Source organism: Geodermatophilus sp. SYSU D00705, assembly GCF_054050135.1.
In genome coordinates this window covers 1-55,943 of sequence record NZ_JBJGYT010000022.1, presented here as the reverse complement: position 1 = coordinate 55,943, position 55,943 = coordinate 1, and the positions used below count along the sequence as shown (strand labels likewise).

Annotated in this window: 52 protein-coding genes and 1 riboswitch (1 of these 53 running past the window's edge); of the genes, 27 read left to right on the top strand and 25 right to left on the bottom strand. The window is 76.3% G+C overall.

Annotation, left to right across the window (positions count from 1 at the left end; translation table 11 throughout):
- Together ACI78Q_RS16705 and ACI78Q_RS16700 are read left to right on the top strand one after the other, a co-directional pair.
- Positions 1–1,207: the 3' portion of an MFS transporter gene (locus ACI78Q_RS16705; protein ID WP_456924538.1), read on the top strand. The gene continues 20 nt to the left of window position 1, outside the view; 1,207 of the gene's 1,227 nt are visible here — the last part of the coding sequence; its start codon lies off the left edge, out of view; it ends in the stop codon at positions 1,205–1,207.
- Between the two features lie 10 nt (positions 1,208–1,217).
- Entirely contained in the window at positions 1,218–1,577 is a 360-nt protein-coding gene (locus ACI78Q_RS16700) for a hypothetical protein (RefSeq protein WP_456924537.1), read from the top strand.
- Positions 1,578–1,596: 19 nt separating this feature from the next.
- Here ACI78Q_RS16700 and ACI78Q_RS16695 read toward each other — a convergent pair whose 3' ends face one another.
- The gene (locus ACI78Q_RS16695; RefSeq protein ID WP_456924536.1) at positions 1,597–2,109 is read right to left on the bottom strand and encodes a DinB family protein; all 513 of its coding nucleotides are present in this window, start codon (positions 2,107–2,109) and stop codon (positions 1,597–1,599) included.
- A gap of 63 nt (positions 2,110–2,172) precedes the next feature.
- Between ACI78Q_RS16695 and ACI78Q_RS16690 the strand changes: the two genes are divergently transcribed.
- On the top strand, positions 2,173–3,825 hold the full coding sequence (locus ACI78Q_RS16690) for a bifunctional 3'-5' exonuclease/DNA polymerase (protein ID WP_456924535.1): 1,653 nt from the start codon (positions 2,173–2,175) through the stop codon (positions 3,823–3,825).
- Positions 3,826–4,032: 207 nt separating this feature from the next.
- The gene (locus ACI78Q_RS16685; protein ID WP_456924534.1) at positions 4,033–5,430 is read left to right on the top strand and encodes a BtrH N-terminal domain-containing protein; all 1,398 of its coding nucleotides are present in this window, start codon (positions 4,033–4,035) and stop codon (positions 5,428–5,430) included.
- Here ACI78Q_RS16685 and ACI78Q_RS16680 read toward each other — a convergent pair.
- Positions 5,373–6,548 (bottom strand): glycosyltransferase, encoded by a 1,176-nt coding sequence (locus ACI78Q_RS16680; protein WP_456924533.1) that lies wholly within the window; start codon positions 6,546–6,548, stop codon positions 5,373–5,375. The two genes, ACI78Q_RS16685 and ACI78Q_RS16680, sit on opposite strands and share 58 nt — an antisense overlap.
- Entirely contained in the window at positions 6,545–7,522 is a 978-nt protein-coding gene (locus ACI78Q_RS16675; protein ID WP_456924532.1) for a glucosyl-3-phosphoglycerate synthase, read from the bottom strand. The genes ACI78Q_RS16680 and ACI78Q_RS16675 overlap by 4 nt, the downstream gene beginning before the upstream one ends.
- 128 nt (positions 7,523–7,650) lie before the next feature.
- Between ACI78Q_RS16675 and ACI78Q_RS16670 the strand changes: the two genes are divergently transcribed.
- The 3 genes from ACI78Q_RS16670 (at position 7,651) to eda (ending at position 10,548) form a co-directional block, all read left to right on the top strand.
- A complete protein-coding gene (locus ACI78Q_RS16670) occupies positions 7,651–8,610 on the top strand; it encodes a Gfo/Idh/MocA family protein (RefSeq protein WP_456924531.1) in 960 nt (319 codons plus the stop codon).
- A 349-nt stretch (positions 8,611–8,959) separates the two neighbouring features.
- Positions 8,960–9,901, top strand: coding sequence for an NAD(P)-dependent oxidoreductase (locus ACI78Q_RS16665; protein WP_456924530.1), 942 nt, complete (start codon positions 8,960–8,962; stop codon positions 9,899–9,901).
- A complete protein-coding gene (eda, locus tag ACI78Q_RS16660) occupies positions 9,898–10,548 on the top strand; it encodes a bifunctional 4-hydroxy-2-oxoglutarate aldolase/2-dehydro-3-deoxy-phosphogluconate aldolase (protein WP_456924529.1) in 651 nt (216 codons plus the stop codon). Before ACI78Q_RS16665 ends, eda begins: the two co-directional genes overlap by 4 nt.
- Positions 10,549–10,556: 8 nt before the next feature.
- Here the strand turns inward: eda and ACI78Q_RS16655 are convergent, their stop codons facing one another.
- Entirely contained in the window at positions 10,557–12,356 is a 1,800-nt protein-coding gene (locus ACI78Q_RS16655) for an IlvD/Edd family dehydratase (protein WP_456924528.1), read from the bottom strand.
- A 174-nt stretch (positions 12,357–12,530) separates the two neighbouring features.
- Here ACI78Q_RS16655 and ACI78Q_RS16650 point away from each other — a divergent pair, with 174 nt between their 5' ends.
- The 5 genes from ACI78Q_RS16650 (at position 12,531) to ACI78Q_RS16630 (ending at position 18,698) form a co-directional block, all read left to right on the top strand.
- Positions 12,531–13,814: an alpha-hydroxy acid oxidase gene (locus ACI78Q_RS16650; protein WP_456924527.1), complete on the top strand. Its 1,284-nt coding sequence runs from the start codon at positions 12,531–12,533 to the stop codon at positions 13,812–13,814.
- A gap of 91 nt (positions 13,815–13,905) precedes the next feature.
- The gene (locus tag ACI78Q_RS16645; RefSeq protein WP_456924526.1) at positions 13,906–15,348 is read left to right on the top strand and encodes an Nramp family divalent metal transporter; all 1,443 of its coding nucleotides are present in this window, start codon (positions 13,906–13,908) and stop codon (positions 15,346–15,348) included.
- On the top strand, positions 15,341–16,312 hold the full coding sequence (locus ACI78Q_RS16640; RefSeq protein WP_456924525.1) for a sugar kinase: 972 nt from the start codon (positions 15,341–15,343) through the stop codon (positions 16,310–16,312). Before ACI78Q_RS16645 ends, ACI78Q_RS16640 begins: the two co-directional genes overlap by 8 nt.
- 2 nt (positions 16,313–16,314) lie before the next feature.
- Positions 16,315–17,199 (top strand): dihydrodipicolinate synthase family protein, encoded by an 885-nt coding sequence (locus tag ACI78Q_RS16635; RefSeq protein ID WP_456924524.1) that lies wholly within the window; start codon positions 16,315–16,317, stop codon positions 17,197–17,199.
- Between the two features lie 151 nt (positions 17,200–17,350).
- A riboswitch (cyclic di-AMP (ydaO/yuaA leader) is annotated at positions 17,351–17,501 on the top strand.
- 279 nt (positions 17,502–17,780) lie between these two features.
- Complete coding sequence (locus ACI78Q_RS16630; RefSeq protein ID WP_456924523.1) at positions 17,781–18,698, top strand: hypothetical protein; 918 nt, start codon at positions 17,781–17,783, stop codon at positions 18,696–18,698.
- A gap of 15 nt (positions 18,699–18,713) precedes the next feature.
- Here ACI78Q_RS16630 and ACI78Q_RS16625 read toward each other — a convergent pair whose 3' ends face one another.
- Positions 18,714–19,088 carry an ArsC/Spx/MgsR family protein gene (locus ACI78Q_RS16625; protein WP_456924522.1) on the bottom strand — a complete coding sequence of 125 codons (375 nt, stop codon included), beginning with the start codon at positions 19,086–19,088 and terminating at the stop codon, positions 18,714–18,716.
- 319 nt (positions 19,089–19,407) lie between these two features.
- On the opposite strand from ACI78Q_RS16625, the gene ACI78Q_RS16620 reads away from it, so the two are divergent.
- Entirely contained in the window at positions 19,408–20,424 is a 1,017-nt protein-coding gene (locus ACI78Q_RS16620) for an SDR family oxidoreductase (protein ID WP_456924521.1), read from the top strand.
- Here ACI78Q_RS16620 and ACI78Q_RS16615 read toward each other — a convergent pair whose 3' ends face one another.
- Positions 20,425–21,237, bottom strand: a complete 813-nt coding sequence (locus ACI78Q_RS16615; RefSeq protein ID WP_456924520.1) for an alpha/beta fold hydrolase — start codon at positions 21,235–21,237, stop codon at positions 20,425–20,427.
- A gap of 41 nt (positions 21,238–21,278) precedes the next feature.
- Positions 21,279–22,112, bottom strand: coding sequence for a helix-turn-helix domain-containing protein (locus ACI78Q_RS16610; protein ID WP_456924519.1), 834 nt, complete (start codon positions 22,110–22,112; stop codon positions 21,279–21,281).
- 36 nt (positions 22,113–22,148) lie between these two features.
- Between ACI78Q_RS16610 and ACI78Q_RS16605 the strand changes: the two genes are divergently transcribed.
- A complete protein-coding gene (locus tag ACI78Q_RS16605; RefSeq protein WP_456924518.1) occupies positions 22,149–22,697 on the top strand; it encodes a TIGR03086 family metal-binding protein in 549 nt (182 codons plus the stop codon).
- Positions 22,698–22,721: 24 nt separating this feature from the next.
- Here ACI78Q_RS16605 and ACI78Q_RS16600 read toward each other — a convergent pair whose 3' ends face one another.
- The gene (locus ACI78Q_RS16600) at positions 22,722–23,051 is read right to left on the bottom strand and encodes a WhiB family transcriptional regulator (protein WP_456924517.1); all 330 of its coding nucleotides are present in this window, start codon (positions 23,049–23,051) and stop codon (positions 22,722–22,724) included.
- Positions 23,052–23,220: 169 nt separating this feature from the next.
- Between ACI78Q_RS16600 and lhgO the strand changes: the two genes are divergently transcribed.
- Positions 23,221–24,432, top strand: coding sequence for an L-2-hydroxyglutarate oxidase (gene lhgO, locus ACI78Q_RS16595; RefSeq protein WP_456924516.1), 1,212 nt, complete (start codon positions 23,221–23,223; stop codon positions 24,430–24,432).
- Between the two features lie 7 nt (positions 24,433–24,439).
- On the opposite strand, the gene ACI78Q_RS16590 is transcribed toward lhgO, so the two are convergent.
- Positions 24,440–25,027: a PadR family transcriptional regulator gene (locus ACI78Q_RS16590; RefSeq protein ID WP_456924515.1), complete on the bottom strand. Its 588-nt coding sequence runs from the start codon at positions 25,025–25,027 to the stop codon at positions 24,440–24,442.
- A gap of 245 nt (positions 25,028–25,272) precedes the next feature.
- Here ACI78Q_RS16590 and ACI78Q_RS16585 point away from each other — a divergent pair, with 245 nt between their 5' ends.
- A complete protein-coding gene (locus tag ACI78Q_RS16585; protein WP_456924514.1) occupies positions 25,273–27,660 on the top strand; it encodes an ATP-binding cassette domain-containing protein in 2,388 nt (795 codons plus the stop codon).
- A gap of 173 nt (positions 27,661–27,833) precedes the next feature.
- Here ACI78Q_RS16585 and ACI78Q_RS16580 read toward each other — a convergent pair whose 3' ends face one another.
- From ACI78Q_RS16580 to ACI78Q_RS16570, 3 genes are all read right to left on the bottom strand, one after another.
- On the bottom strand, positions 27,834–29,012 hold the full coding sequence (locus ACI78Q_RS16580) for an MFS transporter (protein ID WP_456924513.1): 1,179 nt from the start codon (positions 29,010–29,012) through the stop codon (positions 27,834–27,836).
- 10 nt (positions 29,013–29,022) lie between these two features.
- Positions 29,023–29,781, bottom strand: a complete 759-nt coding sequence (locus ACI78Q_RS16575) for an esterase/lipase family protein (RefSeq protein WP_456924512.1) — start codon at positions 29,779–29,781, stop codon at positions 29,023–29,025.
- A 67-nt stretch (positions 29,782–29,848) separates the two neighbouring features.
- On the bottom strand, positions 29,849–30,856 hold the full coding sequence (locus tag ACI78Q_RS16570; protein ID WP_456924511.1) for a GNAT family N-acetyltransferase: 1,008 nt from the start codon (positions 30,854–30,856) through the stop codon (positions 29,849–29,851).
- A gap of 120 nt (positions 30,857–30,976) precedes the next feature.
- Between ACI78Q_RS16570 and ACI78Q_RS16565 the strand changes: the two genes are divergently transcribed.
- Complete coding sequence (locus ACI78Q_RS16565; RefSeq protein WP_456924510.1) at positions 30,977–32,359, top strand: carotenoid oxygenase family protein; 1,383 nt, start codon at positions 30,977–30,979, stop codon at positions 32,357–32,359.
- 57 nt (positions 32,360–32,416) lie between these two features.
- Here ACI78Q_RS16565 and ACI78Q_RS16560 read toward each other — a convergent pair whose 3' ends face one another.
- The 8 genes from ACI78Q_RS16560 to ACI78Q_RS16525 form a co-directional block, all read right to left on the bottom strand.
- Entirely contained in the window at positions 32,417–32,869 is a 453-nt protein-coding gene (locus tag ACI78Q_RS16560; RefSeq protein WP_456924509.1) for a hypothetical protein, read from the bottom strand.
- 23 nt (positions 32,870–32,892) lie between these two features.
- Complete coding sequence (locus ACI78Q_RS16555) at positions 32,893–33,888, bottom strand: multicopper oxidase domain-containing protein (protein WP_456924508.1); 996 nt, start codon at positions 33,886–33,888, stop codon at positions 32,893–32,895.
- A gap of 14 nt (positions 33,889–33,902) precedes the next feature.
- Positions 33,903–34,988 (bottom strand): multicopper oxidase domain-containing protein, encoded by a 1,086-nt coding sequence (locus ACI78Q_RS16550; RefSeq protein WP_456924507.1) that lies wholly within the window; start codon positions 34,986–34,988, stop codon positions 33,903–33,905.
- 157 nt (positions 34,989–35,145) lie between these two features.
- A complete protein-coding gene (locus ACI78Q_RS16545) occupies positions 35,146–36,183 on the bottom strand; it encodes an App1 family protein (RefSeq protein WP_456924506.1) in 1,038 nt (345 codons plus the stop codon).
- A 97-nt stretch (positions 36,184–36,280) separates the two neighbouring features.
- Entirely contained in the window at positions 36,281–37,036 is a 756-nt protein-coding gene (locus ACI78Q_RS16540; RefSeq protein ID WP_456924505.1) for a succinate dehydrogenase/fumarate reductase iron-sulfur subunit, read from the bottom strand.
- Positions 37,033–38,829 carry a fumarate reductase/succinate dehydrogenase flavoprotein subunit gene (locus tag ACI78Q_RS16535; protein WP_456924504.1) on the bottom strand — a complete coding sequence of 599 codons (1,797 nt, stop codon included), beginning with the start codon at positions 38,827–38,829 and terminating at the stop codon, positions 37,033–37,035. Before ACI78Q_RS16535 ends, ACI78Q_RS16540 begins: the two co-directional genes overlap by 4 nt.
- On the bottom strand, positions 38,829–39,659 hold the full coding sequence (locus ACI78Q_RS16530; RefSeq protein WP_456924503.1) for a hypothetical protein: 831 nt from the start codon (positions 39,657–39,659) through the stop codon (positions 38,829–38,831). The genes ACI78Q_RS16535 and ACI78Q_RS16530 overlap by 1 nt, the downstream gene beginning before the upstream one ends.
- A complete protein-coding gene (locus ACI78Q_RS16525) occupies positions 39,656–39,907 on the bottom strand; it encodes a hypothetical protein (RefSeq protein WP_456924502.1) in 252 nt (83 codons plus the stop codon). Before ACI78Q_RS16525 ends, ACI78Q_RS16530 begins: the two co-directional genes overlap by 4 nt.
- 139 nt (positions 39,908–40,046) lie before the next feature.
- Here ACI78Q_RS16525 and ACI78Q_RS16520 point away from each other — a divergent pair, with 139 nt between their 5' ends.
- Entirely contained in the window at positions 40,047–40,484 is a 438-nt protein-coding gene (locus tag ACI78Q_RS16520) for an ester cyclase (RefSeq protein ID WP_456924501.1), read from the top strand.
- Positions 40,485–40,499: 15 nt separating this feature from the next.
- On the opposite strand, the gene ACI78Q_RS16515 is transcribed toward ACI78Q_RS16520, so the two are convergent.
- The 5 genes from ACI78Q_RS16515 to ACI78Q_RS16495 form a co-directional block, all read right to left on the bottom strand.
- A complete protein-coding gene (locus ACI78Q_RS16515) occupies positions 40,500–42,161 on the bottom strand; it encodes a substrate-binding domain-containing protein (protein WP_456924500.1) in 1,662 nt (553 codons plus the stop codon).
- 15 nt (positions 42,162–42,176) lie between these two features.
- Entirely contained in the window at positions 42,177–42,782 is a 606-nt protein-coding gene (locus ACI78Q_RS16510; protein ID WP_456924499.1) for a response regulator transcription factor, read from the bottom strand.
- A 69-nt stretch (positions 42,783–42,851) separates the two neighbouring features.
- Positions 42,852–44,045, bottom strand: a complete 1,194-nt coding sequence (locus ACI78Q_RS16505) for an MFS transporter (protein ID WP_456924498.1) — start codon at positions 44,043–44,045, stop codon at positions 42,852–42,854.
- Positions 44,046–44,065: 20 nt separating this feature from the next.
- Positions 44,066–46,327, bottom strand: coding sequence for an MMPL family transporter (locus tag ACI78Q_RS16500; protein ID WP_456924497.1), 2,262 nt, complete (start codon positions 46,325–46,327; stop codon positions 44,066–44,068).
- 42 nt (positions 46,328–46,369) lie between these two features.
- Complete coding sequence (locus ACI78Q_RS16495) at positions 46,370–46,990, bottom strand: TetR/AcrR family transcriptional regulator (RefSeq protein WP_456924496.1); 621 nt, start codon at positions 46,988–46,990, stop codon at positions 46,370–46,372.
- 221 nt (positions 46,991–47,211) lie between these two features.
- Here ACI78Q_RS16495 and ACI78Q_RS16490 point away from each other — a divergent pair, with 221 nt between their 5' ends.
- From ACI78Q_RS16490 to ACI78Q_RS16450, 9 genes are all read left to right on the top strand, one after another.
- Positions 47,212–48,168, top strand: coding sequence for a hypothetical protein (locus ACI78Q_RS16490; protein ID WP_456924495.1), 957 nt, complete (start codon positions 47,212–47,214; stop codon positions 48,166–48,168).
- Between the two features lies 1 nt (position 48,169).
- Positions 48,170–49,882, top strand: coding sequence for a SagB family peptide dehydrogenase (locus ACI78Q_RS16485; RefSeq protein ID WP_456924494.1), 1,713 nt, complete (start codon positions 48,170–48,172; stop codon positions 49,880–49,882).
- Positions 49,879–51,987 carry a TOMM precursor leader peptide-binding protein gene (locus ACI78Q_RS16480; RefSeq protein ID WP_456924493.1) on the top strand — a complete coding sequence of 703 codons (2,109 nt, stop codon included), beginning with the start codon at positions 49,879–49,881 and terminating at the stop codon, positions 51,985–51,987. The genes ACI78Q_RS16485 and ACI78Q_RS16480 overlap by 4 nt, the downstream gene beginning before the upstream one ends.
- Before the next feature lie 17 nt (positions 51,988–52,004).
- Entirely contained in the window at positions 52,005–52,751 is a 747-nt protein-coding gene (locus ACI78Q_RS16475; protein ID WP_456924492.1) for a DUF5944 family protein, read from the top strand.
- Entirely contained in the window at positions 52,748–53,818 is a 1,071-nt protein-coding gene (locus ACI78Q_RS16470) for a M16 family metallopeptidase (protein ID WP_456924491.1), read from the top strand. The genes ACI78Q_RS16475 and ACI78Q_RS16470 overlap by 4 nt, the downstream gene beginning before the upstream one ends.
- Positions 53,815–54,978: an insulinase family protein gene (locus ACI78Q_RS16465; RefSeq protein ID WP_456924490.1), complete on the top strand. Its 1,164-nt coding sequence runs from the start codon at positions 53,815–53,817 to the stop codon at positions 54,976–54,978. The genes ACI78Q_RS16470 and ACI78Q_RS16465 overlap by 4 nt, the downstream gene beginning before the upstream one ends.
- An 83-nt stretch (positions 54,979–55,061) precedes the next feature.
- Complete coding sequence (locus ACI78Q_RS16460; RefSeq protein WP_456924489.1) at positions 55,062–55,190, top strand: hypothetical protein; 129 nt, start codon at positions 55,062–55,064, stop codon at positions 55,188–55,190.
- A gap of 174 nt (positions 55,191–55,364) precedes the next feature.
- Complete coding sequence (locus ACI78Q_RS16455) at positions 55,365–55,493, top strand: hypothetical protein (protein WP_456924488.1); 129 nt, start codon at positions 55,365–55,367, stop codon at positions 55,491–55,493.
- A gap of 155 nt (positions 55,494–55,648) precedes the next feature.
- On the top strand, positions 55,649–55,777 hold the full coding sequence (locus ACI78Q_RS16450; RefSeq protein WP_456924487.1) for a hypothetical protein: 129 nt from the start codon (positions 55,649–55,651) through the stop codon (positions 55,775–55,777).
- The last annotated feature ends 166 nt before the right edge of the window (positions 55,778–55,943 follow it).

The following is a 55,943-nucleotide window of genomic DNA, read 5'->3' as shown; positions in this document are numbered from 1 at the left end:
CGACGGACCCTCCGGGCCTGCCCTGACGCTCCGCCTGGTCACCGCCGGCGTCCTCGCGGACCTCGCGGTGGGGACGCTGTTCGCCTGGAGCCTGGTGGCGCCGCAGGTGGGCGCCGACACCGGCGCGGCGCCCGGCAGCGGGCCCGGGGTGTTCGCGGCCGCGGTCGTGGTCTTCACCGTCGGCCTGCTGGGGGTGGGCCGCGGCCTGCGGCGGTACGGGCCGCGGGCGCTGCTGGCCGCCGCCGCCGTCCTGGCCGGCACCGGGCTGGGGCTGACCGCCGCGGCGCAGCGGCCGGAGCTGCCGTGGCTGGGCGTCGGGCTGCTGTTCGGGGCGGCCAACGGGCTGGGCTACGGCGTCGCCGTGTCGCTGGCCGCCCGCGTCCCCGAGCGGCGGCGCGGCACCGCCAGCGGCGTGGTGGTGGGGGCCTACGCGGCCGGGCCGGTGCTGCTCGGGCTCGTGGCGCCGGCGGCGCTGCCCGCCGCGGGGTGGCGCACGTGCCTCGCCGTCCTGGCCGGGACGACGGCCGCGCTGCTCGCGCTCGCCGCCGTCCTCGCCCCGGCGGACCGGGTGCCCCGGAGCGGCCGGGTGCGCGGGGCGGAGCCGGTCCCGGGCGGGGCGCTCGTCGCGCTGTGGGTGCTCTTCGCCGGCGGCGCGGCTCCCGGACTCGTCCTCTTCGCCACCGCCGCGCCGCTGGCGGCCGCCCGTGGCCTCGGCCCGGGGGCCACCGGCGTGGCCGTCTCGCTCCTCGCGGCCGGCAACCTCGCCGGCCGGCTGTCCGCCGGGTGGTGGTCGGACGTCGTGGGGCGCCTGCCGGCGCTGGCGACCGCGCTGGCCGTCACCGCCGCCGCCGTCGCCGGACTGGCCACGTCGGCCGCGCCCGCCACCGTGCTGCCCGCCTCGGCCGCCGTCGGGCTGGCCTACGGGGCGGTGTCCGCGCTGGTCCCCGCGGCGACGGCGGACCGGGTCGGTCCCCGCGCGTTCCCCACCGTCTACGGCCGGGTGTTCACCGCGTGGGGCTGCGCCGGACTGCTGGCCCCGCTGCTCGCCGGGACGGTGACCGCGGCCGGCGGCGAGCGGCCCGGTGCGCTGCTGCTGCTGGCGCTGCCGGTCCTCCCCGCCGCCGTCGCGGTCCTGGTCCTGGCCCGCCGGCCCGCTCGCCCGGAGCCGTCCGGGAGCCGGCCGACGGCGTCGGAGGGACGCGGTTAGGGTCGGGGCCATGCCGACCAGGTCGCCGGGGGACGAGTCCAGAGGCTCGGTTCCCGGGCTGCAGGGGCCGGGAACCGCCGAGGAGGAGTCGCCGGACGCGCCGGCGATCCCGTCGTTCGAGTCGTTGCGGGGGCCGCGCCGCCGCACGGCGGTCGACCTGATCGTGCCGGCGACCCCGCCGCCGGCCGAGGACCCACCGGCTCCCGGCCCGGCTGTCGGGCGGCCCGCGACCGCCGGCGGGCCGCGGCCGGCGGAGTACGCCGACCTGCTGCGGCTCGGGAGCCGCGCGGTGCGCGCCGTGGTGGGCGTGCCGGTGCGGGTGGCCGGCTGGCCGGTCCGCTGCGTGCGCCGGCTGCTCGGCGGGTCCTGACCGCGGTCCCGCCGCCGGCTCACACGCCGGTCGCCCCGTCGATGCACTCCCGGAGCAGGTCGGCGTGGCCCGCGTGGCGGGCGTACTCGGCGACCATGTGGGTGTAGATCCACCGCAGCGTGACCTGCCCGCCCATGAACGGGCTCGTCGCGTCGAGGTCGCGGCCGGCGCAGTTGGCGCGGGCGTGGGCGACCTCGGCCTCCCACGTCGCCCGCGCGGTGGCGAAGGACGCGCCCTCGGCGAGGTCGAACCCGCCGTCGTGGCCGGTGGGCTCGGCCTGCGGATCGTGGATCGGCGGCAGCTGCTCGCCGAGCAGGACCCGGCGGAACCAGTTCCGCTCGACCTCGGCCATGTGCTGCACCAGGCCCAGCAGTGTCAGCCCCGAGGGCGGCACCGCGGCGGTGCGCAGCTGCTCGTCGGTCAGGCCGTCGCACTTCCGCGCGAGGGTGGCCCGGTAGAAGTCCAGCCAGGCCTCCAGGGTCTCGCGCTCGTCGGCCTGCAGCGGGGGCGTCGTGCGCTCGGTCGTCGTCATGGCCGCGATGCTGTCGCACCGGCCCTGCTCCGCCGTGTCGGACCCTCCGGCGACACTGTCCGGGTGAACCGCGTCGTCCTGCTGCGGCGGGGCGAGGCCGAGATCGAGGCGCGGGAGCTCTCCGGCGACGGGACGCCGGGAGCGGTCACCCGGTTCCCGGCCGCGGAGCTGGCCCGCTTCGTGCGCGAGCGGGAGACGGCGCCGGTCCGCTGGGTCTGGGACGACACCACCCGCTGGTACCCCGCACTGCTGGACGCCGGCGTCCGGGTGGAGCGCTGCACCGACCTGCGGCTCACCCACGCCGTCCTGCGCCGGTCGCCGTTCGTCGACCCGGCGCTGCTGGCCGGCCCCGACACCCGCGGCTGGGACGCGCTGCAGCCGGTCACCACCACCGATCCCGCCCTCTTCCCGCTCGAGGACCCCGCCGACCGGCTGGACCCGCTCGCCGAGGACGCGCGCCAGCAGGCGGCCCTCGCCGCGTCGGCGCAGCGCAGCCGCCTGGACCTGCTACTGGCCGCCGAGTCCTCCGGGGCCCTGGTGGCCGCCGAGATGACCGCCGCGGGGCTGCCCTGGCGGGCCGACGTGCACGAGCGGATCCTGACCGAGCTCCTGGGTCCGCGGCCGGCGCCGGGGCAGCGGCCGGCGTTGCTGGAGCGGCTGGCGGCGGAGGTCCGCGCGGCCCTGCGGGCCCCCGACCTGAACCCCGACTCACCGGCCGCCGTGCTCCGGGCCCTGCAGACGGCGGGGCTGCCGGTGGACGACACCCGGTCGTGGACGCTGGAGTCGGTCGACCACCCCGCGGTCCCGCCGCTGCTGGAGTACAAGAAGCGGTCGCGCCTGCTGCAGGCCAACGGCTGGAGCTGGCTGGAGACCTGGGTCCGCGACGGCCGGTTCCGGTCGTGGTTCCTGCCCGGCGGGGTCGTGACCGGGCGGTGGGCGTCCACCGGCGGGGGAGCGCTGTCGGTGCCAGCCCAGGTCCGCCCGGCGGCGGTCGCCGACGACGGCTGGCTGCTCGTCGTCGCCGACGTCGCCCAGCTCGAGCCCCGCGTGCTGGCGGGCATGAGCGGGGACACGGCGATGGCCGAGGCGGCCCGGTCCGCCGACCTCTACCAGGGCATGGTCGCCGGCGGTGCCGTGGCGACCCGCGCCGAGGCCAAGGTCGGGATGCTCGGGGCGATGTACGGCGGCACCCGCGGCGAGAGCGGGCGCATGATGCCGCGGCTGGCGCGTCGCTACCCCCGGGCGATCGGCCTGGTGGAGGAGGCCGCCCGCGCCGGCGAGCGCGGGGAGGTCGTGCACACGCTGCTCGGCCGCGGGTCGCCACCGCCCACCGGCGCCTGGGCGGAGCGCCCGGCCGACCTGGGGGAGCCGCCCGACGGCGGCGGCTCCCGCGAGGAGCGGGAGCGGGCCCGCCGCGCGTGGGGCCGCTTCACCCGCAACTTCGTCGTCCAGGGCACGGGTGCGGAGTGGACCCTGTGCTGGCTGGCCGACCTGCGCAACCGGCTGTGGCGCCTGGGCGGCACCACGGGCGAGCGGCCGCACCTGGCGTTCTTCCTGCACGACGAGGTCGTCGTCCACACGCCGGAGCACCTGGCCGCCGACGTCGCCGAGGAGGTGCACCGTGCCGCGGCGACGGCGGGCCGGCTGCTGTTCGGGGGTTTCCCGGTGGACTTCCCGCTGGACGTGGCGGTCGTCCGCTCCTGGGCCGACTCCTAGGCGCCGCCGGGTCTAGGGTGTGCCCCGGCGAGCCTCACGCCCAACCCCAGACCGGTCCTCCACGCGGGCCGGCGATGCGGGGCAAAGGGGACTTAGGGAGCCTCGAGGCGCTGCACGGCCCGGACGTCCCGTCGGATCGGATGCCACGGCTGCGGCGGCGCACGGGGCGTGGAGCCGTCGCCGCGGGGCAGCCGGGAGAGTCCGACCATGACCACGGCCAAGCAGCTCAAGGCGCGCGTCCGCGCGCGGATGGCCCGGACCGGCGAGCGCTACGCCGTCGCCCGCGCGCACGTCGTCGGAGGCGCCATCGACACCGGTCCCGTCGTGGACGCCGGGTGGGCCCTGCGCGGTGGCACCGACCCGGACACCGCGGCACTGGCCAACGTGCTCGCGCACCGCGGGGTCACCGGCCCCGACGGCCCGCTCACCGAGCCGCTGCTGTTCCTCGTCGGCGGCGGGCTCGGCGCCGGTTACATCCTCTGGGAGTTCGCCCACGACCACGGCCGCGTGGTCACCCTCGGGTTCACCCACTCCTGGCAGTACTTCGACCGGCGGCTGGCCACGACGGTCGACCGGCTGGGGCTGGACGTCGCCTGGTCGCGCACCGGCGGCGCTGCGGGCGCGGCCCGGGCGCTGACCGCGACGCTGGCCGACGGCGATCCGGCGATCGTCTGGCCGGACCGCTACCACCTGGGCTGGTGGAACCTGCCGCCGTTCCTCGACGGCGCCGGCGGCCACCCGGTCGTCGCCTACGCCGCGTCGGGTGGGCGGGTGCACGTCGACGACCGCACCCTGGCACCGCTGACCGTGCCCGTCGCGGACCTGGACCGGGCCAGGGCCCGGGTGGGCAGCTACCGCAACACGATGCTCGTCGTCCGCTCCGCCGGCACCGCCGTGCCCGCCGACCGGCTGCGCGCCGCGGTGCGCGCCGGGCTGGCGGCCGGCGTGGACCACCTCGGTGGGACGTCGACCTCCTTCGCGCTGCCCGCCTGGCGGAAGTGGTCACGGCTGCTCGTCGACCCCCGGGCTGCGAAGGGGTGGCCGACGGTGTTCGCCGACCGGCGCGGGCTGCTGCGGGCACTGGCCGGCGTGTGGGAGGGCGTCGAGCCGGCCGGGATGGAGGGCGGGCACCTGCGCGGGCTGTTCGCCGACGGCCTCGAGCAGGCCGCCGTCGTGCTGGACGAGCCGGGGCTGGCCGCGGAGGCGCCGCGGTGGCGGGAGATCGCCGGCCGGTGGCATGCCCTCGCCGAGACGGCGCTGCCGGACGACGTCCCGGCGATCGCCCGGCTGCGGACCCTCACCGCCACGGTCACCGGCGCGGTCGCCGAGGGCGACGCGGGCGCCGCGGAGCGGGCGGCGGCCGCCGAGGAGCTGTGGCGGCTGCGGGCCGAGCACGCCGCGGCGCCCCCGCTGGACGAGGAGCGCCTCGCCGCGGTGCTGGCCGGCATGAGTCGGCAGCTCGCCGAGATCCACGACGCCGAGGCAGCGGCGGTGACCCGCCTCGGCGCCGCCCTGGGCAGGGGAGGGGCTGCTCGCCAGGGGACGCGTCAGCCGGAGAGCGCACCCACCGCGCGGTCGGCGGCCCGACGGACCACCTCGGCGTAGAGCCGCTCGTAGCCGTCGGCCATGACGGCGGGGGAGAAGCGCCGGCGGGCCGTCGCGGCGCAGTCCTCCGGGTCGACCTCGGCGATCCGGTGCAGGGCCGCGGTGAACTCCGCCTCGTCGCCGGCGAGGAAGCCGGTGACGCCGTCGGCGACCAGGGCGGGCAGGCACCCCCGCGCCATGGCGACGACCGGCGTCCCGGCGGCCAGCGCCTCGCAGACGGCGGTGCCCCCGGGCTCGTCCCACCGGATCGGGAAGAGCACCGCCCGGGACCGCCGCAGCAGCTCGTCCTTCTCCGCGCCGGAGACCGACCCGATCCAGTGGGCGTCCTCGCCGAGCAGCGGGTCGACGTGCTCGAGGAACCACCGGACGTCGGGGTGGGTGCGCGCCGGGCTGCCGGGGTCGGCGAGCGCGGCGTCGAGCGCGGCCCGGTCGGGCTGGCCGCCGACCGGGCCGGCCAGGACCAGCGGCAGCCCGGCCGCGCGGCAGGCCCGCACGGCGACGTCGGTGCCCTTGGCCTCGCACAGCCGGGACAGCACCAGGACGGCGTCGGTGCGGTCCCGGCGCGGCACCGGGTCGCCCTCCGGGATGGGCACCGACAGCGGGACCGCCCCGAGGGTCTGCCGCCGCAGCGCCGCCGGCCCCCGCGCGATCTGCGTGTCGGAGACGCCGGCGAAGAACACCCGCCCGCGGCCGTCGAAGGACGCGTAGAAGTCCGCGTTGCGCCGCAGGTCCCAGTGCAGCGTGTGCAGGACCGGCGGCGCCGGGTCGTCCATCGCGGCCAGGAGCGCCGGGCCGACGACCTCGAGGTGGCTGTGCACGAGGTCGAACGGCGTCCCGGCCGCGGCGTGCCGGCGGATCTCGGCCAGCACGGCCTGCTCGTGGGCGTGCGCCAGGCCGGTGACGTCGGGGTACGGCGCGGCCAGCCGCGGGAACTGCCCGGTGGAGAAGGCGACGACGCGCCCGTCCGCCGGCTGCCGGCTCTCCCCGACGGTGGCGAGGACGACGGTGTGCCCGCGGCGGCGGAGCTCGGTGGTGAGCGTGGCGACGACGTTCTCCAGGCCGCCGTAGCCGCGCGGGGGCACCGCCAGCCACGGCCCGGCGTCCATGAGCACCTTCACCGGGAGCCCTCCGGCGCCGGGATGCCGTGCCGCGCCCGGTACTCCGGGACGCGCTCCATGGGTGGGCGCTCGCGGACGCCGACCTCCCAGGCGACCGGCTCCACCGCCTCCCCGGAGCGGACGAACTGGACCAGCTGGTCGCCCGGCACCTGCAGCGACGGGCAGCGGGCCAGGGCGGCCTGCAGGATCTGGCCGGCCATCCGGCCCAGCGCGGCGTCGGTCTGGTTCCGGTGCCGCCGCTCGCCGAGGTCGACCTGGGCGAGGGCGTCGATCCCGGCGAGCTCGGCGAGGTCCACGAGCAGCCCGAACTCGACCCCGTAGTGGGAGACGAACGGGACCCGTTCCAGCAGCCGGCGCCGGCCGGCGTACTCCCCGGAGAGGGGTTGGACGAACCCCGACAGGTGCGGCCACAGCGCCCCCAGCAGCGGGCGGGCGGTGAGCTCGGTGACGCGGCCGCCGCCGGAGGCGACCAGGCCCTCGTCGGTGGCCAGCGGCCGGTCGTAGAGGCCCTTGACGTACCCCACGGTGGGATCGGTCAGCAGCGGACCCAGCAGCCCGAGCACGAAGCGCGGGTCGAATCCCTGCACGTCGGAGTCCAGGAACACCAGCAGGTCGCCGCGGGTGACGAACAGCGACTTCCACAGCGCCTCGCCCTTGCCGGGGACGTGCCCGTGCTCGGGCAGGACGTCGTCGACGTGGACCACCCGCGCCCCGGCGGCCGCGGCCACCGACGCCGTCCGGTCGGTGGAGCCGCTGTCGACGACGACGAGCTCGTCGACCAGGGGCACCTGCTCGACGAAGGCCCGCCGGATCACCTCGACGATGGCGCCGACCGTCCGCTCCTCGTCCAGCGCGGGCAGCACCACGCTGGTCGTCGTCCCGGAGCGGCGCTTGGCCTCCAGCAGCCGGGGGGCGGAGAAGTCCGCGGCCCGGTAGGTCCGCCGGGTCAGCCAGCGTGCGACGTCAGCCCTCATCGTCTGTCCTCCTCCGGCGGACGGCAGCGCCGTCCGCGCCGTCGGCCCGTGGGCGGCCAGTGTGGAGAAGCCGGGGGCCTCAGGGGAAGCCGTTGACGCGGGGACCTCCGGTCCCCCACCCTGCGCGGATGGGTGTCCGGGTGGGGCTGGTCGGTGCCGGTGCGGTCGGTGCCCGGCACGCGCGCACGCTCGCCGCCTTCGACGACGTGGAGCTCGCCGGCGTCTGCGACGCGGTGCCGGCGGCGGCCGGGGCCCTGGCCGCCGAGCTCGGCGTCCCGGTGGCCGAGGACCCCGGCCAGCTGCTCCGAGCGGGGCTGGACGCCGTCTGGCTGTGCGTGCCGCCGTTCGCGCACGGCGACCTCGAGCTCGCGGTGGTGCGGGCCGGGCTGCCGTTCTTCGTGGAGAAGCCGCTGGCCGCCGACCTGCCGGTCGCCCGCCGCGTCGCCGACGCCGTCGCCGCCGCCGGGCTGCCCACGGCCACCGGCTACCACTGGCGGCACCTCGACACCGTCGCGCAGGCCCGGGAGGTGCTCGGCGGCGGCCGGGTCCGTCTCGTCGACGCCCGCTGGTGGGGGACGACGCCCCCGGCGGCCTGGTGGAGCCGCGAGGACCGCTCCGGTGGGCAGGTGGTCGAGCAGGCGACCCACGTGCTCGACCTGGTCCGCCTGCTCGCCGGCGAGGTCACCGAGGTGGTCGGCGCGGCGGCGCCGTCGCTGGCGGAGGGCCGCGACGTGCCCGACGCGACCGCGGCGGTGCTCCGGTTCGCCTCCGGCGCGGTCGGGACCGTCAGCACCTCGTGCGTCCTGCCCGCCCCGACCGCGGCCGGCGTCGACGTGGTCGCCGAGGGCCGGTCGGTCTCGCTGACCGAGACCTCGCTGCGGACCAGCACCGCCGCGGGCCGGCAGGAGTCCACGCCCACGGTCGACGGTCGCCGCGCCGTCGACCGCGCCTTCGTCGACGTCGTCTCCGGCCGGCCACCGGCGCCCGGGCTGGTCGACGTCGCCGAGGCGCTGCGCACCCACGCCCTCGCCTGCGCCGTCGCGGAGGCCGCGCGCACCGGCGCCCCGGTCGCCGTCGGCGGCCGCTGAGCCCGCCGGCAGCCCGACGTCGAGGTCGGGAGACGACATCGAGGATCCCGCCGGACTCCGGTCGGGCCGGGGACGTGCGGTGTTGCGCCCGCTCGTGCGGTGCTGCAGTGCCGGAAGAACGTGCGCAACACCGCAAGAGCACTGGTTCCAGCACGGCTTCCGGCGGCGAGTTCGTCGCCGTCCTGCTGCCGCACGTCGGGAGGGCTCGTGAGCGCGGGTGCCCGGGCAGCTGCCCGCGGCCCTGCCCGACGGGGATGACCGCGCGCCCCGGCGACGGTCCTGCGGGGCCCCCGCCGGGCGTGCTACACCCTGACCCGACCCCGGTTCCCGACGAAGGCGGTCGTCCCCGGTGAAGCTGCTGCTGCCCGACTCCCTCCCGCTCGACCCGGACCTGCCCGAGGGGGTCGAGGCGGTCACCTATGCCGTCTCGGCGCCGGTCCCCGACGAGCACCTGGACGCCGAGGCGCTGGTGGTCTGGGGCAACTCGCCGGCCGACCTCGCCGCGGTGGCCGGCCGGATGCCGCGGCTGCGCTGGGTGCAGACGCTGGCCGCCGGGCCGGACGCCGTCCTCGGCGCGGGCTTCCCCGCGGACGTCGTCGTCACCGCGGGGATCGGCCTGCACAGCCGGCCGGTCACCGAGCACACCCTCGCCCTGGTCCTCGCCCTCCTCCGCCGGCTGCCCGCCGCCGTGCGCGCCCAGGACCGGCACCGGTGGGCCGGCGAGCTCGGCGGCCTCCAGCCGCTGCACCCGGCGGGGGCGGTCACCACCCTGATCGACGCGCGCGTGCTCGTGTGGGGGTTCGGGGCCATCGGGCAGACCCTCGCGCCGCTGCTGTCCGCGCTGGGCGCCGACGTCCGCGGCGTGGCGCGCCGCGCCGGGGAGCGGGCCGGGTTCCCCGTCGTCGCCGAGGACGACCTGGCGGCCGAGCTCGGGCGGACCGACGTCCTCGTCATGATCCTGCCGTCGACCGACGCCACCGCGAACGCGCTGGACGCCGCGCGGCTGGCCGCACTGCCGCCCCACGCGCTCGTGGTCAACGTCGGCCGGGGCTCCACCGTCGACGAGGGGGCCCTGGTCACCGCGCTGCGGGAGGGGCGCATCGCCGGGGCGGCCCTCGACGTCACCGCCGTCGAGCCGCTGCCGGCCGGCTCACCCCTGTGGGACGCGCCGAACCTCCTGCTCACCCCGCACGCGGCCGGCGGGCGGCCCGTGGGCGCCGACGCGCTGATCGCGCACAACGTCGCCGCGCTGCTGGACGGCGGCGAGCTGCGCAACGTGGTGGAGCGGTGAGCCCGCCGCCGCCGGAGGAGGTGCTGGCCGCCCTGGGCCGGGCGCGGCTGGTCCCGGTCGTCGTGCTGGACGACGCGGCCGACGCCGCACCGCTGGCCGGTGCGCTGGTGGACGGCGGCCTGCCGGTCGCCGAGGTCACCTTCCGCACCCCGGCCGCGGCCGACGCCATCCGGGCGATGACCGAGCGCGGCGACGTCCTGGTCGGGGCCGGCACCGTGCTCACGCCGGCGCAGGTGGACCGGGCCGTGGCCGCCGGGGCGGGCTACGTCGTCTCGCCGGGGCTCAGCCGCGCCGTCGTCGAGCGGTGCGCCGAGCACGGCGTCCTCGCCCTGCCCGGCGCGGTCACGGCCACCGAGGTGCAGGCCGCCGTGGAGCTCGGCCTGACCGCGGTGAAGTTCTTCCCCGCCGGCACCTCGGGCGGGCCCGCGGCGATCCGCGCGCTCGCCGCGCCCTTCGGCGGCGTCCGCTTCGTGCCCACCGGCGGCGTCGGCCCGGCGGACGTCGGGGACTACCTCGCCGTCGACGCGGTGCTGGCGGTCGGCGGCTCGTGGATGGTGCCCCGCGACCGGGTCGCGGCCGGCGACGTCGGGACGGTCCGCCGGCTCACCGCCGAGGCCGTGGCGCTGGTGCGGCCACCGGGGGGCTGACGGCCGCCTCAGTGGTTGTCGCGGGGGATGCCCATCGTCTGCGCCACGCGCCGGTAGCCCACCGCCGGACGCAGCACCATCCCCTCGTCCAGCTGCGTGACCATCCCGCGCTGGATCTCCTGCCACGGCGTCTGCGCCGCCGGGACCGGGTAGCCGCCCGCCGCCTCCAGCGCCCGCCGCCGCCCGGCCAGCTCCTCGTCGGGCACCAGCACGTCGGCCCGCCCGGCCCCGAGGTCGATGCGGACCACGTCGCCGGTGCGCAGCAGCGCCAGCCCGCCGCCGTCGGCCGCCTCGGGTGCGGCGTTGAGGATCGACGGCGAGCCCGACGTCCCCGACTGGCGGCCGTCCCCGATGCACGGCAGCTCGTGCACGCCCTGCTTGATGAGGGCCGCGGGCGGCTGCATGTTCACCACCTCGGCCGAGCCCGGGTAGCCCAGCGGGCCGACCCCGCGGATGACCAGCAGGCAGGTCTCGTCGACCGCCAGCGCCGGGTCGTCGATGCGGGCGTGGTAGTCCTCCGGCCCGTCGAAGACGACCGCGCGGCCCTGGAACACCCCCGGGTGCGCGGGGTCGGACAGGTAGCGCTCCCGGAACTCGGGGGAGATGACGCTGGTCTTCATGATCGCGCTGTCGAAGAGGTTGCCCCGCAGCACCAGGAAGCCGGCGTCGGGCAGCAGCGCGGTGTCGAAGGTGCGGATGACCTCGCGGTCGGTCACCCGGGCCTCCCGGCAGTTCTCGCCGATCGACCGGCCGGTGACGGTCAGGGCGTCCTCGTGGATCAGCCCGTGGCCCATGAGCTCGGCGACGACGGCGGGCACGCCGCCGGCCCGGTGGAACTCCTCGCCGAGGAACCGGCCGGCCGGCTGCAGGTCCACGATCAGCGGCACGTGCAGGCCCAGCTCCTGCCAGTCGTCGACGTCCAGCGGCACCCCCGCGTGCCGGGCGAGGGCGTTGACGTGGATCGGCGCGTTGGTGGACCCGCCGATCGCGGAGGTGAGCACGACGGCGTTCTCGAACGCCTCCCGGGTGAGGACGTCGGACGGCCGGAGGTCCTCCCGCACCATCTCCACGATCCGCCGGCCGGTCAGGTAGGCCATCCGGGCGCGGTCCCGGTGCGGGGCGGGGATGGCGGCGCAGCCGGGCAGGCTCATGCCGAGGGCCTCGGCGATCGCGTTCATCGTCGACGCGGTGCCCATGGTGTTGCAGTGGCCGGGGGAGGGGGCCGCGGAGGCCACCAGCTCGACGAACCCGGCCTCGTCGATCTCGCCGGCGGCGAGCAGCTCCCGGGCCTTCCACACGATGGTCCCCGACCCGGTCCGCACGCCGTCGTGCCAGCCGTCGAGCATCGGCCCCCCGGACAGCACGATCGCCGGGAGGTCCACCGTGGCCGCGGCCATCAGGCAGGCCGGCGTCGTCTTGTCGCAGCCGGTGGTCAGCACCACGCCGTCCAGCGGGTAGCCGTACAGCACCTCGACCAGGCCGAGGTAGGCCAGGTTGCGGTCCAGGGCCGCCGTCGGACGCCGGCCGGTCTCCTGGATGGGGTGCACCGGGAACTCCAGGGCCAGCCCCCCGGCGTCCCGGATGCCCTCGCGCACCCGCCCGGCCAGCTGCAGGTGGTGCCGGTTGCACGGGGCGAGGTCCGAGCCGGTCTGCGCGATCCCGATCACCGGCCGGCCCGACTGGAGCTCCTCGCGGGTGAGCCCCCAGTTGAGGTAGCGCTCGACGTAGAGCGCCGTCATCCCGGGGTCCCGCGGGTCGTCGAACCACGCCTGGCTGCGCAGTCGCCGTCCGGGTGCCGCGTCGTCCACCGGGGCCTCCTCCCGCCGGGGGTCGCCGTCGGGCGGCCCGGCCCTGCCGGCGCGATCGTGGCACGGGGAGCCGCCCGGCCGCGCTCCGGCGGACGACGAGCGGCTCTGCGGGGACCCTGCGACGCTGGCAACCGCCACGTCCCGGCTGGTCGTCAGCGTGCAGAGCGAGGGGACATGACCGACGAGGTGTCGATGCCACCGGTCCACACGGCGCGGCAGGTGCCGAGGTGGTCCGAGCTCCGCGAGGTCGTGCAGTTCCGCCGGCCCCGGGCCGGCCGCACCGCCCGGCGCCTGGAGCGTGCGCTCACGGTGCGCGACCTGCGCGCGGCGGCCCGCCGCACCACGCCCCGCGCGGTCTTCGACTACGTCGACGGCGCGGCGGAGGAGGAGATCACCGCGGCCCGCAACGTCGCGGCCTACCGGCGGGTCACCTTCCACCCCGACGCCCTGCGCTCGGTCGCCGACCCGGACCCCGCCGTGGAGCTGCTCGGCTGGCGCATCGCGATGCCACTGGTCTTCGCCCCCACCGGCTACACGCGGATGATGCACCACCACGGGGAGGCCGCCGTCGCCTCCGTGGCCGCGCACGTCGGCGTGCCCTACGCCCTGTCGACGGTGGGCTCCACCTCGATCGAGGACGTGCGGGCCGCGGCGCCGTCGGGCGACCTGTGGTTCCAGCTGTTCTTCACCGCGAACCGGGAGCTCAACGCGAGCCTGCTGGCGCGGGCCGAGGCGGCCGGGTACTCGACGCTGCTGCTCACCGTCGACACCACCGTCTCCGGCATGCGCTACCGGGACGTCGTCAACGGCCTGACCATCCCGCCGACGCTCACCGCCCGCACCGTGCTGAACATGTCGCGGTTCCCGGGCTGGTGGTTCAACAAGCTGACCACCGGCGGGATGACCTTCGCCTCGCTCACCGGCGTCCCGGGCAACCCGACCCCGGGCGAGGTCGCCAGCATGATGTTCGACCCGCGCCTGGACCTCGGCTCGCTGGACTGGCTGCGCGAGCGCTGGCGGGGCCGCCTCCTCGTCAAGGGGGTGACGACGCCGGCGTCGGCGCGCGAGGCCGTGGAGCACGGGGCCGACGGGGTGGTCGTCTCCAACCACGGCGGCCGCCAGCTGGACCGCTCCGCCGCGACGCTGGACGTCCTCCCGGAGATCCGCGGGGTCGTGGGGCCGGGGGCCACGGTGCTCATCGACGGCGGCGTGCTGCACGGGCAGGACGTCATGGCCGCCCGCGCGCTCGGCGCGGATGCGGTGATGATCGGCCGGGCCTACCTGTACGGGCTCATGGCCGGCGGCCGGGACGGCGTACTGCGGACCTACGAGATCCTGGCCGAGGAGTACCTGCGCTCGATGCAGCTGCTGGGCGTGCGCCGCAGCGCGGACCTGTGCGAGCGGCACGTCGCCTTCACGCCGCACGGCACCGGGGACTACCCGAACGTCTCCGTCTGACCCCGGGCCGCACCCCCGGGTTGCCGCTGCGCGCCGGACGTGCAGGAATGGATGCGCCTGTGACAGTGACTCAGCTCACACAGGGGGCGCGATGGTCACGACCCGTCCAGGAGGCCGGCCGCCGTCGGTGGTGGACCTCTTCCCGACCAAGCACCTGGCCGCGCCGTCGGTGCGGGAGATGCCCGAGCCGCCGGCCAGCTTCCGGCACGTCATCGGCCCGGGGATCATCGCCGCCGGCGTCGGGATGGCCAGCGGCGAGTTCATCCTCTACCCCTACATCGCCAGCCAGGTGGGGCTGGTGTTCGTCTGGGCGGCCTTCGTGGGCCTGGCCACCCAGTACTTCCTCAACATGGAGATCGAGCGGTACACCCTCGCCACCGGGGAGACCGCGCTCACCGGCTTCAGCCGGTACTGGCGGCACTGGGGCCTGGTGTTCGCGATCATGGCCTACTTCGCCAACATCTGGCCGGGGTGGGCGACCAGCTCCGCCACCCTGGTCACGTACCTCGTCGGCGGCAGCGTGGTGCCGATCGCCCTCGGCATGCTGCTGCTGATCGGGATCGTCCTGACCTTCGCGCCGGTCGTGTACCAGGCGCTCGAGAAGATCGAGATGGTCAAGGTCGCGGCGGTCCTGCTGCTCATCGTCGTCGCCTCCGTCGCCGTGATCGGCGCCTCGACCTGGGCGGACGTCCCCCAGATCGTCACCGAGGCCGGGCTGCCGGCCGAGGAGCTCGGGTTCGCGCTCCTGCTCGGTGCGCTGGCCTTCGCCGGCGCCGGCGGCGGGCAGAACCTGTGCCAGAGCAACTGGATCCGCGACAAGCGCTTCGGCATGGGCGCCTACGTGCCGCGGATCGTCAGCCCGGTCACCGGCCACCCGGAGGCCGCGCCCTCGACCGGGTTCGTGTTCGAGCCGACCCCGGAGAACCTCGGCCGGTGGCGGCGCTGGTGGAAGTTCGCGAACACCGAGCAGCTCTCGACGTTCGTGGCCATCAGCTTCCTCACCATCCTGTTCACCTCGCTGCTGGCCTACGCCACCGTGTTCGGGGAGGAGGGGCTGGCCAGCGACATCTCGTTCCTCAAGGCCGAGGGCGACGCCCTCAACGCCTCCGTGGGCGGCTGGTTCGGCACCTTCTTCTGGATCATCGGCGCCTTCTCGCTGTTCGCCGCCGCGCTGGGCATCGTCGACTACACCAGCCGGCTCGGGGCCGACGTCCTGAAGACCGCGTACCTGCGCAACGCGAACGAGAGCAAGATCTACTTCGCGCTGGTCTGGGGCCTGGTGGCGATCGGCTGCATCGTCCTGCTGTCCGGGCTGTCGCAGCCGTTGATCCTGCTGGTCATCTCCGCGGTGACCGGCGGGCTGATGATGTTCATCTACTCGGCGCTGCTGCTCCTGGTGAACCGGCGGATGCTGCCGAAGGAGATCCGCCCGGGCGGGTTGCGGGTCGCCGCGCTGGTCTGGTCCTTCCTGCTGTTCGGCTTCCTGTCGGTGCTGACGTTCAACGAGCAGCTGGCGAAGCTCTTCGGTGGGTGAGCCGGGGGAGGTCGCCGCGGCCGTCCCGCGGGTGGTCACCGCGGGGGAGACGATGGTGCTCGTCGTCCCGACGGCGCCCGGCCGGCTCCGGCACGCCGGGGCGGTGACGCTGTCGATCGGCGGCGCGGAGAGCAACGTCGCCATCGGGCTGTCGCGGCTGGGCGTCCCGGCCGCCTGGGTGAGCATCCTCGGGGACGACGAGCCCGGCGAGCTGGTGCTGCACCGGGTGCGGGCCGAGGGCGTGGACACCCGTGCGGTGCGCCGGGTGCCGGACCGCCCGACCGGCCTCTACCTGCGCGAGGAGGTCGCCGGGGCGCTGCGGGTCCACTACTACCGCCGCGGCTCGGCGGCCTCGACCCTCGCCCCGGGCGCCTTCGACCCCGCCGTCCTCGAGGGTGCGGCCTTCCTGCACCTCACCGGGATCACCGGGGCGCTCTCCCCGGAGGCCGCGGAGTTCCTGCCGTGGGCGGCACGGACGGCGCGGGCGGCGGGCGTGCGCGTGAGCTACGACGTCAACTACCGCAGCCGACTGTGGGAGCCGGCCGCGGCCCGCGCCGCCAGCGAGGCGATGTTCCCGCACGTCGACGTCCTGCTGGCCGGCCACGACGAGGTCCGCGCCCTGTGGGGCTGGGACGACGACACGTGCCTGGAGCGGCTGGCCGACGCCGGGCCCGCCGAGGTCGTGCTCAAGCTCGGCGCGCGCGGCTGCGCGGCCCGGGTGGACGCCGAGCGGCTGACCTCCCCGGGGTTCCCCGCCCGACAGCTCGACCCGGTCGGTGCCGGCGACGCGTTCGCCGCCGGCTACCTCGCGGCCACCCTGTGGGGCTGCGGTCCGGCCGAGCGCCTGCGCACCGCCAACGCCATGGGCGCCTTCTGCGTGCAGGACCGCGGCGACTACGAGGGCCTGCCCAGCCGCCGTGAACTGACCGCGTTCCTGGACCGGACCGTCGACCTCGGGAGGTGACGATGCACCCCGACGACCCCGCCGGCGTGCTCGAGGGTGTCTACGTGGCGAACGTGACGCCCTTCCGCGACGACGAGCGCTTCAGCATCGACGTCGACTCCTACCTGGGCCACGTCCGCTGGCTGGCCGGGCAGGGCGTGGCCGGGGTCATCCCGTTCGGCACCAACGGCGAGGGGCCGTCGGTGTCCCCGCGGGAGAAGCTGGCCGTGCTGGAGGCCCTGCTGCCGGAGGTGGGGCCGCTGCACGTCGTCCCGACGGTGGCGGAGGGGAACCTGCCGGACACCCTGGACCTGCTGGCGCAGTTGGCGGACCTGCCGGTGCGGGCGGTGATGGTGCTCCCGCCGTACTACTTCCGGCCGGCCGCGGCCGAGGGCCTGCGGGTGTTCTACGAGCGGGTCCTGGCCGCCACCCGGCACCCGGTGGTCGTCTACCACATCCCCAAGTACGCGGTGCCCGTCCCCGCGGAGCTCGTGACCGCGCTGCCGGTGTGGGGGGTGAAGGACTCCGGCGGGGAGGCCGGCTACGCCGAGGCCGTGCACGCGGCGGGCAAGGGCGTGCTGGTCGGTACCGAGGACGACCTGCCGGCCCGCCTGCTGACCGCCACCGGCTCGATCTCCGCGCTGGCCAACATCGTCCCCGAGCAGGTCGTCGCGCTCCACCAGCACGTCCGCGGCGGGCGGGCGGCCGACGCCGCGGCGCTGTCGGCCCACCTGCAGCAGGTGCGGGCGATGACCAAGGAGTTCGTCGCGCCGGGGCTGCTCAAGCGCATCGCCGAGCGGCGGCACGGGCACCCCATGGGCACCGTGCGCCCGCCCCTGGTGCCGGTGCCGGCGTCCTTCGACGCCGCGGCCGCGGTCGAGCGCGCCGTGGCGGTCCCCGTCGGCTGAGGGTCCAGCCCCTACACCGTCCGGCCGTCGATCGGGCGCTGCGCGACGCGGGTCACCCGACGAAACGACGGCCACGGATTGTCACAACTGCATAACGACGGTTACGGTGGGGTGGTCCGCTCGACCGTCGCGTCCCCGCCCGGGGAGCCCCGAACGGACGCCGCCGAGTCGCCCTCCGGGGTGAGCCGGGGACCCATCGCAGTACTGGGGTGAATCCCGCTCCGGGCATCCGTCCGGAGCGAGTAGGGCTGCTTCCCGCCCGAACCCGTCAGCTAACTCGGTAGGCGGCCATCGGAAGAACGGAGAGCCGCCGGATGGCGCGCCCTTGCCCTGCAGCACGACCCCGCCCGAGCCGGTACCGCCCGAGCCGGGTGCGCCCGCGCACCTGATCGCACGCGGCCGTCCCTGACGCACGCCGCCCGCGGGCCCACCTCGAGCACCTCCGCTCGACCGGCTGACCGCCGCTTCCCCGGTGACCCGCGCAGGCGCCCGGACGACCGCAGCCCCGCTGCTCGCTCGCCCCCGCAGCCCGCCGCCCCCCGGCGCGCCGCTGCGCCGTAGACCCCGGAGCACACCCCCTCATGGACCCCCGCACGACAACCGGTCGCGCCGCCGACCGCCGCAGCGGTTCGCGCCGCCGTCCCCCGGCGACCGTCCGCCGTCCCGCGCTGTACCTCGGCGTGGCCACCGCCGGCGCCCTCATGGTCAACGTCCTGTTCGGCTCGGACCCGGCCGCGCAGGCCGAGGCCGGGCCGTCGGAGTCGGTCAGCGTCGCCGCTGAGCTCGGGCTGACCGCCGACTCCGCCCCCGCCGCCCAGGCGACGCCGGACCTGGAGGCGCTCGAGCAGCTGACCGCCAGCCGCAGCAGCCGCGAGGCCGAGCAGACCGCGGCGCAGCAGGCCCAGGCCGCCGCCGACCAGGCCGAGCTGGACCGCCGGAAGGCCGAGGAGGAGGCCGCAGCGCGGGCCGCCGAGGCGGCCAAGGCCGCCGAGGCCGCGAAGGCCGCCGAGGCCGCGAAGGCCGCCGAGGCCGCGAAGGCCGCCGAAGCGGCGAAGGCCGCCCAGGCGGCGAAGGCCGCCCCGCAGCGTTCCGGTGGGTCCGCCGGAACGGCCGCGGCCTCGGGGAGCGTCGCGGCCACCACCGTCGCGCGCATCACCAACACCGCCGGGCCCACCAAGCCCCCGGCGCAGGCGGCCGCCAACGCGGTGGTCAGCAACGTGCCCGGCGCCGCCGGCATCACCATCGGCGGCACCCGTGCCAGCGCCGCCGACCCGGGCGGCCACCCCTCGGGCCTGGCGCTGGACTACATGACCAGCTCCGCGCTCGGGGACACGATCGCCCAGTACCACATCGCCCACTGGGACGAGCTGGGCGTGGACTACATCATCTGGAAGCAGCGGATGCTCAGCTCGCCGAACGGTGCCTGGAAGGCCATGGCCGACCGCGGCAGCCCGACGGCCAACCACATGGACCACGTCCACGTGAACTACCGGGGCTGACCGCCTCCCCGGCGGTCACGGCCGCCCGTGCGCGTCGCGGGCGGCCGCGACCACCTCGGTCAGCGTCTCGTCGTCCCGGGCGACCCACGCCCGGCCGTCGTCGGTCAGCACGAGCGGGCGCTGGACCAGCCTCGGGTGCTGCACCAGCAGCCGGATCCACGTGTCGGCGTCCCGGGGGAGGTCCCGCAGCCCGAGCTCGCGGGCCAGCGGCTCGGACATCCGCGTGACGTCCCACGGCTGCAGCCGCAGCGCGCCCAGCGCGGCGCGCAGCTCCGCCTCGGTCGGCGGGTCGTCGAGGTAGCGGCGCAGCGTGTACTCCACGCCGGCCTCCTCCAGGTGGTCGCGTGCGGTGCGGCACTTGGAACAGGACGGGTTGAACCAGACCTCCACGAGCCGACCCTAGGGCTGCCCACGCCGATCGGCAGACGTCCTAGACATCTGTTGCGGGGTGCACCGGTCGGCGGCATGCTGGTCGGCGGGCGGGGCCCTGGGGCGTTCCCTCGGGTGCGCCCCGCCCGCCAACGTCCGACACGGGGGTTTGGGCGGCGCCGCCCGAGGGCACCCCGTCGGCCGACCGGCCCCGGCGTGGCCGTGAAACCCCCGCGCCGGGGCCGTGGCGCGTGCGCACCCGGGCCGGCCCCGGTGTCGCGCCGGACACATCCGGCCGACACGCCCAGCGGCCGCGTCTCGCCGGGGTAGGGCACCCGCCATGGCACAGACACGGTTGAAGCCGGTGGGCGAGCAGGTCGTCGTCGTGATGGGCGCGTCGAGCGGCATCGGCCGCGCGACCGCGGCCCGGTTCGCCGCCGAGGGCGCGCGGGTCGTCGTCGCGGCACGGGGCGAGGCGGGGCTGCGGTCCCTCGTCGAGGAGATCCGGGCGGCCGGCGGCGAGGCCTGCGCCGTGGTCGCCGAGGTCGCCGACGCGGCCCAGGTGCGACGGGTGGCCCAGCGCGCGGTCGACGAGTACGGCCGGCTGGACACGTGGGTGCACGCCGCCGCCGTCCTGCTCGTCGCCCCGTTCGAGGAGACGACGCCGGAGGAGTTCCAGCGGGTCGTCGACGTCAACCTGATGGGCCAGGTCCACGGGGCCATGGCCGCCGTGGCGCACCTGAGGCGGGACGGCGGTGCGTTCGTCTCCATCTCCTCGATGGGCGCCAAGCGCGGGGTGCCCCTCCAGACGGCCTACTGCGCGACCAAGCACGGCATCGACGGGTTCCTGGAGACGCTCCGGACCGAGGTGCGCCGGGAGGGCCTGCCGGTCAGCATCACCCAGGTCCTGCCCGCGACCATCAACACTCCGCTGTTCGACCAGGCGCGGACGAAGATCGGCGTCAAGCCCGTCGCGCCGCCGCCGATCTACCAGCCCGAGGTCGTGGTGGAGGCCGTCCTGCACGCCGCGGCGCACCCGGTCCGGGACGTCGTCGCCGGCGGGTCGGCGAAGGCGCTGATCCTCGGCGAGAAGCTCGCCCCCCGCCTGGTCGACGCGCTCATGACCCGCTTCGGGTTCGAGGCCCACGACACGGGCGTGCCCAAGCCGGCCGACGCGCCGGACAACCTCTTCGCCCCCCTGGACGGGTTCGACACCGCCCGGGACGGGTTCGAGGGCCAGGCGCGGGAGCGCAGCCTGTACACGTCGCTGCGGCGGCACCCCGTCGTCGGCCGGATCCCGCTGGCGGCGGAGGCGCTGGCCGCGGCGGGTCTGGTCCTCCGGCCGCTGATCCCGTAGTCAGCGGCCGGAGGCGGCCGCGGCGCGGTCCACGAGGCGGACCACCCGCCGCGGGACGTCGGCGATCGCGCTGTGGCCGGCGAACGGCAGCAGGCGGAAGCGGGCGGAGGGCACCAGGAGCGCCAGCCACGCGGCCTGGCTCAGCGTCATGACGTCGTGGGTGCCCTGCGCGACGACGACCGGGCAGTCGACGGCCCAGTAGTCGATCGTGGCCTCGCGCACGACGGCGGAGCGGACCAGTCGCCAGAAGTCCTCGGTGTCGGCGAACGCGCGGACCAGTGCCGCGGCCTCCGCGGTCGGCGTGCGCCATCCGCGCGCCCGCAGGAGGCTCAGTGCCGCCGTGCGCGGCACGGCCCCGTGGAGCACGGCGTCGGCGACCGGGGCGAGTGCGCCGAAGCCCAGGCGGGCCACGGCGAGCAGGGCGACCTGGACGGCCCGCTCCGGGGGTGTGAGCGGTCCGGTGGGCGCGATGGCGACGACCGACCGCGCGCGCTGCCGCCGGGCGAGCTCGAGGCCGAGGCGCGCGCCGAGGGAGACGCCGAGGACGTGCGGTTCGCCCATCCCACGCCGGTCGAGCTCCTGCTCGACGGCGTCGGTGAGCGTCGCGACGTCGGCCCGGACGTCGGCGGGCAGCGGGGGCGAGGAGCCGTGGCCGGGCAGGTCGAGGGCGAGGACGTCGTAGCGGCGCGCCAGCTCGGGCAGCACCGCCCCGAACTCCGCACGGGTGCTGCCCAGCCCCGGGAGCAGCAGCAGCGGCGCGCCGCTGCCCTCGCGGTGCCCGCTCAACCGGTGCAGGGGTGTCGGCCTGTCCACCCGGGTCATTGAACGACGGGCGGCCGGCGTCCGCGCGGTGGTCAGGCGTAGCGGGCCGCGAACTCGCCCGGCGTCATCGCCGTCACCCGGGCGAAGTCGCGGGTGAAGTGCGGCTGGTCGGCGTAGCCGAGCGCCGCCGCGGCCGCCCCGAGCGAGGTCGTGCCGGTGCGCAGCCGCTCGGCCGCCTCCTGCAGGCGCCGGCGCTGGATCAGCCACTTCGGCGTCAGGCCCAGCCGGCGGGAGACCAGCCGCTGCAGGGCCCGCTCGGACAGCTCGAACTCCGTGCAGACCTGGGCGACCCGCGTGACGTCGCTGCGGGACTCCACGAACGCGACGACCCGGTTGACCAGGTCGCCCTCGGCGTCGACGGGCAGGAACGCCCGCAGCACCCTCTCGTACGCCGACACCGCCCGGTGGTGCGCCGCGGGCGCGTGCGGGTCGGCGGACATGGCGGCCCGCACGCCGGCGGTCAGCTCCTCGCCGCGGGTCCCCAGCACCTCGGCGACGTCCACCGAGCGGTCGGTGTAGCCGGTCATGGAGGCCCCGGTGACGAGGCTGCCCGCGGCCGGGGCCAGCATCACGCCCACGGCCCAGCCCGCGCCGCTCAGCGTGGTCGTCGACAGACCCGAGACCACGCCGTGGAAGCGGGCGTGGTCGACGGCGACGACGAGCAGGGAGCCGGGGTACTGCAGGACGCGCTGCGGCGCCTCCTGCCCCGGCGGCACCGACCAGACCGGGATCCAGTACCGCTGGAGGAGGCCGGTGAACTCCCCGCCCGGGGCGTACCGGTACATGACGTGCGACGCGTCGCCGGGCTCCTTGAGGTGGGCCCGCTCGACCACGTCCAGCCGGGGCCGCTCGCTGTCGGGTTTCATCAAGACGCAGGGTGCCGCATCCCGCACGCTCCGGGTATGACCAGCACCGCGGACCGGTTCGCGTCCGCCTCCCGGCCCCTGCTCGACGTCCTCGACGCCGTCCCCGCGGACGCGTGGACCAACCCCTCGCCCTGCGAGGGCTGGACCGCCCGCGACGTCGTCGGCCACCTGGTCGACACCCAGCGGGAGTTCCTCACCGGTCGCGGCCTCGACCTCGGGCCGGCACCGGACGTGGCGGCCGATCCCGCCGCGGTGTGGCGGGACCACGCGCAGCGGGTGCTCGCGGTGATCGCCGACGACGGGGTGGCCGGCGCCTCGTACGAGGGCTTCTTCGGGCCGACGACGGTCGGCGCGACGTTCGAGCAGTTCTACGTGTGGGACATGGTCGTGCACCGCTGGGACGTCGCCCGGGCGGCCGGGCTCGACGCCGGCCTGACCGACGCCGAGCTGGAGCGGGTGGAGCGCGGCGCGGACGGCTTCGGGGAGGCGCTGCACATGGAGGGCATCTGCCGGCCCGTCGTGCCGACGCGCCCGGACGCCGACCGGCTCACGCGCGTGCTCGCCCGGCTCGGGCGGAGCGCCTGACCCGCCGCCGGCGACACGGGCCGGTCAGGCGCTGAGGACGTCGCGCCGCTGCAGGCGCAGGCGACGGCGCTCGCGCTCGGACAGCCCGCCCCAGATGCCGAAACGCTCGTCGTTGGCCAGGGCGAACTCCAGGCACTCGGCCCGGACGTCGCAACCGGTGCACACGCGCTTGGCCTCACGCGTGGAGCCGCCCTTCTCCGGGAAGAACGCCTCGGGGTCGGTCTCGGCGCACAGGGCGTCGAGCCGCCACGTCTCGTCGGAGGCGGCGGGGAGGGGCCACTCCGGCAGCGACCGCTCGGCGGTCGCGGACGCGTCGGTCAGGAGGGTCAGGGACGGGCGGGAGAAGGACGACACGGGAAGCTCCTCGGGCGGGTCGGGAACGCACCGACGTGACGGACCGGTACGAACTGGCTGCTGTCCGTGACGTTACGTATCCCCCCATCGGGTGGCACAGGCCCAGATCGAACGAAACCGTCTCGTCCGGTTGGTGGATTGTGTCGGACCGCGGGGAACGGGGTGTCGGGTGAGCGCGACCGGACCGGTGCGGATCGGCGTCGTCGGAGCCGGCATCGTCGGGCTGGCGGTGGCCCGCCGGCTCGCCGAGCTCCGGCCGGACGCGCGCCTCACCGTGGTGGACAAGGAGCACGACGTCGGCGTCCACCAGACCGGGCGCAACAGCGGCGTGGTGCACGCGGGCCTCTACTACCCGCCGGGCTCGCTCAAGGCGCGGCTGTGCACGCGGGGCAGGGTGCTGCTCCGGGAGTTCTGCGCCGGCCACGGCCTCGTCTACGACGAGTGCGGCAAGCTCGTCGTCGCCCGGGACGACGGCGAGCTGCCCGCGCTGCGGGAGATCGAGCGCCGGGCCACCGCCAACGGCGTCCCCGGGCTGCGCCGGCTGGCCGGCGGCGAGCTGCGGGAGGTCGAGCCCGAGGTGGTGGGGGCGGGGGCCCTGCACTCCCCGCACACCGCCATCGTCGACTTCCGCGCGGTCGCCCATGCCATGGCCGAGGACCTGCGGCGGGCGGGCCACGAGGTCCGGCTGGGCTTCGAGGTCACCGGCGTGCGGCGGCCGCCCGGCGGGGGAGTGGTGGTCGGCTCCGGCGGGCAGGAGCTCGCCGTCGACCGGCTGGTCGTCTGCGCCGGCCTGCAGACCGACCGGGTGTCGCGGCTGGCCGGCGACGAGGAGGGGCCGGCGATCGTGCCCTTCCGCGGCGAGTACCTGCGCCTCGTGCCCGAGCGGAGCTCGCTGGTGCGGGGCCTGGTCTACCCGGTGCCCGATCCGCGCTACCCGTTCCTCGGTGTCCACTTCACCCGACGCGTCGACGGGGGCGTCGACATCGGGCCCAACGCGGTGCTCGCCCTGGCCCGGGAGGGCTACCGCTGGCGCGACGTCCGGCCGGGGGAGCTGCTCGCGACGCTGACCTGGCCGGGCATGCGGCCGCTGGCGCGGCGGCACTGGCGCACCGCCGTCGCGGAGGTGCACGGCTCGCTGTCGCGCTCGGCGTTCGTGGCCGCGGCGCGGGAGTACGTGCCGGCCCTGACCCCCGCCGACGTGCGGCGCGCCCCGGCCGGCGTCCGGGCCCAGGCGGTGGACCGGGACGGCACCCTGGTCGACGACTTCCGGGTCAACCGGCTCGGCCCCGTCGTCACGGTGCGCAACGCGCCGTCGCCGGCGGCCACGTCCTCGCTGGCGATCGGGGAGTACGTGGCCGAGCGGGTGCTCGAGCCGGACTGAGCGCGGCTCACCCCGCCCCGGGGCCGGCCGGCCCCTCGGGCCCCTCGGCGAGGAGCAGGTAGAGCGACCGGCGGGCCTCGGCGAGGACCGCCGCCGCCCGGACCCGCTGGCCGTCGGAGCCGGTGCGCGCCACCTGGCGCGCGGCCGCCGCCAGCTGCTCGAGCGGCCCGCGCAGGTCCGCGCCCGGACCGGCACCGGGAGCGCCGGCGAACGGGTCCGGCCACGCCTCACGGCCCGACTCGACGTGCTCGCGCCCGGCGTCGGTCAGCGTCACCAGCTTGCGGCCGGCGTCCGCGGTGACGGTGACCAGGCCCTCGTCCTCCAGCTGGCTGATCGTGGGGTAGATGGCGCCGGGGCTCGGCGTCCACCGGCCGCCGCTGCGCTCGGCGATGGACTGCATGAGCTGGTAACCGTGCATGGGCTCCTCGGCGAGCAGCAGCAGGACGGCGGTGCGGACGTCGCCGCGCGGTGCGCGGCCGCGGCCGCCGCGGCGGGGGTGCACCGGGCCGCCTCCGGCGAAGTCCGGCCGGCCGTGGTGGGGGTGGTGGTGGCGCAGGCCGGGGTGTCGGCCCTCGCGCCCTCGCATGGGGTTCATCGCTGGCCTCCAGGTGTATCGGATGACGGTAACGATACATCGTTACCGTCCTTGGTCAACCCCTCGGGCGGTGGACGGCGGGTCCCCGGAACGGACGGCGACCGCGCGGCGCCCCTCCCGGTGCGCACCGCCGATCCGGTAGACAGCGGGGGTTGCCGCGACCGCGTTCCGCTCGGCGCCGGTCGGGTCGAGCCAGGGACGCCGACGGGGCCGCGCAGCCGGTCCGCCCGACGAACGGAGATCCGATGAGCACGGCCACGAGCACGGACCGACAGGCGACGGCGCACACCGCCGACAGCCACGACCTGATCCGTGTGCACGGCGCGCGCGAGAACAACCTCAAGGACGTCAGCGTCGAGCTGCCCAAGCGCCGGCTGACCGTCTTCACCGGCGTCTCCGGCTCCGGCAAGAGCTCGCTGGTGTTCGGCACGATCGCCGCGGAGTCCCAGCGGCTGATCAACGAGACCTACAGCGCCTTCGTGCAGGGCTTCATGCCGACGCTGTCGCGGCCCGAGGTCGACGTCCTCGACGGGCTGACGACCGCGATCATCGTCGACCAGGAGCGGATGGGCGCCAACCCCCGCTCGACGGTCGGCACCGCCACCGACGCCAACGCGATGCTGCGCATCCTGTTCAGCCGGCTGGGCCGGCCGCACATCGGCTCGCCCAACGCGTTCTCGTTCAACATCCCCACGGTGCGGGCCAGCGGGGCGATCACCGTCGAGCGCGGCGCGAAGACCAAGGCGGAAAAGGCGACCTTCACCCGGCTCGGCGGCATGTGCCCGCGCTGCGAGGGCATGGGCTCGGTCACCGACTTCGACCTGACCGCGCTGTACGACGAGACCAGGTCGCTGAGCGAGGGCGCGCTGACGGTGCCCGGCTACAGCATGGACGGCTGGTACGGCCGGATCTTCGCCGGTGCCGGCCTGCCCATGGACAAGCCGATCGCGAACTTCACGAAGAAGGAGCTGCACACGCTCCTCTACGGGGAGCCCACCAAGATCAAGGTGGAGGGGGTCAACCTCACCTACGAGGGCGTGATCCCCAAGATCCAGAAGTCGATGCTGTCCAAGGACGTCGAGGCGATGCAGCCGCACGTCCGGGCGTTCGTGGAGCGCGCGATCACCTTCACCACGTGCCCCGAGTGCGACGGCACCCGGCTGGCCCCGGAGGCCAGGTCGTCGAGGATCAACGGGAAGAACATCGCCGACCTCTGCGCGATGCAGATCAGCGACCTCGCCGAGTGGATCCGCGACCTCGACGAGCCGTCGGTGGCCCCGCTGCTGACCGGGCTGCAGCACCTGCTCGACTCGTTCGCGCAGATCGGGCTGGGCTACCTCTCGCTGGACCGGCCGGCCGGCACGCTGTCCGGGGGCGAGGCCCAGCGCACCAAGATGATCCGCCACCTCGGCTCCTCGCTCACCGACGTCACCTACGTCTTCGACGAGCCGACGATCGGCCTGCACCCGCACGACATCCAGCGGATGAACGAGCTGCTGCTGCGGCTGCGCGACAAGGGCAACACCGTGCTCGTCGTGGAGCACAAGCCCGAGACGATCGCGATCGGCGACCACGTCGTCGACCTCGGCCCCGGCGCCGGCACCGAGGGCGGGCAGGTGGTGTTCGAGGGCACCGTCGAGGGGCTGCGGGCCAGCGGCACGCTCACCGGGCGGCACCTGGACGACCGCGCCTCCCTCAAGCCGTCGGTGCGGACGCCGTCCGGGGTGCTGGAGGTCCGCGGCGCCGGCACCCACAACCTGCGCGACGTCGACGTCGACGTCCCGCTCGGCGTGCTCTGCGTCGTCACGGGGGTCGCCGGCTCCGGGAAGAGCTCGCTCATCCACGGCTCGGTCGCCGGCCGCGAGGGCGTGGTGGTGATCGACCAGACCGCGATCCGCGGGTCGCGGCGCAGCAACCCGGCGACCTACACCGGGCTGCTCGAGCCGATCCGCAAGGCGTTCGCGAAGGCCAACGGCGTGAAGCCGGCACTGTTCAGCTCCAACTCCGAGGGCGCCTGCCCGACCTGCAACGGCGCCGGGGTCATCTACACCGACCTGGGGGTCATGGCGACCGTCGAGACCACCTGCGAGGAGTGCGAGGGCAGGCGGTTCCAGGCGTCGGTGCTGGAGTACACGCTCGGCGGCCGGAACATCGCCGACGTGCTCGCGATGTCGGTCGTCGAGGCCGAGGAGTTCTTCGGCGGCGAGGGGGAGGCGCGCACGCCGGCCGCGCACAAGGTCCTCGACCGGCTCTCCGACGTCGGCCTCGGCTACCTCACCCTCGGCCAGCCGCTCACCACGCTGTCCGGCGGCGAGCGACAGCGGCTGAAGCTGGCCACCCAGATGGCCGAGAAGGGCGACGTCTACGTCCTGGACGAGCCGACCACGGGCCTGCACCTGGCCGACGTCGAGCAGCTGCTCGGCCTGCTCGACCGGCTGGTCGACTCCGGCCGCTCGGTCATCGTCATCGAGCACCACCAGGCGGTCATGGCGCACGGGGACTGGATCATCGACCTCGGCCCCGGTGCCGGCCACGACGGCGGCCGGGTCGTCTTCGAGGGGACGCCCGCGGAGCTGGTCGCCGCCCGCTCCACCCTCACCGGCGAGCACCTCGCGGCCTACGTCGGCGCCTGACCCCGGCCCCCGCGGGCCGGGCGACCCCTGTCGATCATGGAGTCCTTGCTCGGGACACGCCGGCCGGCGGCGTGTCGAGCGACATCCACCCCGTGATCAACGGCGGGTCACCGTCAGCGGCAGGGGCGGCGGACCCGGTGGATGCGACGTCTCCCCGCGGCCGGGCCGTGCGCTCAGCCCGGCCCGCGGGGGCGCAGCTCCAGCCACAGCCAGCCGGCGAGAACGACCGGGACGACCACGAACCCGGCCAGCGCGGCGACGCTGCCGAGCAGCGAGCCCAGCCAGGCCAGGAGCAGCGGTGTGCCGAAGCCGGTGTAGGCGAAGGCGTAGAACGCGCTGTTCATGGCCCCGCGGGTGTGCGCGGGCGCCAGCCGGGCGGTGAGGGTCAGCCCGGCGGTGAGGCAGAGGCCGCCCCCGGCGCCCAGCAGCACCGCCGACGGCAGCAGCACCGCCTGCGTCCCGGCGACGACCGCGACCACACCGAGGCCGTGGCCGACGGCGCCCAGCGCCATGCCGAGCGGCGCCGCGCCCCGGTCGGCGCGGCGCCCGACGCGGGCGGCGACCGCGCTGGCGGCCAGGGCCAGCCCGCCGATCAGCCCGGCGTAGGCGACGCCGACCCCGTCGCGGACGACGAGCAGGGGCAGCAGGGTGGCGGCGACCGACGGGAAGGCGAAGACCCCGACGGCGGTGGGGGCCAGCACCGCCCAGAACGGCCGGCGCGCCTCCGGCGGCAGGCCCAGGGTCATGAGCCGGCCGGGGCGGCGGACGTGCACCGTCTCGGGCACCGTGGCCAGCGCGGCCACTCCGACGACCAGGACGGCGACGTGCACGAGGTAGGGCAGGGTGGTCGGGGCCGGGCCGTACTGGGCCAGCACCCCGCTCAGGGCCGGTGCCACGGCGAAGCCCAGTGACGTCGACACCGCCCCGCGGGTGGCCGCCGACTGCTGGCCCTCGGGCCCGGCCAGCTCCTGCAGCCACGCGTTGGCCACCGAGAACACGACGCCCGACACCACGCCCTGCACCAGCCGCCCGGCGTAGAGCAGGGGCAGGTGGTCGACGGCGGGGAGGAACAGCAGCGAGGCCAAGCCGGCGACGACCGAGAACGGCAGCACCAGGGCCCGCCGTCCGAACCGGTCCGAGGCCGCACCGGACACGGTCACTGCCGCGATCAGGCCGACGGCGTAGCAGCCGAAGACGGCGGTGAGGTCGGCCTCGGACAGGCCCAGGGTGCGCCGGTAGACCAGCAGCAGCGGGGTCGGGATGTTCGTGCCGAGGGCGACGGTGAACAGCCCGAAGGTGAGGGCGTCCAGACGCCGCCGCGTGACGTCCCGTTCGCGCGTGGCCTCCGGCACCCCGCGGACGCTACCGACGCCGCGGGAAGAACGGGCGGAGCGCGAGCGGCGGGCGGAACGCCCGCCAGACCCCGTCCGGGGCACCGAGCCGGTCGGCGAGCAGCCACAGCACGGCGGGGTTGTGCGCCAGGCCCAGGTGGCTGCCGCGCACCTCCACGTTCTCCCGGTGCCGGCCCGGCGGGTACCGGCAGGCCGACCAGTCGACGACGCCGTCGGCCCGGGTGAGCACGGAGGTGGCCGGCACCCGCAGCGAGCCCGCCTCCGCCCAGGGCCGCGCGAACGCCGCGGCGCCCGGGGAGAGCCACGAGCCGCGGTCGACCAGCTGCGACGCCGTCCGCACCCAGGGTGGCTGCCGCAGGACCGGGCTGCCGAGCGTCACCAGCCGGCGCACGCTCCCGGGTCGCGCCCGGGCCAGCTCCTGGGCGTACAGCCCGCCGAGGCTCCAGCCGACCAGGCTCACCCGCTGCCCGGAGTCCCGGTGCAGGCGGTCGAGGCGGGCGCGCAGGTCCTGGACGACGCGTCCCGTCGGGCCCCGGTTCGTGCCGAGGCTCCAGCCGGAGACGTCGTGGCCGAGGGCGCGGAGGAACCCGCGCAGCAGGACCGTGGCGGGATCGCCGGTCATCAGTCCCGGGAGCACCAGCACCGGGTGCCCGTCGCCGCGGCGCGCCGCCGCCAGCACCGGCCAGGTCGCCAGCAGCGCGGCGAGGTCGAGGCCGGCGCGGGGTGGCTCGGTCAGCAGGGCCCGGACGGGGGGACGTCGGATCGGCACCGGCACCACGTTCCCGGACCGCGGCCGCCCGTGCCCTCGGTGAGGCGGGGAGATCCTGCGTCGTCGGTCACACCGGGGACCCGACCCGGAGCGACCAGGTGGACAGCTGCCCGGCCGGCCGGAACCCCAGGGCCTCGTTGACCGCGACCATGGGCCGGTTGGACTCCGCGTTGTAGGTGCTGATCCGGCGGACCGCGGGCAGCGTCGCCACGAGCTCCCGCAGCACCGCGACCTTGACCAGGGTGCCGAGGCGCCGGCCGCGGTGCTCGCGCAGGACCAGCGTGCCGGCCTGCTGGGCCCGCTCCGGCTGCGCGAGGGGGACCTGCAGGTCGGTGAAGGCCACCAGCCGGCCGCCGGTCACCGCCCCGGCCGAGAGCACCGTCCGGCCGCGGGCGACGTGCGCCTCCTCGTACTCCCGCACCCGCGCGGCGTCCCAGTGCTCCTCCTCGACCGGGAGGTCCCCGTGCGGGGCGTCGGTGGTCATGCGCCGCTCGAGCAGTGCCCGGTCGTGGACCAGCCCGTCCGGCGTCCGGTCCCGCCAGGTGACCACCTCGTAGCCGCGGCCGGCCGCGCGCGCCTGCGCCTCGAGCGCCGACAGCCGCGCCTCGTCCGGCGGGAGCAGCAGGTCGCGACGGCTCTCCAGGAGGTCGCACCGCCAGCCCGAGCGCAGCGCGAACGCCCGGCCGGCCACCCCGGGCGCGGGCTCGTCGACGTCGGCGACCAGCTGGGTGCGGCCGGCGCCCCCGGTCACCCGCACCGCCTCCTCCAGCAGCCGGGCGCCGACGCCCCGGCGGCGGTGTGCGGGGGAGACGGCCAGGTCGACGTGGGCGACGGTCGGGTTGTCCCGCAGCGGCAGCAGCAGCCGCAGCGCGCCGACGACGGTGCCGCCGGCCAGCGCCACCCGGTGGGTGCCGGTCAGGGAGCCGCCCGGGGCGAGCAGCCGGCGGGCGAGGGCGACGTGGTCGCCGGCCGGCCGCGGCGGGTCACCCGGCCGATCCGCGCGCTGGCTGTCGGCCCACACCCGGCACCAGGCGGGGAACCGCTCGTCGTCCGGGCCGATCTCCGCGATGCGCACGTCCCCGTCCTACCTCCCGGCGCAATCCGGTTTCGGGACGGCGGCCTTCCGGCGGGCGCGGATGAGGGACAGACTCCGGGAGACACGGGGACCCAGGACATCGACCGGCGGGAGAGCCCGATGCTCGACCACCCGACCCCCGGCGCCGGCCGGTTCGTGCAGGGACCGTTCGCGCCGGTCACGGAGGAGGTCACGGCGTTCGACCTGCCGGTCACCGGCCGCCTCCCGGCCGCCCTCGACGGGCGCTACCTGCGCAACGGGCCCAATCCCCTGGGGCTCGACGAGCCGGTGCAGCACTGGTTCCTCGGTCCGGGCATGGTGCACGGCGTCCGGCTGCGCGACGGGCGGGCGGAGTGGTACCGCAACCGGTGGGTCCGCTCCCGGCAGGTGGCCGCGGCGCTGGGGGAGCCGTGGCCCGGCGGCCCGGTGCACGCCGACACGGACTTCGCGGCCAACACCCACGTCGTCGCCCACGCCGGCCGGACGCTGGCCACCGTCGAGGCCGGCCCGCTGCCGTACGAGCTCACCGACGACCTCAGCACCGTCGGCCCGTGCGACTTCGGCGGCACGCTGCCCGGCGGGTACGCGGCCCACACGAAGCTCGACCGCCGGACCGGGGAGCTGCACGCCGTCGCCTACTTCTGGGCCTGGGACCACGTGCAGCACGTCGTCGTCGGCCCGGACGGGCGGGTCGGCGCCACCACCGACGTCCCGGTCCCGGACGGGCCGATGATGCACGACTTCGCCCTCACCGACCGCTACGTCGTGCTGCTCGACCTGCCGGTCACCTTCAGCATGGACGCCGCCGTCGCCGGCTCGCAGCTGCCCTACGCCTGGAACCCCGAGCACCCGCCGCGGGTCGGGCTGCTGCCGCGCGAGGGGACCGACCGGACGGTCCGGTGGGCGGAGGTGGACCCGTGCTGGGTGTTCCACACCCTCAACGCCCACGACGACGGCGATCGGGTGGTCGTGGACCTGTGCCGGTACGACGGCCGGTACGACCTCGCGGACCTGAGCGGGAACGGGCGGCTGACGCTGGACCGGTGGACCGTCGACCCGGCGGCCGGTACCGTCCACCGGCGCTGCCTCGACGACCGGCCGCAGGAGTTCCCCCGGGTCGACGAGCGAGTGGTCTCCCGGCCGCACCGCTACGGGTACAGCGCGGCGACCGCGGACGTGAGCGCCGCCTCGGTGCGGGCGGACGGCGCGTTCCGGGACGACGCGTTTGCCGACGCTCTGCTCAAGCACGACCTCGCGACCGGGACGGTGGAGGCCCACCGGTTCCCCGGCGGCACGGTCGGCGAGGCGGTGTTCGCCCCGTCGTCACCCGACGCCGGCGAGGACGACGGGTACGTCATGGCGTTCGTGCACGACCCCGACCGGGGAGCCGCCGACCTGGTGGTGCTCGCCGCCCAGGACTTCGCGGGCCCACCGCTGGCGCGGGTCCACCTGCCGGCGCGGGTGCCGCTCGGCTTCCACGGCAGCTGGATCCCCACGGCCTGAGGCGGCGCCGGCTCGGGATCGGGCGGCGGTGCCCGGGTCGTCAGCCGCCGGCGGCGCTCAGGCCGACTCCGCCCGCAGCGGGCCGGACCGGAGCGGGGGCGTCGCCGGCGTGCCCTGGTCCTCGACGACCCGGACCTCGACGACGTACTCCCCGGGGTTGGCGAACACGTCGCGGAACCCCTCGTCCCGCACGACCTCGCAGCCCGAGCCCGAGCCCTCGATCCACTGGTCACCGATCCCCAGGTCGACGACCTCCCGACCCGCGCGGTCGAGGATGTGGCTCTCGATGCCGTCCCCGTCCTGCGGGAGGTCGTTGTCCCAGATGAAGCAGATCACCGGCAGGGTGTTGCGGTCCTCCAGCTCCAGCCACGCCTGGCCGCCGTTCTGCCAGTCGGCACGCAGGTGGACGCCGTCGTCCTCCAGCGCGGCCAGGGTGGCGGTCACCCCGGTCGCGAGGCCCACCGTGGCCAGGGCGCCGACGACCGCGGTCCGCCTGCTCCAGGTCCTCATCGTGTCGTCTCCGCTCGGCTCGGTCAGGTGACGATGACGTGGGCGGTGGCCGTGCCGGCGAGCGCGCCGGTGAGCCAGTGCCGGAACTCGTAGGTCACGGTGTGCGTGCCCGCGGCGGTGGGGGTCAGGATCATGTCGTAGCGCTCGGCGGTGACCGTCTCCAGCCGGTTCCCCGGCAGGGGGGTGGGCTCCGGGAGCAGCTCGCCGTCGGACATGTGCACGACCGGGGCCAGCGCCGCCGGGAAGCGCACGACGTTGACGAAGTACGCGCCGGTGAGGTGGCGCAGCAGCACCCGCTGGCCGACGCGTGCCCGCACGGTCGTCTTCCGGTTGTTCCGCGACTGTCGTGCGTCGACGCCGTTGACCGTGAAGTAGCGGGGCCGGAACCGGTTGAGCCGGGTCCGGTCGGCGATCGCGTCCTTCTCCCCCGAGGCGTGGTTGTAGTCCCGCCACGACGGGTCGATGTCGTAGGTGGCCCACAGCGCCTCGACGTCGTACTGCGGCCCGCCCACGTACAGGGTCCCCGGGCCGGACGGCGGGTCGATGACCAGGTAGCCGAACATGCCCATCTGCACGTGCAGCGGGGCGTTGCGGTGGCAGTGGTAGAAGAACGTGCCCGCCCGGGAGGCCCGCCACTGGTAGGCGTACTCGCTCTTGACGGTGAACGAGGTGTCCGGGACGCCGTCGTTGTAGGTGGACGGCTCGATGCCGTGGTGGTGGATCGTGTGCCGGTTGATCGCCGGGTCGATCACGGTGTGCACCACCTGGCCCTGCCGCACGCGGATCGGCGTCGACGGGAACGGCTTGTCGTCGTCCGGGTCCTTGAACGCCCAGTACTCGACGTCCTCGCCGTCGGAGAACTCCAGCTTGTCGTTGAAGACCTTGCGCTCGAAGGTCACGTCCGGGCGGACCCGCCCGGGCGTCTCGGGAGCCGCCTCCGGGTAGTTGTGCCCGAAGTGCGTGGCCTGGGTGAGGTCCGCCGGGCGGTTCTGGTCGATCGGGACGAGGCCACCGGCCATCGTGTCCACTCCTCTCAGTCGAAGACGGCCTCGGAGACCATGCCGCCCGCGTAGTGGCCGCCGCTGGCGGTCTCGGCCATCTCGATGTGGTCGTGCACCACGTACTTCTGCGCGCGGTCGACCACCGGGAAGGAGTCCGGCGGGGTGTTGAAGGGGAACAGCACGTCCACGGCCGTGCCCGGGGGGACCCGCACGGTGTCCTTGTTCGTGCCGACGATCCACGGGGTGTCCGGGTGGCTGAGCACCCAGATGTGGTTGCCGTGGAAGTGCACCGACCGGGGCGCCCGCCCGGTGTTGATCATGCGGACGAGCGTGGCGTCCCCGGGCTCGGTCAGGGACCCCGCCTCGCCCTCGAGGTACGTGGCCGGGTCCTCGACGGCCAACATCCCGCTGATGCCGTTGATGAGGAAGTACTCCGGCTCGGGGTCGTTGGGCAGCGCCACCCGGCCACCGGCGAGGTCGCGGGCGGTGGCGGGGTTCAGCTCGGCGAACAGCCACGTGCGCTCCTGGACGATCTGCGTCGGGATCGTGGCCTGCTGGGTGCCGAACAGCGGCTGGCGGCGGGCCCGGGCCAGGGCTCCGGGGAAGTTGGCCTCGATGGAGCCGGCCGCCCCCCGGGCCCGGACGACGAGGGCGCCCGTGGCGCCCAGGGCGCGTCCGGTGTCGGCGCTGCCGTCGACGGTGCCGATGTAGACGAAGGTCCCCGGCCGGGCCGGTGCGGTGAAGGAGATCGTGCGGGTTCCGCCCGGGGCGATCGGGGTGCCGTCGACGCCCGGGACGCCGGGCACCGCGAGCCCGATCCGCCGCGTCGTCCCGTTGCTGATCGTCAGGTTCACGGTGTCCCCGGTCTCGACCTCCAGCCGGCCGCCGGGGATCTCGGCCTGCGCGGGGGTGCTGCCGAAGCCGAGGACCGGCACCACCAGGCCGTCGATCATGGTGCGCTCGCCGTCGAGCGCGAAGACCTCCGCGTCGACCACGTCGGCCGCGGCCCGTCTCGCCGTGCCCAGGAGGCCGGCCGACGCGAGAGCCAGGGTGGCCGCGGTGCCGGTGCCGAGCCGGAGCACGGCCCGGCGGGAGACGCGGGGATCTGCGGTGTCCATGAGCGGTCCTCCGGGGCTCGGAGCACCCCGCCGGGCGGGGGAGCGGTGCGCTGCCGACCCAGGATCCGGCGGACCGCACTCCCTCGACCATTCCGATCCAGGGGGGTCCGTATTACCCCGTTTGGGGGACATGCCGCCCCGGCGCGGGGCGCCCGCGTCAGGGCCGGGCGGCGCCGCCGGTGCCGTCGGCCGGGAGCGGGAGGACGCCGGAGCGGGCCAGCCGCTGCGCCAGCAGCGTGCCGTCGCCGGCGCGGACCACGGGCACCGCGCCGACCCGTTCCTCGCTCTCCGGCGCGGCGGTGCCGATCGGGGCGACGGTGCGCAGCGCGATCGCGGTCACCTGGCCGGGGTGCGAGCCGGCGAACCCGCGGTAGATCTCCGGGTCGTGCTCGCCGTCGTCGCCGACCAGGACCCACCGGACGCCGGGCAGGTCACGGGCCAGCCGCTCCAGTGACCCCCGCTTGTGCGCCTGCCCGCTGCGGAACCAGGCCCGCGGGCTGATGCCCCAGTCGGTGAGCAGGACGGCGCCGGGCGGGAAGCCGTGCCGCGCGAGGAAGTCGGTGATCGGGCCGGCCAGGTTCCAGGGCCCGTTGCTCAGGTAGACGACCGGGGCGTCGGGCTCGCCCTCGACCAGCCGGTTCAGCAGCGCGGCCATGCCCGCCACCGGACGGCGGGTCGAGCCGTTGCCCGCGAAGGTCCGCCAGGCGGCCCGCAGCGGGTGGCGGATGCCGGTGATCCACACCGTGTCGTCGATGTCGCAGACCACCCCGCGGTCCGCGTCGGGCGCGGCGACGTACACCGGGGCGGGCACCGGCGGGCGTCCCTCCACGTGCAGCAGCGCGGTGGCCGGCCCCGGCGGCAGGTCGACGGGGACGGTGAGGTCGACCAGCCCGGCCTCGTCGGCCCGCGCGCGGACCCGGGTGGTGCCGAGGCTGACGTCGATCTCCCCGTGCGCCTGCTCCAGGGTCAGCAGCCGCCGCCAGCCGGGGATGTCGCGGCGGGCGTTCGGGTCGGTGCCCACGGGGGCCAGCAGCAGCCGTCCCCGCACCCGGGCCCGGCCCCGCGCGGCGTAGCCCGGGTAGCCGAGGGCGGCGAGGGTCCAGCCGCGGTCGCGGGCGCGCTCGGACAGGGCCCGGTCCAGCCGGGTCTTGGCGCGGTAGGCCGCGGCGACCAGCCGCGACGGGTCCCCGGTCACCCGCGCAGGTCGTCGGCGAAGGCGACGACGCCGCGGGTCAGACCCCGCGCGTGGTGGGGACACGACGACCTCGCCCACCTGCGGACTCCTCCTGTCGTCAGCGTCGCGGGCGCCGGCCGATCTTCGACCCCAGCCAGGTGAGGGGGTCGTACCTGCGGTCCACCACCCGCTCCTTGAGCGGGATGATGCCGTTGTCGGTGAGGTGGATGCCCTCCGGGCAGACCTCGGTGCAGCACTTGGTGATGTTGCAGTAGCCCAGCCCGAACTCCTGCTGCGCGGCGTCGCGACGGTCCCGGACGTCCAGCGGGTGCATGTCGAGCTCGGCCAGCCGGATGAGGAAGCGCGGGCCGGCGAAGGCCCGCTTGTTCTCCTCGTGGTCGCGGACGACGTGGCAGGTGTCCTGGCACAGGAAGCACTCGATGCACTTGCGGAACTCCTGCGGCCGCTCGACGTCGACCTGCTGCATCCGGTGCGTGCCGTCGTCCTCCCGCGCCCGCGGGGTGAACGCCGGGATCTGCGCGGCCTTCTCGTAGTTGAACGACACGTCGGTGACCAGGTCGCGCACGACCGGGAAGGTCCGCATCGGGGTGACCGTCACCGTCTCGTCCTCGGCGAAGGTGGACATCCGCGTCATGCACATCAGCCGCGGGCGCCCGTTGACCTCCGCGCTGCACGACCCGCACTTGCCGGCCTTGCAGTTCCACCGGACGGCGAGGTCCCCGGCCTGGGTGGACTGCAGGCGGTGGATGACGTCGAGCACGACCTCGCCCTCGTTGACCTCCACCCTGAAGGTCTGCAGGTCACCGCCGGCGGCGTCGCCGCGCCAGACCCGGAAGGTGGCGTCGTAGCTCACGCTGACTCCTCGAAGATCTCGGCGAGCTCCGGTGGCATCGCGGGGAGGGGTTGCCGGCTCAGCGCCACCGAGCCGTCCGGGGCGCGCGAGCAGACGAGGTTGGTCCGGGCCCACTCCGCGTCCGGAGCCGGGTAGTCGTCACGGGTGTGCCCGCCGCGGCTCTCCTGACGCTCCAGGGCGGCGCGGGCGATGCACTCACTGACGACCAGCATGTGCGGCAGGTCCAGCGCCAGGTGCCAGCCGGGGTTGTACTGCCGGTGCCCTTCGACCGACAGGGCGGCCACCCGCTCCTTGAGCGCGGCGATGCGCTCCAGCGCCTGCTCCATCTCCGGCTCGGTGCGGATGATCCCGACGAGGTCGTGCATCGTCTGCTGCAGGTCCTGCTGCACCGTGTAGGGGTTCTCGCCGCCCTCCCGCTCGAAGGGGGCCAGCGCGGCCCGCGCGGCGTCGGCCAGCGCCTCCTCCGACAGCGGCGGGCGGTCCGCGCGGAGGAGGGCGTGCTCGGCGGCCGCCAGCCCGGCGCGGCGTCCGAAGACCAGCAGGTCGGACAGGGAGTTGCCGCCCAGCCGGTTGGAGCCGTGCATGCCGCCGGCGACCTCGCCGGCGGCGAACAGGCCCGGCAGCCGGGCCGCCGCGGTGTCGGGGTCGACCTCCACCCCGCCCATCACGTAGTGGCAGGTGGGCCCGACCTCCATCGCCTCGGCCGTGATGTCGACCTCGGCGAGCTCCTTGAACTGGTGGTACATCGACGGCAGCCGCTTGCGGATGTACTCGGCCGGGCGGCGCGAGGCGATGTCGAGGAAGACGCCGCCGTGCGGCGTCCCGCGCCCGGCCTTCACCTCGCTGTTGATGGCGCGGGCGACCTCGTCGCGGGGGAGGAGCTCGGGCGGGCGCCGGTTGTTCTTCTTGTCGTCGTACCAGCGGTCGGCCTCGGCCTCGGTCTCCGCGGTCTCCTTGCGGAAGAAGTCGGGGATGTAGTCGAACATGAAGCGGTTGCCCGCGGAGTTCTTCAGGACGCCGCCGTCGCCGCGCACGCTCTCGGTGACGAGGATCCCGCGCACCGACGGCGGCCACACCATGCCGGTCGGGTGGAACTGCACGAACTCCATGTTCACGAGCGTGGCGCCGGCCTGGAGCGCCAGCGAGTGCCCGTCGCCGGTGTACTCCCACGAGTTCGAGGTGACCTTGTAGGACTTGCCGATCCCGCCGGTGGCCAGCACGACCGACGGCGCCGACCAGGCCACGAAGCGCCCGGACTCCCGCCAGTACCCGAAGGCGCCGGTGACGCCCCGCTCGTCGGTCAGCAGCCGGGTGACCGTGCACTCCATGTAGACGTCGATGCCGAGGGCGACGGTGCGCTGCTGCAGCGTGCGGATCAGCTCCAGGCCGGTGCGGTCGCCGACGTGGGCCAGCCGGGCGAAGCGGTGCCCGCCGAAGTCGCGCTGGCTGATCAGCCCGTCGGCGGTGCGGTCGAACAGGGCGCCCCAGTCCTCCAGCTCGCGGACGCGGTCCGGGGCCTCCTGGGCGTGCAGCTGCGCCATCCGCCAGTGGTTGAGCATCTTCCCGCCGCGCATGGTGTCCCGGAAGTGAACCCGCCAGTTGTCCTCGGGGTACAGGTTGGCCATCGCCGCGGCGATGCCGCCCTCGGCCATCACCGTGTGCGCCTTGCCCAGCAGGGACTTGCACACCACGGCCGTGCGCGCGCCGGACTCGTGGGCCTCGATCGCCGCGCGCAGGCCCGCACCCCCGGCCCCCACGACGACGACGTCGTACTCGTGCTGCTCGAGCTCCATCAGAAGAACCTCGGGTCGCTGATCGTGCCGGTGGCCAGGAGGAAGACGTAGAAGTCCGCGAAGGCGACGCCGAACAGGGAGATCCACGCGTACTTCATGTGGTGGGCGTTCAGCCGCGAGACGACGGTCCAGAACCGGTAGCGCAGCGGGTGCCGGGAGAAGGAGTTGAGCCGGCCGCCGACGATGTGCCGGCAGGAGTGGCACGACAGCGAGTACAGCCACAGCAGGGCCGCGTTGGCCAGGAGCACCAGCGTGCCCAGGCCCATGTGCCCCCACGCGCCGGTCTCGTCGCGGAAGGCGAGCACGGCGTCGTAGGTGAGGACGACGTTGAACAGCAGGCCCAGGTAGAAGAAGTAGCGGTGCAGGTTCTGCCCGATGAGCGGGAACCGGGTCTCACCGGTGTAGCGCCGGTGCGGCTCGGCGACCGCGCACGCCGGGGGCGAGAGCCAGAACGACCGGTAGTAGGCCTTCCGGTAGTAGTAGCAGGTCAGCCGGAAGCCCAGCGGCACGACCAGGATGTAGATGGCCGGGGAGATCCAGGCCGGCCCGGTGAACCACTCGGGGAACGTGTCGCCCTCGCACGCGGTCGTGATGCACGGCGAGTAGAACGGCGAGATGTAGGGCTCGGCGAAGTAGTACGCGTTCTGGAAGGCGCGGAACGTCGAGTAGACGATGAACGCCACCAGGGCGACGACGGTCAGCAGTGGCTGCAGCCACCAGCGGTCGGTGCGCAGCGTGCGGGCCGAGATCGCCGCGCGACGTGGGGGGACCTGACCGTTGCCCCCGCCGGGGGTGACCGCTCCGGTCCCGCGCGGCGCGGTGGTGGTCACGACGCCGTCCGGCCGGACCCGCCCATGCCGTCGTCGTCCCCGTCGCCGTAGACGACGGCGAACGTGTCGTGGACGGACCGGGCCCGGGCGCCGCACAGCAGGGTGAGGTCGTCACGGAGCCGGCCGACGTCGACCCTCAGCCGGCGCGAGTCCACGGTGTCGCCGAAGTGCCTGGTCAACGGTGCGCAGGCCTGCTCCAGGGCGTCGACCGCCCTCCGAGCCGCCGCCACGTCCTGCTCCACAGACATCGCTGCCCCCAGATCGCTGCGAACGCCGCCGGGCCGGCGGTGGGGGGCAGTCGACCATGGACGTCCGGCCGGGGAAAGGGGCTGGGTCCCGGGTCTTTCGGCACCACCGGGTGCCGGACGGCGGGACGAGCATGGGGCGGTGCCGTTCGACGTCGACCGCCTCCTCGCGCTCTGGGTCACCCCGTTCCCGGACGACCGGACCGCGGAGGCGGCGTTCCGGGAGGTCTACGCCGACCCCGTGGTGGTCAACGGCGTGCCGGTCCCCGCGTCCGGACTGGTGGACCGCGCCCGGGCGCTGCAGGGCGTGTTCGACGACGCCCGGCGGGAGGTGGTCGACGTGGTCGACACCGGCGGCAAGGTCGCCGTCGCGTTCCGGCTCAGCGGCCGGCAGGTGGGGACACTGGCCACCGCCGCCGGACCGCTGCCGCCGACGGGGCGGGTGGTGTCGCTCCGCGTGATCGACATCCTGACGATCACCGACGGCCGCATCAGCGAGATCTGGATGGTGGCCGACGAGCTCGGCGCCCTCGTCGAGGTCGACGCCGTCCGGCTGGCGCAGCCGGCCGCCGACGGCTGAGCGGCAGCGCTCCGCTCAGCCGGGCGGGCACTGCGGCCGGCACACGCGGTGTGCCACCGCGTCGAGGAAGACGTCGCGGATGCGGCCCGGGTCCGAGGTCCGGTAACCGGTGCCCCCGGTGGCGGCACTGATCGCCGCGAGCGCCTCGGCGCCGGCCGCGTCCCCGTAGGCGATGGTGATGACGGGCACCGGGCGGTCCGCGCCCTCGGCGCGGAGGGTGGCGAGCAGGGCGTCCAGGCCGATGCCGGAGTCGTCGGTGTCCTCGCCGTCGGTGAGCACCACGACGGCGTTGACGCGGTCGGGGTCCCAGCCCTCACGGACCGCCCGCACGGCGGCGAGTGTGGTGTCGTACAGGGCCGTGCCGCCGTCGGGCACCGGCTGCAGCCCGGCCACGGCCTGCGAGAGCGCGTACCGCCCGCGCGGCGGGGCGGCGGTCAGGGGGCCGATGGGGACCAGCTCCCGGTGGTCGTCCGCGGCGGTCGCGCCCTCGGAGAAGGCCCACAGACCCACCTCGGTGGTGTCGGGGTACAGCGCCAGGCCGGCGGCCGTGGCGCCCAGCGCCAGGTCGAGCCGGGTCGTCCCCTCGGTGCCGGGGACGTCGGCGGCCATCGAGCCGGACACGTCCACGACGGCGAGCAGCCGGGCGTCGCGGCGCACGGCCGCCAGCGTCCGGGCGACGCCGTCGGCCACGGCCGGGTCGGGCACCTCGACGGGGACGGTCCGGGACCCGTCGACGCCCCGCTGCGCGGTCAGCCCCGTCCCGGCGCCGTCCGCGCCCCGGAAACCGTCCTCGCGGAGGGCGGCCTGTCCCGCGGCACCCCGGAGGGCGGTGAGCAGGCGCGCGGCCGCCGCCTCCGTGGCGGCACCGGTCCGCAGCACCGTGAAGGGGTAGTCGAACGGCGTGCCCGTGCCGTCCGGGTAGACGGCGAGGACCGGTGCGGCGCCGGCCGACCCCGCGTGCCGGGACACCGCCTGCTCCGGGACGGCCACCACGCCGTCGGCCGCCGGCCCCAGGGCGGCCAGGGCCGCAGCCGCGTCGGTGGGCGGGTCGGCGAGCCGGGCGGCGCGGAGCACCGCGGCGAGCGCGGCCCGCCCGTCGGGCCGGTCCGCGAGGGCCGCCTGCAGCGCACGGACCGCCCCGACCGTGGCGGGTGAGGAGCCGCCACCGTGGACGTGCAGCGCCAGCCGTCCGGCGGACACCGCACCGACCACGTCGGCCCACCGGCGGTCGGGCTGGTCGCCGGCGCGGGCGCGCGGAACGGCGAACACCAGCGGGCTGGACGCGACGGAGACCGGGCCGGCCGGCGTGAGGTCCGCCGCGCGGGCCTGCTCCACCGACAGCGAGGAGTCCGGGATCCAGACACCCGGCACCCGGCCGCGGTCGTGCCGGGCGTCGGCGAGGACCTCCGCCGTGCTCCTCGCCCGCACCCGCACCTCGGGACAGCCGGCGGCGTCCACCAGCCCGCGCGCGGTCCGGGTGACCGCGGGGGCGATGTCCGGGGACGCCGCCACCTCCAGCACGGCGCGGTGCGGATCGCAGCCGTCGGCGGCCCGCACGCCGAGGGCCACCGCCGTCGCCCCGGTCAGCAGGAGCACGGCCGCGCCGCCGGAGAGCACGGACCGGCGCAGCCGGCGGCCGCGGTTCTCCGGCGCAGCGTGGCGGGGGTTCACGGTCACGACCTCCTCAGCCGGTCAGACCAGCGCCAGCGCGGTGGCACGGTCGTAGGCCTCGGTCCGGTTCCGCGCCCCGAACTTCAGCAACAGGTGGCGGAGGTGGTACTCGACGGTGTTCTCGCTGATGTGCAGGGTCCGGCCGATGTCGTGGTTGCGCAGGCCCCGCCCGACCAGCAGGAGCACCTCCCGCTCGCGGCGGGTCAGCTGCGGGACCGGGCCGGCGTGGCGGCTGCGGAGCAGGTGGTGGAACACCGCCCCGATGACGCAGACGCCGAGCACGCTCGACGCCCGCATCGCCTCGACCAGGCGCCCGAGGTCCGAGCCCCACTCCAGGTAGACGTGGCATCCCCGGCGGACCCAGTTCTCGCAGCGGCGCCACTCGTTCGGCGGGCCGAGGACCGCCAGCTGCACCTGCTCGCGCACGGCCCGCGCCGCCCACACCGCCCGCTGGATCTCGTGGTCGTCCACGCCCTGGCCGACCAGCAGCCAGTCCGCCCCCGTGGCGGCCAGCAGGGCCGGCAGCGAGCGCAGGTCCCGGCACCGCACGACGGTGACGCCGTCGCGGCCGGCGTCGGCCTCGCCCAGGCCGGGCCAGTCACCCCACAGCAGCACCGTTCCCGACATCCCGCACCGCCTCCACCCGAGCCGAGTCCCGCATCCGACAGGTGCACTGGAGAGGGAGCGGGGCGGCCCTCAGATACCGCCGCGCGCGGAACGACCCGGCGAACGGCGCGCCGCGTGCGCCGGCGTCCGGCGCGGGCTCGCGGCGGCGGCTGCGGCGGCCACGGCGGCGATGCCCGCACCGGCGAGGGCGGCGCCCCGGAAGCCGAGGGTCTCCGCCCCCAGCCCGGCCGCGAGCGGCGCGACCATGAGGCCGGCCGTGTAGGCGAGGCTGTACATCGCGTAGGCGGCGCCGTAGGCGGCCGGGTGCTGGCTCTCGGCGAGCTCGCTGATCAGGACCAGCGTCGGCGCCAGGACGCCCTGCGCCCCGGTGGCGGTGACGGCCACCCCGACGGCCAGCCCCCACAGCGAGTCGGCGAACGCGACCACGACGAGCCCCAGCGCGGCCAGCAGGGCGCCGCCGCCGGCGAGGGCGGGGCGGGGGAGCCGGTCGGCGAGCGTGCCGCTGACCGGTGCCACCAGGGCGCCGACGAGCACGGCGCCGGTGAAGACCAGGCCGATCTGCTGGGGCGTGGCGCCGAATCGGGCGGCGGCCTCGAGCGGCACGATCGGCTCGAGGAAGGCCAGCAGCCCGGCCCCGGTCGCGGTCAGCCCGATCAGCAGCGGGGTGCGCGGGTGCCGGTAGACCTCGGCCGAGGGCTCCCGCCGGACGTGCGGGACGTCCCGGACCCACACGAGCCGGGCCACGCCGTCCAGGACCGCCAGCGCGGCCGCGACGTAGAACGGGGCGGCCGTCCCGGCGTGCTCGCCGAGCACGCCGCCGACGACCGGACCGAGGAGGAGCCCGATGCCGGTGGCCGAGAGCACGACGCCCATCGGCCGCCCGCGCTCGGCCGCCGGGTAGACGGCGGCGACGAGGGCGAACCCGGCGACCCACGAGACCGCGGCGGCCCCGCCCTGGAGCACGCGGGCGGCGACGAGGGCGGGGAACGAGTCGGCCCCGGCGAACAGCAGCGTGGCCGCGCCCAGGGCGAGCAGGCCGACGAGCATGGGGGTGCGGGGGCCGAACCGGTCGACCAGCACTCCCACCAGGGGCGTGGCCACCAGCAGGGCGCCGGCGTAGCAGGCGAACAGGACGCCCACCGTGGCGGACGAGGCGCCGTGCTGGGCGGCGATCATCGGGAGCACGGGGATGGCGACCCCGTAGACGAACATGTCGGTGGCCAGGGCGATCGAGGCCACGGCGAGGGCGGCTGGACGACGCATGGGGGACTCCAGGGGGAGGGTCAGGTGGTGACGAGGGGCCGCGCGGCGGGTGCCGGGGCGGCGTGCGGAGGGGCGGACGGGGCCTCGTGCAGCCCGATCCGCGCGTGGAGCCGGCGCAGCGGCGCGGGCGCCCACCAGTTGGCCCGGCCGGCTAGGGCCATGAACGCCGGGACCAGCAGGCCCCGGATGAGCAGGGCGTCCATCAGCACGGCGAGGAAGAGCCCGACGCCCAGCAGTTTGAGCAGCGACACCTGGGAGGTCGCCAGCATCACCAGCACGGCGCCGATGAGCAGCGCCGCGGCGCTGATGAGGGAGCCGGTGCGGCCCAGGCCCTCGACCACGGCGCGGGTGTTGTCGCCGGTCTCCAGGTGGGCCTCGCGGATCCGTGACAGCAGGAAGATCTCGTAGTCCATCGAGACCCCGAAGGCCACGCAGAACATGAGCACCGGCACGGTCACGTCCAGGTAGCCCGAGACCACGAAGTCGCCGACCAGCCAGCGCAGGTGGCCGTCCTGGAAGACGAACACCATCGCCCCGAAGGACGCCGACAGGCTCAGCAGGTTGAACATGATGGCCTTGAGCGGCAGCAGCAGGCTGCCGGTGAACAGGAAGAGCAGCACGGTCATGACCGCGCCGATGAGGGCGAGCGCGGCCGGCAGCCGGCCGGCCATCACGTCGCTGGTGTCGACGAACAGGACCGCCGAACCGGTGGCGGTGGCCGGCACCGGCAGCTCCCGCAGCTCCCGGACCAGGCGGGCGCCCTCGGGGGAGAACGGCTCCACCGCGGGGACGACGACGATGCGGGACACCTCGCCGCTGCGGGCGGCCGACGGCGGCGCGGGCGAGGGGGCGACCAGCGTCCCGTCGACGTAGCGACCGGCGGCGGCGTCGACCTCGCGGACGTCGGGCAGCAGGGAGATCGCCGCGGCGGCGCCGTCGACGGCGGTCGCGTCGGCGCCCGTGACGACGACCGTGATGGGGTCGAGGACGGCCGCGTCGAACTCGCGGTCGATCTCCCGTGCCGTGGTGGAGGCCTGCGCGCCCGGGGGGAGCACCCGGTCGTCGGTGAGCCCGAACCGGGCCTGGGTGAACGGCGCGGCGAGGAGGAGCAGCAGCGCCACCACCGGCACGGCCACGACGAGCGGGCGGCGCATGACCAGGGCGGCGAGCCGGCCCCAGACGGGCTCGGCCGGGCGGCGCGAGCGGCGCAGCAGCCGGCGCAGCGGCGCGGTGACGTCGGGGCCGTCGATCCAGCGCCCGGCGGCGACCAGCGCGGCCGGCAGGACGACCAGCGCCGCCGTGCCGGCGAGGAGGACGACGGGGATCGCCGCGTAGGCGAGGGACCGCAGGAAGTACAGGGGGAAGACCAGCAGGGCGCTCAGGCAGCAGGCGACGGTGAGCGCGGAGAACAGCACGGTGCGGCCGGCCGAGCGGACGGCGGCCCGGGCCGCGGCGGCCGGGTCGGCCCCGCCTTCCCGCGCCTCGCGGAACCGCACGAGGACGAACAGGCTGTAGTCGATGGCCAGGCCGAAGCCCAGCGCCGTGGTCAGGTTGAGCGCGAAGACCGACACCGGGGTGACCGCGGCGAGGACCCGCAGGACGGCGAGGGTCAGCACGATCGCGATGACGCCCACGGCGAAGGGCAGGAGCGCGGCCATCGGCGTCCGGAACACCAGGAGGAGGAGCAGCAGCACGATCGGGGCGGCGAGCAGCTCGGCCCGCACGAGGTCCCGGTCGCTGTGGTGGGCCAGCTCGGCGTTCACCTCGGCCTCACCGGTGGCCGAGACGGTCAGGCCGTCCTGCGACCCGGTCAGCCGGGGCACGAGCGTGGTCGCGGTGCGCTGGGCCTGGTCCTCGTCCCCGGCGAGGTGGACGAGGACGACCGCGGCTCGGCCGTCGGTGGCCCGGAGCGCCGGGTCGCCGAGCGTCCAGTAGGACTCGGCGGAGCCGACGCCGTCGGACGCGCGGACCCGGTCGGTGAAGGCCCGGCCGGCCGCGGCGACGTCGGGGGAGTCGACGTCGCCGGGCGCCCGGACGAGGAGCACGAGGTTGGTCGCCTCGACGCCGAACTCCGAGCTCAGCGCCTCGTCGGCGCGGACGGTGTCGGCCGAGCGGGCGACGTACCCGCCGTTGGAGAGGTGCTCGACGGCGCCGCTGCCGAACCAGCCGGCCAGGCCGACCAGGACGGCGGCCAGCACCAGCACGGTGCGCCGCCGCGCGACCACGAGGTCGGCGAGGCCGGCCAGGCCGGGGCGCCGGGGAGAGGAGCTGGGGAGTGCCACGGTTCCCCCTGAGGGGGCGGCGGGCCCGCGGGCCCGGGAGGGTCAGGTGGGGTCGACCAGGAGCCCGTGCAGCGTGGCGTCGGTCAGTGCCGCGACGCCGTCGTCGCTGTCGAAGACGAGCCCGGGGTCGACGGTGCTCAGCAGCACCGTGCCGCTGAGCGTCGCGAGGACGGCGCGCGCGGCCGCCGTCGGCGCGAGCGCCGGACGGAGGCGGCCGGCGTCGCGCAGTTCCTCGCACACGTCGGTGAGCTGGCCGAGGAGCCCGGCCAGCGCCTTGCCCTTGACGTCGTGCCCCTCGGCGGAGGTGGAGGGCGAGTCCACCCCGCCGACGGTCACGGTGAGCAGTTCCTGGAAGGCCGGGTCCGACCGCAGCGCGGTGGAGAAGGCGGTGAGGAAGGCCCGCAGCCGGTCGGCCGCGTCGCCCGGGCCGGCCAGCCCGGGGCCGAGTGCCTCCAGCTGCTCGGCCCACGCCTCGGTCACCGCGGTGAGGTAGAGGTCGGCCTTGTCGGAGAAGTGGTGGTAGACGGCGCCGCGGGTGAGGCCCGCGGCGGCGCCGATCTCGGCGAGGGTCGCGGCGGTGAACCCACGGCGGGCGAACACCGTCAGGCCCGCGCGGAGGATCGCCGTGCGGGTCTGCGCTGCCTCGGCCTGGGTGCGTCGCATGGGGGAAACATACATGCACGCATGTATGTGTCAAGGGGTTCGAGCCAGTTCCCGGCAGGACCACGGGGAACCGTGGGGGAGGACCACGGTTCCCGTGGTCGGCGCGGCGCCTCCGCCCACCGACCCTTGGAGCACCGCACGGCAGGTGCGGCCCCCACCCCCTGGAGCGCTCCGTGACCCCCTCCGGCCCCCCTCCCCCCGCCGTTCCCGACGGACCGGTCGTGGCCGCACCCGACGTGCGGCTGTCGGTCTCCGCGGACGGGCGCTGCCGCCTCGACACCGGCGCCCGCAGCGTGACCGTCGAGGCCGGCGGCGGGGGCACCGCCGTCCTGCAGCGGCTGGTCGACGACGTCCTCCCGCGGCTGCGCCGGGCGGCGCCCCTGGAGGAACAGCTGCCCGCACCCGAGGCGGCGGCGCTGGTGCCCCACCTGGCGTTCCTCCGGTCGGCCGGCGCCCTCCTCTTCCCCGGGGACGACGTCGCCCCCCTGCTGCAGTCGGCGGCGGACGTGCGCCTGTACGCGTACCTGTGCCGGCGGTCGGCCTCCCCGGACGCCCTCTACCGGGGCGTCCGTCAGCGGCCGGTGGACCTCTGGGGACCGCCGGCCGTGACCGGCCCCTGGGCGCGGCTGCTCCGGGACGCGGGCCTGGGCGTCGGCGAGGTCCGGCCGGTGGAGGACGGCGCCCCCGGGTCCCGGCCACGGGCCGGCGCGCTGGCGGTCGTGGTCGCGACCTGCGCCGACGACCGCACGCCCGACGAGGACCCGGTGCTCCGCGCCGCCAACCGCGCCTGGTGCGCGGCCGGCGAGCGGTGGGTGCCGGTGCTGGTCGGCCCGCGGACCATCCGCATCGGGCCGTGGACCGCTCCAGGGGAGGCCGCCTGCCTCCGCTGCCTGGAGGTGCCCCGGCAGGCGCGGCCGGCCGCACCGCGACCGGCCGGCGGGCCGCCGTCCTGCGCCTGGACCTCGCTGCAGCCCGGCACCCTCGCCTGGGCCGGCGGCGTGCTCACCCAGATGGTCCTGCGCACGGCCGTCCCCGTGGGGCCGCACCACCCGTGGGGCGGGCTGACCGTGGTCGACACCGAGCGTCTCGAGCAGGGGACCACGCGCGTGTGGCGGGATCCCACGTGCTCCGACTGCGGGCGCACCGGGGCGCGCGTCCAGGCGTGGCAGGAGGTCTGAGGTGACCGCGTCGACGCTCCCTGCCGACCCGGCCCGCTGGTCGGAGGTCGCCGGCAGCCTGGGGTACGGGACCCGGCCGCTGCCGGCCCCGGTCCACCTGCCCGTCCACCTCACCGCCCTCGTCCCCCCGGAGCAGGGCCGCGACGTCATCGACCTGGCCGCCCGGCCGGTGCCGCTGCTGGGCATCGCGGCCGGCGGCACGGCCGCCGCCGCCGCGCAGCGGGCGGCGGAGCTCGCCGCCGGGCTCCGGCACACCGGCGGCGACCGCGCGGAACGCAGCAGCGCCGGCTGCGGCCCGGACGGCGCCAGCGCCCTGCTGCGCGCCCTGCTGGCCGAGGTGCTCGCCCAGGCGCTGCCCCGGCTGGACGCCGGCCGCTGGTGCCCGCTGACCGACTGGCAGGCCGCCGCCGACCCCGGCACGCGCGACCTGCTGGCGGCGCTCGGCCGGATCGGTGCCCGGGTCGACGCCTGGCTGGTGGAGGGCGTCGCGCCGGTCCCGACCGTCGCCGCCGTCCTCGTCCTGCCCGCGGCACCGCACGCGGTCCGCGGGGCGGCCTGCCACCTCGATCCGGACCGGGCCGCCGGAGCCGCGGTGTGGCGCGCGGTGGAGGCCCTCGCCGTCGCGCTGCTCGCCGGCTCCCCGGGCGAGCCGGTCGACGTCCCGGGGCCGGTGGGCGCACCCCGCCCGGCCGGCGCACCCGCCGCGGATCCCACCGCCGGCAGCGACCTGGCCCGGCTGCGGGCCGCCCTCCGGGCGTCCGGCCGCACCGCCCGCCACCGCCCGCTCCCCGGCCCGGCGTCGGCCGTCGCGGTCGAGGCACAGGTCCTGCCCGCGCCCGCGACCCGGGGCACCGGGCCGTGGGCGCCCCCCGACGTCTGCGCCCTGGGCCTGGACGCCCCCGCGCAGCTGGGCTTCTCCTACGAGCCGCGGCGCGCCGAGCTGTCCCGGCTCTACCACGAGCACTCCAAGATCGGGACGCTGTACCGGGACATGCCCCCGGTCGAGCTCAGCCGGATGGCGCCGGCCCTGCAGCGCCTGCTGGCCACCCCTGTGCGGGACCACCGGTACGCGGTCCGCCGGTACCTCCTGCCGCGGGACCGCGCCGCGCGGACCCGGCCGGTCGAGGAGTGCATCGCCGGTCGCCGCTCCTGGGCGGCCATGGACGCCGGCCCGCTGACCCAGGCCGACCTCGGCCACCTGCTGCACTTCACGTGCGGGGTGACCGGCAGCGCCGGCCTGCAGGGCACCGACGTGCACATCCCCATGCGGGCCACGCCCGCTGCCGGCGGCCTCTACTCGACCGACCTGTTCCTCTACGTCCAGCGGGTCGAGGGCGTGGCGCCGGGGCTGTACTACTACGACCCGCGCCGGCACGAGCTGCAGTCGGTCCGGGACGACGTCCCCGCCGACGAGGTCGTCGCGCACGTCGGCTACCCCGAGCGGGCGGCGGACGCGGCGGCGCTGGTGGTCCACGTCGCCTCGCTGCGGCGGCTGCGGTGGAAGTACTGGGAGCGCAGCTACCGGATGGCGCACCTGGACTCCGGGCACCTGGCGCAGAGCCTCGTGCTGGTCGCGGGCGGCCTCGGCCTGGTGGCCCACCCGATGATCGCGTTCGTCGACGACTTCTTCAACGAGCTGGTCGGCGTCGACGGGCTCGACGAGGCCGCCGTGTACCTCACCCTGCTCGCCCCGCGCGCCCGAGGAGCCGCATGACCACCGCCCGGAACGACGCGCTGCACCTGCTGCCGCAGGTCCTCCTGCACGCCGTGGACGACGAGAACGGATTCGTCGAGACCCCCGACGGCGTCCGGCGGATCCGGGGGCGGACGCTGCCCGACCTCGTGCGCAACCCCCAGCCGGCCCCCGACGGCGTCCGGCAGTTGCTCGCCGGGCTGCGCGCCGAGGGGCTGCTCGGGGAGCCCGGGGCGCCGGAGGACCCCCGGCCGGCGCCGGCGATCGCGGTGGCCGGCGCGCCGGCGCTCGCCGGCCCGGCGGCAGAGGCCCTGGGGGTGCGCCGGCTCGACGACCTCCCCGCCGACCCGCCGGCGCTCGTCCTGCTCGCGGTCGCGTCCCTGGCCGATCCCCGGACGACGGCGCTCGCCCGGGACCTGGTCGGTCGCGGGGTGCCGCACCTGCCCTTCGGCCTGGTCTCCTCCCGGCACGCCTTCGTGGCGCCGGTCTGGACGCCGGACGCGGTGGGGGCCTGCCTGGACTGCCTGCGGCTGCGGCTGTACAGCAACGACGTCCACGGTCGGACCCGCACGGCGTACGAGGAGCACCTGGCGGCCACCGGCGCGCAGCCGCTCGTGCCGGCCGTCGCGCCCGCGCTGGCGCTGCACCTGACCGGGCTGGCCGGGTGGCACGGCCGGAGGTGGCTCGACGACCCGGACGCCGACCCCGGCGGGCGGCTGACCTGGCTGGACACCGGGGACCTCCAGACCACCGCCCACCCGCTGCTGGTGGTGGCCGACTGCCCCGGCTGCGGTGCCGCCCGGCGGGCGCACGACGCCCCGGTCCGCCGCGTCGCCGGCCTGGAGGACGCCGAGGACCCGCTCACCGGCGTCGTCCACCGGCTGACCCTGCGGCAGGCCGACAGCGGACCGCGGATCTACCTCAGCAGCAGCGTCTCGGCGGACTTCGGCCAGTTCCGGCCGGCGCAGCGGGTCACCATCAACGGCGGGGCGGGCTTCACCCGGTCCGCGGCGGCCTCCGCCGCGCTCGGGGAGTCCGTCGAGCGGTACGCCGCGGGCGTCTACGACCGCACCCGGTTCCGGCTGTCCACCTGGCGGGACCTCGACGAGGAGGCGGCGCACCCGGACTCCTTCGCCTTCTTCTCCCCGGAGCAGCACGCCGACCCCGGCCTCGGGTTCGCGCCCTTCACCGCGGACACCCCGGTGCGCTGGGTCCGGGCGGTCCGCCATCCCGACCGGCGGCCGGTCTGGGTCCCCGCCGGGCAGGTGTACGTGCCCTACCGCCGGGCCCGCGAGGAGGCCGAGGTTGCGCCGTCCATCTCCACCGGCCTCGCCGCCGGCCCGACCGCGGCCGCCGCCGCCCTGTCCGGCCTGCAGGAGGTGCTGGAGCGCGACGCCCTGGCCATCTCCTGGCTGCACCGGCTGCCGCCCCGCGAGGTGCCCGCCGAGGCGGTCCGCGCCTCGGCGGCGGTCTCCGGGCACCTGGCCGACCGGTCGCGGTGGAGCGTCCGGTTCGCCGACCTGTCGCTGGACACCAGCGTCCCGGTCGTGGCGGCGGTCATGGAGTACCGGCACGGACGCGAGCACGTCCTGTCCTTCGGCAGCGCGTGCCGGACCGAGCTGCCGGCCGCCGTGGAGAAGGCGTTCCTCGAGGCGGCGCAGGGCCAGACCTTCGTCCGCCGGCTGCTGCTGCGCGAGTTCCGCGACTGGGAGCCGCGCGAGGACTTCTCGGACGTCGACGAGTTCAACAAGCACGCCGTGCTCTACACGAAGCGGCCGGAGTTGCGGGAACGGGCCGGGTACCTGGTCCACCCCACCGAGCCACCCCGGCCCCTCCGCCCGGCCCGCCGGTACCCGGCCCCGGCCGACGGCGACCCGGCCGCCGTGTTCGAGCGGCTCGTCGCCGAGCTGGCCGCCCTCGGCTCCACCGTCTACGTCGTCGACCTGACCACCCCGGACGCCGCGCAGCTGGGCGTCTCCGTCGTCCGCGTGCTGGTGCCGGGCCTCCAGCACCTCGCCGGGGTGCACCGGTACCGCTTCCTCGGCGGACGCCGGCTGCACGACCTGCCTGCCGCGCTCGGCTTCCCCGGCCGCCCCGACAACCCCTTCCCGCACCCGCTCCCGTGACCCGTCAGGAGACCACCGTGCCCGCACTCGTCGCCCGACCCCTCGTCTCGATGGTCCGCAACTCCGACTTCGCCACCACCTCGGACATCGGGGAGGTGTTCGGCCGGCACCGCGCCGCGCCGGCCGCCCCTCCGGTCAGCTGCCAGGCCGACGCCACGGTGGCCGGCACCGGCGTGCGGCTGCGCTTCACGAGCCGCCACGACGGGGTTCCCGGCCCGACCGTCGTCAGCCACCGGTTCACCTTCATCGACCGCGAGGAGGTGCGGCTGCGCCTGCACACCCTCACGCCGGAGGACCCCGACGCGACCTCGGAGCTGCTCGTCCTCTTCGACGGCACCACCCGCGACTACTGCCACGCGGCCGTCTACGACCAGTACGACCGGATGCTCGGGATGCAGTCCATCGCCTTCGACGACCGCGGCCGGGTTCTCACGTTCCCCTTCACCGGCCGGTACGTGTCGCCGCTCCCGGTGGCCGACGCCACGGCCGAGGAGACGGAGGACGACGACGGCCGGCGCGTGCTGCGCTTCACCGTCCGGCTCGGGCAGCTCGACACCGACCAGCGGATCGTCCTGGCCTGGCAGGCCGTCGGGATCATCCGGCGCCCGGAGTTCCTGTGCACCCCGGCCCACCCCGTCGCGGTGCTGGACGTGCCGCTCGAGGACAACCCGGAGATCGGCCCCGGCGACTGGGTGATGTGCGCCGTCGACAGCGAGGAGCGCCTCCTGGCGCAGACCCTGCTGGTGCTCCAGCCGGCCGCGTGAGCGCTCCCGCGGTGCTGCGGGTGCCCGTCCCGGGGGCCGCGGTCACCGCCGTCCTGCTCCGCGTCGCGGTCGGCAGCGGGCTGGAGCGGACCGGCGAACGCGGCGTCGCGCACGCGCTGGAGCACCTCGTCGTCCGGTCGTCGCTGCGCGGCCTCCCCGTGGCGGCGGCGACCGGCAGGGACGCGACCACGTACACCCTCCTCGTCCGCCCGGACCGGACCGAGGCGGCCGTCCGGGACCTGCTCCGCGCCCTCGACGACCTGACGGTCGACCCGGACGTGCTGGCCGGCGAGGTCGCCGCGATCCGCCAGGAACGGGCCCAGCGCGAGCACGAGGTGGCGTGGGCGGTCCAGCAGGCGCTGCTCGCGCGGCTGTGGGCCGGCACCGCCCACGCCCACCCGACCCTCGGCGACCCGGAGGTCGTGGACCGGCTCACCCCCCGGTGTGCCGGCCGGTACCACCGGCGCTGGTACCGGCCGGAGCACGCGCTGGTCGTCGTCGCCGGGGACGACGTCGCGGAGCCGGGGACGCCCGTGCCCCGCTCCCGCGGCAACCGGCCACCCGCCGCTGGGGACGGGGACCGCGCCGCGGTCGTGGAGGTCCGGCTCCCCGGCCGGCCGGTCGCCCACGGCGTCGGCTGGGCCACGCCCGGAGATCCGCCGGAGCCGACCGTCGCGACCGCGCTGGCCGGCCGGGTGCTGCGCCAGGCGACCGGCCTGGTGACCACGTCGCTGCGCATGGGGGACCGGCGGCTCACCTGGGCCGTGCTGAGCGGCGCCGGCTCCGCCGCGCACGCGGTGGAGCACGTGCTGAGGGCCGTGGACGGCACGCTGGACCTGCTCGGCGACCCGGGGGCTTTCGCCGCCCTCGTGTCGGCCGCCCGCATCCGCGAGCTCCGGGACGCCGACGACGTGCCCGCCGTGGCGGTGCGCGCCGCCGAGGAGTGGTGGCACCACGGCACGGCGACGTCCCCGGACGCCCGGGCCGGCGCCGTCGTGGGAACCGGGCCCGCGGACCTCGCCGCCGAGCTGGCCCGCTGGCGGTCGGGCTGGGCGGGGCTCCGGTGACCGGCCGCCCTCCGGACGACGCCGTCGTCCTCCCCGTGCTCCCCCCGCCGGGCCCGCTCGCCGCCCTGGCGGTCGCGGTGCCGCTCCGGGCGCTGTCGCCGGCGACGCAGCGGCTGGCCCCACTGCTCGCCGCCCTGTGGGCCGACGCGGCCGCCGGGCCGGACCGGCTCAGCGACGCCCTGGTCACCCTCGACCTGCTGGGCGTCCAGGTCGACGCCCTGCCCGGCGGGCTCCGGGGCGCGGGCGGCCTCGCCACGGTGCCGGTTCCGACGGGCGCGGCGCTGGCGCGGGTGCGGCCCCGCTGTCTGGCCGCCCTGCAGGCGGCCGACCGGTCCCGCGGGCCGGGCGCCGGCCTGCTCCCGGCCGCGGTGTTCGGCCCCACCCACCGCTACGGGCACCCGCCGGCGGACCGGCAGCGGGCGGTCGCGACCTGCACCCTCGACGAGGTCGTCGCCGCCGCGGAGGAGGCGCGGACCGCCGCTCCCGTCGTGGCGGTGGCCGGGCTGCCGCCGGCGGACTGGCCGGGGACGCCCTTCCGGCCCGGCCGTCACCCCGCCGGCCCGCCGCCCCCGCCACCGGCCCCGCACGCCGTGCGGGTGCCCGTCGGCGGCAGCCGCGCCGTGCACCTGGTCGGCAGCCCGGGTCTGCCCCTGCGTGACCCCCGCCGGGCCGCGGTGCACGTCGCGTGCGCGCTGCTCAGCGGGCACGACGGCCTGCTGGCCCGGGAGCTGGGGTCCATGGCCTACTCCTGCGCGGCGTTCGGCCGGGAGATGGCCGACGCCGGGTACCTCGCGGCCCTGTTCGAGTGCGATCCCGCCGACGTGCGGCGGGCGGCCGCGGCGATGGACGCCGCGCTGGCCCGGCTCGCCGGGGGCGTGCCGGCCGCGGCGGTGCAGGCGGCCGTCGACGGCCTGCTGGTCGACCACCACCGCGCGCTGCGCACCGCCCGGGACCGGGTCGTCCGCGCGTGCTCCTACGCCGTCGCCGGCCTGGACCCCGCGGAGGTCGCCGCCTACCCGGCGCAGCTCGCGGCCGTGGACGCCGGCGCGGTCGCGCGTGCCGTGGCGGGCCTCGGCGACCCGGGCTCGCGGGTGAGCCTGACGCTGCTGCCGTCGGCGTTCCCAGGGATCTCGGCGGGGAAAGACCCCGGTATCCCGTGATGTGCCGGTCCCGACCATTTCCCTACCGTTCTCGGTGTCGCCCACACACGTGGGTGACGATCCCGAGAAACCCAGGAGAACCCATGTCGGAGTTCACGTTCGAGGTCGTCGCCGAGGCCGTCCAGAACCTCGAGGAGATTGGCGTCGCCGAGGGCTGCACCACCTCGACCAGCACCTCCTCGCTCGAGATCTCGGACGTCGAGTTCGAGTGACCCGGCACTGAGCGCGCCGCCCGGTGGCCTGCGGAGTCGCGGCCACCGGGCGGTTGCCGGCGCTGTTCCATCACGACCGGAATGGCGCCGCTCCAGGCGACCGCCATTCCTGCGCCACCGCACCCGGTGCCGGGCAATGGTCGTCCGCCACCATTCCACACCTCAGGAGAAGTCATGTCGGAAGCCACGTTCGAGGTCGTCTCGGAGACCGTGGAGAGCCTCGAGGAGATCGCGGTCGCCGAGGGCGCCACGACCACGACGACGACCTCGTCGGTCGACGTGCCGCACGCCCCGTACGAGTAGCCCAGACCGCACCCCGGACCGCCGCAGGTGTGCCGCGCCGCGACGCGCCGCCGGATCCCACGGTCGTCCGTGGCATCACGGGGTCCGTTCCGCACTCTGCTCCACCGGTGCCCCGCACCCCGCGTCGGACACCGCTCGACACCCCAGGAGGAACCATGCCCGAGTTCGCGTTCGAGGTCGTCGCCGAGGACATCCAGTCCCTCGAGGAGATCGGCGTCGCCGAGGGCTGCACCACGTGCTGCTGCAGCTGCTCGCTGGACATCGCCGACGCCGAGTTCGAGTGACCTGACGTCGGCGCCCCGGCGCCCGGTGGCCCGCCGTCGTGCGGCCCCGGGGGGGGGGGGGGGGGGGGGGGGGCCGGGCCCGCGCCGGCCCCCCCCCCCCCCCCCCCCACCCCCACCCCCCCCCCCCCCCCCCCCCCCCCCCCCCCCCCCCCCCCGCCCCCGCGCG

Bases quoted from the DNA above. Each gene is read 5' to 3' on its own strand.
- ACI78Q_RS16700 (WP_456924537.1), top strand. From the start codon at position 1,218: ATGCCGACCAGGTCGCCGGGGGACGAGTCCAGAGGCTCGGTTCCCGGG.
- ACI78Q_RS16695 (WP_456924536.1), bottom strand. From the start codon at position 2,109: ATGACGACGACCGAGCGCACGACGCCCCCGCTGCAGGCCGACGAGCGC.
- ACI78Q_RS16685 (WP_456924534.1), top strand. From the start codon at position 4,033: ATGACCACGGCCAAGCAGCTCAAGGCGCGCGTCCGCGCGCGGATGGCC.
- ACI78Q_RS16675 (WP_456924532.1), bottom strand. From the start codon at position 7,522: ATGAGGGCTGACGTCGCACGCTGGCTGACCCGGCGGACCTACCGGGCC.
- ACI78Q_RS16670 (WP_456924531.1), top strand. From the start codon at position 7,651: ATGGGTGTCCGGGTGGGGCTGGTCGGTGCCGGTGCGGTCGGTGCCCGG.
- ACI78Q_RS16650 (WP_456924527.1), top strand. From the start codon at position 12,531: ATGACCGACGAGGTGTCGATGCCACCGGTCCACACGGCGCGGCAGGTG.
- ACI78Q_RS16645 (WP_456924526.1), top strand. From the start codon at position 13,906: ATGGTCACGACCCGTCCAGGAGGCCGGCCGCCGTCGGTGGTGGACCTC.
- ACI78Q_RS16635 (WP_456924524.1), top strand. From the start codon at position 16,315: ATGCACCCCGACGACCCCGCCGGCGTGCTCGAGGGTGTCTACGTGGCG.
- ACI78Q_RS16630 (WP_456924523.1), top strand. From the start codon at position 17,781: ATGGACCCCCGCACGACAACCGGTCGCGCCGCCGACCGCCGCAGCGGT.
- ACI78Q_RS16620 (WP_456924521.1), top strand. From the start codon at position 19,408: ATGGCACAGACACGGTTGAAGCCGGTGGGCGAGCAGGTCGTCGTCGTG.
- ACI78Q_RS16610 (WP_456924519.1), bottom strand. From the start codon at position 22,112: ATGAAACCCGACAGCGAGCGGCCCCGGCTGGACGTGGTCGAGCGGGCC.
- ACI78Q_RS16605 (WP_456924518.1), top strand. From the start codon at position 22,149: ATGACCAGCACCGCGGACCGGTTCGCGTCCGCCTCCCGGCCCCTGCTC.
- ACI78Q_RS16590 (WP_456924515.1), bottom strand. From the start codon at position 25,027: ATGAACCCCATGCGAGGGCGCGAGGGCCGACACCCCGGCCTGCGCCAC.
- ACI78Q_RS16585 (WP_456924514.1), top strand. From the start codon at position 25,273: ATGAGCACGGCCACGAGCACGGACCGACAGGCGACGGCGCACACCGCC.
- ACI78Q_RS16565 (WP_456924510.1), top strand. From the start codon at position 30,977: ATGCTCGACCACCCGACCCCCGGCGCCGGCCGGTTCGTGCAGGGACCG.
- ACI78Q_RS16560 (WP_456924509.1), bottom strand. From the start codon at position 32,869: ATGAGGACCTGGAGCAGGCGGACCGCGGTCGTCGGCGCCCTGGCCACG.
- ACI78Q_RS16555 (WP_456924508.1), bottom strand. From the start codon at position 33,888: ATGGCCGGTGGCCTCGTCCCGATCGACCAGAACCGCCCGGCGGACCTC.
- ACI78Q_RS16550 (WP_456924507.1), bottom strand. From the start codon at position 34,988: ATGGACACCGCAGATCCCCGCGTCTCCCGCCGGGCCGTGCTCCGGCTC.
- ACI78Q_RS16535 (WP_456924504.1), bottom strand. From the start codon at position 38,829: ATGGAGCTCGAGCAGCACGAGTACGACGTCGTCGTCGTGGGGGCCGGG.
- ACI78Q_RS16525 (WP_456924502.1), bottom strand. From the start codon at position 39,907: ATGTCTGTGGAGCAGGACGTGGCGGCGGCTCGGAGGGCGGTCGACGCC.
- ACI78Q_RS16510 (WP_456924499.1), bottom strand. From the start codon at position 42,782: ATGTCGGGAACGGTGCTGCTGTGGGGTGACTGGCCCGGCCTGGGCGAG.
- ACI78Q_RS16505 (WP_456924498.1), bottom strand. From the start codon at position 44,045: ATGCGTCGTCCAGCCGCCCTCGCCGTGGCCTCGATCGCCCTGGCCACC.
- ACI78Q_RS16495 (WP_456924496.1), bottom strand. From the start codon at position 46,990: ATGCGACGCACCCAGGCCGAGGCAGCGCAGACCCGCACGGCGATCCTC.
- ACI78Q_RS16480 (WP_456924493.1), top strand. From the start codon at position 49,879: ATGACCACCGCCCGGAACGACGCGCTGCACCTGCTGCCGCAGGTCCTC.
- ACI78Q_RS16460 (WP_456924489.1), top strand. From the start codon at position 55,062: ATGTCGGAGTTCACGTTCGAGGTCGTCGCCGAGGCCGTCCAGAACCTC.
- ACI78Q_RS16455 (WP_456924488.1), top strand. From the start codon at position 55,365: ATGTCGGAAGCCACGTTCGAGGTCGTCTCGGAGACCGTGGAGAGCCTC.
- ACI78Q_RS16450 (WP_456924487.1), top strand. From the start codon at position 55,649: ATGCCCGAGTTCGCGTTCGAGGTCGTCGCCGAGGACATCCAGTCCCTC.